54 protein-coding genes and 1 pseudogene (2 of these 55 running past the window's edge) are annotated in these 55,280 nt (G+C 70.6%); 24 read left to right on the top strand and 31 right to left on the bottom strand.

The genetic code is table 11. The features are described from left to right. The 4 genes from ACZ63I_RS21975 to ACZ63I_RS21960 form a co-directional block, all read left to right on the top strand. A protein-coding gene (locus ACZ63I_RS21975; protein WP_469340878.1) for an ATP-binding protein crosses the window boundary here: on the top strand, positions 1 to 495 show its 3' end. Its footprint begins 1,065 nt before the window's first position; only the last 495 of its 1,560 coding nucleotides appear in the window; the start codon falls outside the window, past its left edge; its stop codon occupies positions 493 to 495. Positions 496 to 509: 14 nt separating this feature from the next. Continuing rightward, positions 510 to 1,130, top strand: coding sequence for a hypothetical protein (locus tag ACZ63I_RS21970; RefSeq protein ID WP_469340667.1), 621 nt, complete (start codon positions 510 to 512; stop codon positions 1,128 to 1,130). A 75-nt stretch (positions 1,131 to 1,205) separates the two neighbouring features. Further along, on the top strand, positions 1,206 to 1,766 hold the full coding sequence (locus tag ACZ63I_RS21965; protein ID WP_469340666.1) for a VanZ family protein: 561 nt from the start codon (positions 1,206 to 1,208) through the stop codon (positions 1,764 to 1,766). 93 nt (positions 1,767 to 1,859) lie between these two features. Continuing rightward, on the top strand, positions 1,860 to 2,063 hold the full coding sequence (locus ACZ63I_RS21960; RefSeq protein WP_469340665.1) for a PspC domain-containing protein: 204 nt from the start codon (positions 1,860 to 1,862) through the stop codon (positions 2,061 to 2,063). Between the two features lie 94 nt (positions 2,064 to 2,157). Here the strand turns inward: ACZ63I_RS21960 and ACZ63I_RS21955 are convergent, their stop codons facing one another. Both ACZ63I_RS21955 and ACZ63I_RS21950 read right to left on the bottom strand, forming a co-directional pair. Next, the gene (locus tag ACZ63I_RS21955; RefSeq protein WP_328583315.1) at positions 2,158 to 2,505 is read right to left on the bottom strand and encodes an ATP-binding protein; all 348 of its coding nucleotides are present in this window, start codon (positions 2,503 to 2,505) and stop codon (positions 2,158 to 2,160) included. Positions 2,506 to 2,642: 137 nt separating this feature from the next. After that, positions 2,643 to 3,788 carry an adenosine deaminase gene (locus tag ACZ63I_RS21950; RefSeq protein ID WP_469340664.1) on the bottom strand — a complete coding sequence of 382 codons (1,146 nt, stop codon included), beginning with the start codon at positions 3,786 to 3,788 and terminating at the stop codon, positions 2,643 to 2,645. Positions 3,789 to 4,008: 220 nt separating this feature from the next. Between ACZ63I_RS21950 and ACZ63I_RS21945 the strand changes: the two genes are divergently transcribed. Continuing rightward, entirely contained in the window at positions 4,009 to 4,689 is a 681-nt protein-coding gene (locus tag ACZ63I_RS21945; protein WP_469340877.1) for an alpha/beta hydrolase, read from the top strand. 57 nt (positions 4,690 to 4,746) lie between these two features. Here the strand turns inward: ACZ63I_RS21945 and ACZ63I_RS21940 are convergent, their stop codons facing one another. Continuing rightward, the gene (locus ACZ63I_RS21940; RefSeq protein ID WP_469340663.1) at positions 4,747 to 5,688 is read right to left on the bottom strand and encodes a LysR family transcriptional regulator; all 942 of its coding nucleotides are present in this window, start codon (positions 5,686 to 5,688) and stop codon (positions 4,747 to 4,749) included. Between the two features lie 63 nt (positions 5,689 to 5,751). Here ACZ63I_RS21940 and ACZ63I_RS21935 point away from each other — a divergent pair, with 63 nt between their 5' ends. Both ACZ63I_RS21935 and ACZ63I_RS21930 read left to right on the top strand, forming a co-directional pair. Further along, positions 5,752 to 7,029 carry an MFS transporter gene (locus ACZ63I_RS21935; protein ID WP_469340662.1) on the top strand — a complete coding sequence of 426 codons (1,278 nt, stop codon included), beginning with the start codon at positions 5,752 to 5,754 and terminating at the stop codon, positions 7,027 to 7,029. 108 nt (positions 7,030 to 7,137) lie between these two features. After that, complete coding sequence (locus ACZ63I_RS21930; protein ID WP_469340661.1) at positions 7,138 to 8,124, top strand: sigma-70 family RNA polymerase sigma factor; 987 nt, start codon at positions 7,138 to 7,140, stop codon at positions 8,122 to 8,124. 3 nt (positions 8,125 to 8,127) lie between these two features. Here ACZ63I_RS21930 and ACZ63I_RS21925 read toward each other — a convergent pair whose 3' ends face one another. Further along, positions 8,128 to 8,424, bottom strand: coding sequence for an STAS domain-containing protein (locus ACZ63I_RS21925; protein ID WP_469340660.1), 297 nt, complete (start codon positions 8,422 to 8,424; stop codon positions 8,128 to 8,130). A 70-nt stretch (positions 8,425 to 8,494) separates the two neighbouring features. Here ACZ63I_RS21925 and ACZ63I_RS21920 point away from each other — a divergent pair, with 70 nt between their 5' ends. Further along, complete coding sequence (locus ACZ63I_RS21920; protein ID WP_469340659.1) at positions 8,495 to 9,157, top strand: HAD family hydrolase; 663 nt, start codon at positions 8,495 to 8,497, stop codon at positions 9,155 to 9,157. 66 nt (positions 9,158 to 9,223) lie between these two features. On the opposite strand, the gene ACZ63I_RS21915 is transcribed toward ACZ63I_RS21920, so the two are convergent. The 12 genes from ACZ63I_RS21915 to ACZ63I_RS21860 all read right to left on the bottom strand — a co-directional run bounded on the left by ACZ63I_RS21915 (position 9,224) and on the right by ACZ63I_RS21860 (position 22,424). After that, entirely contained in the window at positions 9,224 to 10,501 is a 1,278-nt protein-coding gene (locus ACZ63I_RS21915) for a thymidine phosphorylase (RefSeq protein WP_469340658.1), read from the bottom strand. A gap of 78 nt (positions 10,502 to 10,579) precedes the next feature. Continuing rightward, a complete protein-coding gene (locus ACZ63I_RS21910; protein WP_469340657.1) occupies positions 10,580 to 10,975 on the bottom strand; it encodes a cytidine deaminase in 396 nt (131 codons plus the stop codon). Continuing rightward, positions 10,972 to 12,261 carry an ABC transporter permease gene (locus tag ACZ63I_RS21905; protein ID WP_469340656.1) on the bottom strand — a complete coding sequence of 430 codons (1,290 nt, stop codon included), beginning with the start codon at positions 12,259 to 12,261 and terminating at the stop codon, positions 10,972 to 10,974. The genes ACZ63I_RS21910 and ACZ63I_RS21905 overlap by 4 nt, the downstream gene beginning before the upstream one ends. Next, entirely contained in the window at positions 12,258 to 13,388 is a 1,131-nt protein-coding gene (locus ACZ63I_RS21900) for an ABC transporter permease (RefSeq protein ID WP_469340655.1), read from the bottom strand. The genes ACZ63I_RS21905 and ACZ63I_RS21900 overlap by 4 nt, the downstream gene beginning before the upstream one ends. Then, positions 13,385 to 14,971: an ABC transporter ATP-binding protein gene (locus ACZ63I_RS21895; RefSeq protein WP_469340876.1), complete on the bottom strand. Its 1,587-nt coding sequence runs from the start codon at positions 14,969 to 14,971 to the stop codon at positions 13,385 to 13,387. The genes ACZ63I_RS21900 and ACZ63I_RS21895 overlap by 4 nt, the downstream gene beginning before the upstream one ends. A 218-nt stretch (positions 14,972 to 15,189) precedes the next feature. After that, positions 15,190 to 16,254 (bottom strand): BMP family lipoprotein, encoded by a 1,065-nt coding sequence (locus tag ACZ63I_RS21890; protein WP_469340654.1) that lies wholly within the window; start codon positions 16,252 to 16,254, stop codon positions 15,190 to 15,192. 136 nt (positions 16,255 to 16,390) lie between these two features. Continuing rightward, on the bottom strand, positions 16,391 to 17,629 hold the full coding sequence (locus ACZ63I_RS21885) for an amidohydrolase (protein WP_469340653.1): 1,239 nt from the start codon (positions 17,627 to 17,629) through the stop codon (positions 16,391 to 16,393). Then, complete coding sequence (locus tag ACZ63I_RS21880) at positions 17,619 to 17,771, bottom strand: hypothetical protein (RefSeq protein ID WP_469340652.1); 153 nt, start codon at positions 17,769 to 17,771, stop codon at positions 17,619 to 17,621. The genes ACZ63I_RS21885 and ACZ63I_RS21880 overlap by 11 nt, the downstream gene beginning before the upstream one ends. Beyond that, a complete protein-coding gene (locus tag ACZ63I_RS21875; protein ID WP_469340651.1) occupies positions 17,768 to 18,859 on the bottom strand; it encodes a hypothetical protein in 1,092 nt (363 codons plus the stop codon). Before ACZ63I_RS21875 ends, ACZ63I_RS21880 begins: the two co-directional genes overlap by 4 nt. 4 nt (positions 18,860 to 18,863) lie before the next feature. Next, the gene (locus ACZ63I_RS21870) at positions 18,864 to 19,799 is read right to left on the bottom strand and encodes an N-acetylneuraminate synthase family protein (protein WP_469340650.1); all 936 of its coding nucleotides are present in this window, start codon (positions 19,797 to 19,799) and stop codon (positions 18,864 to 18,866) included. A 10-nt stretch (positions 19,800 to 19,809) separates the two neighbouring features. Next, positions 19,810 to 21,048 carry a cytidylyltransferase domain-containing protein gene (locus tag ACZ63I_RS21865; RefSeq protein WP_469340649.1) on the bottom strand — a complete coding sequence of 413 codons (1,239 nt, stop codon included), beginning with the start codon at positions 21,046 to 21,048 and terminating at the stop codon, positions 19,810 to 19,812. Positions 21,049 to 21,095: 47 nt separating this feature from the next. Next, the gene (locus tag ACZ63I_RS21860) at positions 21,096 to 22,424 is read right to left on the bottom strand and encodes a DUF6716 putative glycosyltransferase (RefSeq protein ID WP_469340648.1); all 1,329 of its coding nucleotides are present in this window, start codon (positions 22,422 to 22,424) and stop codon (positions 21,096 to 21,098) included. Between the two features lie 187 nt (positions 22,425 to 22,611). Here ACZ63I_RS21860 and ACZ63I_RS21855 point away from each other — a divergent pair, with 187 nt between their 5' ends. Both ACZ63I_RS21855 and ACZ63I_RS21850 read left to right on the top strand, forming a co-directional pair. Next, the gene (locus tag ACZ63I_RS21855) at positions 22,612 to 23,595 is read left to right on the top strand and encodes a glycosyltransferase family 2 protein (protein WP_469340647.1); all 984 of its coding nucleotides are present in this window, start codon (positions 22,612 to 22,614) and stop codon (positions 23,593 to 23,595) included. Next, positions 23,595 to 24,935 carry a polysialyltransferase family glycosyltransferase gene (locus ACZ63I_RS21850; RefSeq protein WP_469340646.1) on the top strand — a complete coding sequence of 447 codons (1,341 nt, stop codon included), beginning with the start codon at positions 23,595 to 23,597 and terminating at the stop codon, positions 24,933 to 24,935. Before ACZ63I_RS21855 ends, ACZ63I_RS21850 begins: the two co-directional genes overlap by 1 nt. 142 nt (positions 24,936 to 25,077) lie before the next feature. Here ACZ63I_RS21850 and ACZ63I_RS21845 read toward each other — a convergent pair whose 3' ends face one another. The 4 genes from ACZ63I_RS21845 to ACZ63I_RS21830 all read right to left on the bottom strand — a co-directional run bounded on the left by ACZ63I_RS21845 (position 25,078) and on the right by ACZ63I_RS21830 (position 31,420). Continuing rightward, the gene (locus ACZ63I_RS21845) at positions 25,078 to 27,396 is read right to left on the bottom strand and encodes a glycosyltransferase (protein WP_469340645.1); all 2,319 of its coding nucleotides are present in this window, start codon (positions 27,394 to 27,396) and stop codon (positions 25,078 to 25,080) included. Further along, entirely contained in the window at positions 27,393 to 28,898 is a 1,506-nt protein-coding gene (locus ACZ63I_RS21840; RefSeq protein WP_469340644.1) for a glycosyltransferase family 29 protein, read from the bottom strand. Before ACZ63I_RS21840 ends, ACZ63I_RS21845 begins: the two co-directional genes overlap by 4 nt. 563 nt (positions 28,899 to 29,461) lie before the next feature. Continuing rightward, positions 29,462 to 30,412: a D-cysteine desulfhydrase family protein gene (locus ACZ63I_RS21835; protein WP_469340643.1), complete on the bottom strand. Its 951-nt coding sequence runs from the start codon at positions 30,410 to 30,412 to the stop codon at positions 29,462 to 29,464. Between the two features lie 63 nt (positions 30,413 to 30,475). Beyond that, the gene (locus ACZ63I_RS21830) at positions 30,476 to 31,420 is read right to left on the bottom strand and encodes a class I SAM-dependent methyltransferase (RefSeq protein ID WP_469340642.1); all 945 of its coding nucleotides are present in this window, start codon (positions 31,418 to 31,420) and stop codon (positions 30,476 to 30,478) included. 225 nt (positions 31,421 to 31,645) lie between these two features. Here ACZ63I_RS21830 and ACZ63I_RS21825 point away from each other — a divergent pair, with 225 nt between their 5' ends. Further along, complete coding sequence (locus ACZ63I_RS21825; RefSeq protein WP_469340641.1) at positions 31,646 to 32,566, top strand: L,D-transpeptidase family protein; 921 nt, start codon at positions 31,646 to 31,648, stop codon at positions 32,564 to 32,566. 191 nt (positions 32,567 to 32,757) lie between these two features. Here the strand turns inward: ACZ63I_RS21825 and ACZ63I_RS21820 are convergent, their stop codons facing one another. The 6 genes and pseudogenes from ACZ63I_RS21820 to tgmA form a co-directional block, all read right to left on the bottom strand. Beyond that, entirely contained in the window at positions 32,758 to 33,792 is a 1,035-nt protein-coding gene (locus tag ACZ63I_RS21820; protein ID WP_469340640.1) for a hypothetical protein, read from the bottom strand. A 158-nt stretch (positions 33,793 to 33,950) separates the two neighbouring features. Next, on the bottom strand, positions 33,951 to 34,739 hold the full coding sequence (locus ACZ63I_RS21815) for an RNA polymerase sigma factor (protein ID WP_469340875.1): 789 nt from the start codon (positions 34,737 to 34,739) through the stop codon (positions 33,951 to 33,953). Between the two features lie 261 nt (positions 34,740 to 35,000). Further along, entirely contained in the window at positions 35,001 to 35,324 is a 324-nt protein-coding gene (locus tag ACZ63I_RS21810) for a DUF6087 family protein (RefSeq protein ID WP_469340639.1), read from the bottom strand. A 77-nt stretch (positions 35,325 to 35,401) separates the two neighbouring features. Continuing rightward, positions 35,402 to 36,565, bottom strand: a complete 1,164-nt coding sequence (gene tgmC / locus ACZ63I_RS21805) for an ATP-grasp peptide maturase system methyltransferase (protein ID WP_469340638.1) — start codon at positions 36,563 to 36,565, stop codon at positions 35,402 to 35,404. After that, positions 36,562 to 37,521 (bottom strand): annotated as a pseudogene (gene tgmB / locus ACZ63I_RS21800) (ATP-grasp ribosomal peptide maturase). Before tgmB ends, tgmC begins: the two are co-directional and overlap by 4 nt. A gap of 4 nt (positions 37,522 to 37,525) precedes the next feature. Continuing rightward, positions 37,526 to 37,777 carry a putative ATP-grasp-modified RiPP gene (gene tgmA, locus ACZ63I_RS21795; RefSeq protein ID WP_469340637.1) on the bottom strand — a complete coding sequence of 84 codons (252 nt, stop codon included), beginning with the start codon at positions 37,775 to 37,777 and terminating at the stop codon, positions 37,526 to 37,528. A gap of 284 nt (positions 37,778 to 38,061) precedes the next feature. On the opposite strand from tgmA, the gene ACZ63I_RS21790 reads away from it, so the two are divergent. From ACZ63I_RS21790 to ACZ63I_RS21780, 3 genes are all read left to right on the top strand, one after another. After that, complete coding sequence (locus tag ACZ63I_RS21790) at positions 38,062 to 39,066, top strand: XRE family transcriptional regulator (RefSeq protein ID WP_469340636.1); 1,005 nt, start codon at positions 38,062 to 38,064, stop codon at positions 39,064 to 39,066. Positions 39,067 to 39,083: 17 nt separating this feature from the next. Then, entirely contained in the window at positions 39,084 to 39,662 is a 579-nt protein-coding gene (locus tag ACZ63I_RS21785) for an HD domain-containing protein (protein ID WP_469340635.1), read from the top strand. A 265-nt stretch (positions 39,663 to 39,927) separates the two neighbouring features. Beyond that, entirely contained in the window at positions 39,928 to 41,484 is a 1,557-nt protein-coding gene (locus ACZ63I_RS21780) for an alkaline phosphatase family protein (protein WP_469340634.1), read from the top strand. Between the two features lie 200 nt (positions 41,485 to 41,684). Here the strand turns inward: ACZ63I_RS21780 and ACZ63I_RS21775 are convergent, their stop codons facing one another. After that, complete coding sequence (locus ACZ63I_RS21775) at positions 41,685 to 42,284, bottom strand: hypothetical protein (RefSeq protein WP_469340633.1); 600 nt, start codon at positions 42,282 to 42,284, stop codon at positions 41,685 to 41,687. Positions 42,285 to 42,440: 156 nt separating this feature from the next. Further along, entirely contained in the window at positions 42,441 to 44,087 is a 1,647-nt protein-coding gene (locus ACZ63I_RS21770; RefSeq protein WP_469340632.1) for a beta-N-acetylhexosaminidase, read from the bottom strand. 230 nt (positions 44,088 to 44,317) lie between these two features. On the opposite strand from ACZ63I_RS21770, the gene ACZ63I_RS21765 reads away from it, so the two are divergent. The 6 genes from ACZ63I_RS21765 (at position 44,318) to ACZ63I_RS21740 (ending at position 49,206) form a co-directional block, all read left to right on the top strand. Then, positions 44,318 to 44,890, top strand: coding sequence for a 2-oxo-4-hydroxy-4-carboxy-5-ureidoimidazoline decarboxylase (locus ACZ63I_RS21765; protein ID WP_469340874.1), 573 nt, complete (start codon positions 44,318 to 44,320; stop codon positions 44,888 to 44,890). Positions 44,891 to 45,101: 211 nt separating this feature from the next. Beyond that, positions 45,102 to 45,482, top strand: a complete 381-nt coding sequence (sdhC, locus tag ACZ63I_RS21760) for a succinate dehydrogenase, cytochrome b556 subunit (RefSeq protein WP_469340631.1) — start codon at positions 45,102 to 45,104, stop codon at positions 45,480 to 45,482. Between the two features lie 5 nt (positions 45,483 to 45,487). Beyond that, complete coding sequence (locus ACZ63I_RS21755; protein ID WP_469340630.1) at positions 45,488 to 45,979, top strand: succinate dehydrogenase hydrophobic membrane anchor subunit; 492 nt, start codon at positions 45,488 to 45,490, stop codon at positions 45,977 to 45,979. 20 nt (positions 45,980 to 45,999) lie between these two features. Continuing rightward, entirely contained in the window at positions 46,000 to 47,754 is a 1,755-nt protein-coding gene (gene sdhA, locus ACZ63I_RS21750) for a succinate dehydrogenase flavoprotein subunit (RefSeq protein WP_469340629.1), read from the top strand. Then, on the top strand, positions 47,754 to 48,530 hold the full coding sequence (locus ACZ63I_RS21745) for a succinate dehydrogenase iron-sulfur subunit (protein ID WP_469340628.1): 777 nt from the start codon (positions 47,754 to 47,756) through the stop codon (positions 48,528 to 48,530). Before sdhA ends, ACZ63I_RS21745 begins: the two co-directional genes overlap by 1 nt. Positions 48,531 to 48,657: 127 nt before the next feature. Continuing rightward, positions 48,658 to 49,206, top strand: coding sequence for a hypothetical protein (locus tag ACZ63I_RS21740; RefSeq protein ID WP_469340627.1), 549 nt, complete (start codon positions 48,658 to 48,660; stop codon positions 49,204 to 49,206). Here the strand turns inward: ACZ63I_RS21740 and ACZ63I_RS21735 are convergent. Continuing rightward, positions 49,189 to 49,713 (bottom strand): MarR family winged helix-turn-helix transcriptional regulator, encoded by a 525-nt coding sequence (locus ACZ63I_RS21735; RefSeq protein ID WP_469340626.1) that lies wholly within the window; start codon positions 49,711 to 49,713, stop codon positions 49,189 to 49,191. The genes ACZ63I_RS21740 and ACZ63I_RS21735 overlap by 18 nt on opposite strands. Before the next feature lie 94 nt (positions 49,714 to 49,807). On the opposite strand from ACZ63I_RS21735, the gene ACZ63I_RS21730 reads away from it, so the two are divergent. The 4 genes from ACZ63I_RS21730 to ACZ63I_RS21715 all read left to right on the top strand — a co-directional run bounded on the left by ACZ63I_RS21730 (position 49,808) and on the right by ACZ63I_RS21715 (position 52,813). Further along, entirely contained in the window at positions 49,808 to 51,043 is a 1,236-nt protein-coding gene (locus ACZ63I_RS21730) for an MFS transporter (protein WP_469340625.1), read from the top strand. Between the two features lie 64 nt (positions 51,044 to 51,107). Then, positions 51,108 to 51,545, top strand: coding sequence for a hypothetical protein (locus tag ACZ63I_RS21725; RefSeq protein WP_469340624.1), 438 nt, complete (start codon positions 51,108 to 51,110; stop codon positions 51,543 to 51,545). A gap of 5 nt (positions 51,546 to 51,550) precedes the next feature. Next, a complete protein-coding gene (locus tag ACZ63I_RS21720) occupies positions 51,551 to 52,027 on the top strand; it encodes a thiol-disulfide oxidoreductase DCC family protein (protein WP_469340873.1) in 477 nt (158 codons plus the stop codon). 57 nt (positions 52,028 to 52,084) lie between these two features. Next, positions 52,085 to 52,813, top strand: coding sequence for a TetR/AcrR family transcriptional regulator (locus ACZ63I_RS21715; RefSeq protein WP_469340872.1), 729 nt, complete (start codon positions 52,085 to 52,087; stop codon positions 52,811 to 52,813). Between the two features lie 35 nt (positions 52,814 to 52,848). On the opposite strand, the gene ACZ63I_RS21710 is transcribed toward ACZ63I_RS21715, so the two are convergent. Beyond that, complete coding sequence (locus ACZ63I_RS21710) at positions 52,849 to 54,402, bottom strand: ABC transporter substrate-binding protein (RefSeq protein ID WP_469340623.1); 1,554 nt, start codon at positions 54,400 to 54,402, stop codon at positions 52,849 to 52,851. Positions 54,403 to 54,563: 161 nt separating this feature from the next. After that, on the bottom strand, positions 54,564 to 55,280 hold the 3' portion of the coding sequence (locus ACZ63I_RS21705) for a metallophosphoesterase (protein ID WP_469340871.1). It continues 549 nt past the right edge of the window; only the last 717 of its 1,266 coding nucleotides appear in the window; the start codon falls outside the window, past its right edge — the gene reads right to left on this strand; its stop codon occupies positions 54,564 to 54,566.

Below are 55,280 nucleotides of genomic sequence, written 5' to 3'. Positions count from 1 at the left end.
CAGGTCACCGCGTGCATCGACGCGCGCGCCTGGCTTGACGCGGTGGAACTGGACGCCGAGCGGGGCACGATGGCGCGGCTCGATCCGCGCAGGCTCGACGTGATCCTGGCGAATCTGATCGGCAACGCGCTCAAGCACGGCGGGTCGCCGGTGCGGGTGGCGGTGCGCACCGAGGACGACGAGCTGGTGATCGAGGTGCGGGACCACGGCCCGGGTATCCCCGAGGACGTCCTGCCGCATGTCTTCGACCGCTTCTACAAGGCGAGCGCTTCCCGGCCGCGCTCCGAGGGCAGTGGCCTGGGGCTGTCGATCGCGATGGAGAACGCGCACATCCACGGCGGCGACATCACGGCGCGCAACGTGCCGGACGGCGGCGCGATGTTCGTGCTGCGGCTGCCGCGCGACGGGTCGGAGGCGGCCGACCGGGACGCCGACCGGGACGCCGACGGCGGCGGGGCGAGCGGCGGGGCGACCGGACGGGGCGAGGCGCGGTGAAGGGGCGGACGAAGGTGCGCTTGAGCGGTGCGGCGCTGGCGCTGGCCGGTGTCACCGTCCTCGCCGGCTGCGGGATCAGGACCACGTCCGTACCGGTCGACGCGGGGGCCGCGCCCTCGCGGATGCCGTGCGAGGTGGACAAGAAGGACGTCATCACCCGGTCGAGCCCCGGGGTGCCGGTCCGGGTCTATCTGGTGTGCGCCTCAGGGCTGGTGTCGGTGGAGCGCTCGGCGCAGATCCCGCTCCAGCGGACGGCCGGCGACCGGGAGAAGATCGCGCAGGCGCTGCTGGACGAGTTGCAGGCGCAGCCGTCGTCGAGCGAGCACGCCGCGGGCTTCACGACGTACGTCCAGCCGCCGCTGATCCTCGGCTCGGACCGCAAGGGCGATCCGCCGGGCACGCTGCGGATCAGCCGCCAGCCGGAGGATCTGGCGTCGTCGGCGCTGGCGCAGATCGTCTGCACGTTCGTGGAGAACGGCGCGACGGACGAGTCGCAGGCCCAGGCCGGGCAGGTGGTGCTGGGCGGTCCTGGCGACTACCCGGCGCACGGCTACCGGTGCGACAAAGAGCTGAAGACCCGGCCCGACGCGCCCGTGCCGACGTTCGGGCCACTGCCGTCCGCATCCGCCGAATGAGTGACTCCGGTCTCATGAGCCTGTTCGCCACGACCCGGCGGAACCGATACTGACGGCCGCCGCGTCTTGAAATTCGTGCGCCATGGTCCGGACGGCAATGCCGTCACCCGCTTGCGTAGGGCGGGATTCGCTCTCCTCCTCATGCATCTGCTGCTCGTGGGGTGGCTGACGCTCCGTCCCCTGGACGTGACGTGGGTGAGCGCGGCGAATCTGCGCCCCTTCGCCGGTATCAGGGCCGATGTGGCGCTCGGCCCCTTCGAGGCGGCGAGACGGATCATCGGCGGTGTCGTCCTGCTGGCCCCGCTCGGGGTGCTGCTGCCGATGGCGGGCGGCCGGCTCCAGGTCTCCCCCTGGGCCTCGCTGGCCCGTACGGTCGCGGCCGGCGCGCTGATCTCGCTGGGTATCGAGCTGTTGCAGACGGGGGTGCCGGGCCGGGTCGCTGACGTGGACTCGGTGCTGCTGGGCACGCTCGGCGTGGCGCTGGCGCATCTCGCGTTCGTACCGGCGGGCCGGGCGAGGCTGCGCCGCGAGCGGCTGGGCACCCGGGACGACGTACGGGCGGCGGAAGGCATCCCGCAGGAGGAGACCCCTGCGGGCGCGACCCCGACGATTCCCAGGGTCCGCATCGCACCGTAGAGCGAGGCACCGTTCCGCTTCCGGAGCGACCATGGAAGCAATGGGAGAGCACACGGAAGGTGCTCCCCGGACGGTCTCACGAAGGAGCCCACCATGGCCGCATCACTTGTCCGCCCCCGCGAAGGGCGCATGATCGGCGGAGTGTGCGCGGCGCTGGCGCGGCGCTTCGGCACCTCGGCGAACACCATGCGCGTGATCTTCGTGGTGTCCTGCCTGCTGCCGGGGCCGCAGTTCTTGCTCTACCTGGCGCTGTGGATCCTGCTGCCGGGCGAGAAGACGGCGTCCGCCGCCTGGTAGTCGTCACGACGAGTGGGGCGCGCACCCGGTGTCCGGGTACGCGCCCCACTGCTGTGCCGGTGCTGTGCCTGGCTGGTGCTGCGCCGGGCTCGGGTCAGCCGCCGAGCGGGATTCCGTTGACGGGCAGCCCGCCCTGCGCGAGCCCGTTGACCGGCAGCCCGCCGAGCAGTCCGCCCACCGGGTTGGCGGTCTTGACGGCGTCGAGCACCTGCGGGGACGTCTGCCGGACGGTGCCCAGCGCGCTGCGGCTCGCGGTCACCCCGTCCGACGCGCCCGCGGGGAGCTGCGAGGCGACCTCGTCGACGGGCAGGGTCTGGGTGACGGTGTCGAGCGCGCCGGCCGGGTCGGGCAGCGGCGCTGCGGACGCGCTGCCCGCTGCGGTGGCTGCGAAGGCGGCACCGAGGGCGACGGCACCGATGGTCTTGACGGCGGACTGCTTCATCTGAGATTTCGTCCTTGGGGAATGGGGAATCTGAGCGGCTCTGCAAGTTAGTCAGCGCCGCGCCCGTCCCGCAAACACCTGGAAGCGGCGGGAATTTCGTGTTTCCCGCCACTTCCGGATATATATGATGGACGTATTCAGGCGAGAGATTCGCTGGTCACAGCGGTCTGCTTGAACAGCCATTCGGACTTCAACTCGGCATATCCGGGCTTGATCACATCGTTGATCATGGCGAGTCGTTCATCGAAAGGAATGAATGCTGATTTCATCGCATTGACCGTGAACCACTGCATGTCGTCGAGTGCGTAGTCGAACGTGTCGACCAGCAGCTCGAATTCGCGGCTCATGCTCGTACCGCTCATCAGCCGGTTGTCCGTATTCACGGTCGCCCGGAAATGCAGTTTACGCAGCAGCCCGATGGGGTGCTCGCCGTACGAGGCGGCGGCGCCGGTCTGGAGGTTGGAGCTGGGGCACAGCTCCAGCGGGATGCGCTTGTCGCGTACGTAAGCGGCGAGCCTGCCCAGGGTGACCGAGCCGTCGTCGGCGACGGTGATGTCGTCGATGATCCGCACCCCGTGCCCGAGCCGGTCGGCGCCGCACCACTGGAGCGCCTGCCAGATCGACGGGAGTCCGAACGCCTCGCCCGCGTGGATCGTGAAGTGGTTGTTCTCCCGCTTCAGATACTCGAACGCGTCGAGGTGGCGGGTGGGCGGGAAGCCGGCCTCGGCGCCCGCGATGTCGAAGCCGACGACGCCCAGATCCCGGTAGCGGTTGGCCAGTTCGGCGATCTCCAGGGCGCGCGCCGCGTGCCGCATCGCGGTGAGCAGGGCGCCGATCCTGATCCGGTGGCCGCTCTCCCTGGCCAGCCGCTCGCCTTCCCTGAAGCCCGCGTTGACGGCCTCGACGACCTCTTCGAGGCTCAGCCCGCGCTCCAGGTGCTGCTCGGGCGCGTAGCGCACCTCCGCGTACACGACGCCGTCCTCGGCGAGGTCCTGCGCGCACTCCGAGGCCACCCGGAACAGCGCGTCACGCGTCTGCATGACGGCGCAGGTGTGCGCGAACGTCTCCAGATAGCGCTCCAGCGAACCGGAGTCGGCCGCCTCGCGGAACCAGATGCCCAGCTTGTCCGACTCGTGCTCCGGCAGCGCCTCGTAGCCGACCTCGCGGGCGAGTTCGATGATCGTGCCGGGGCGCAGTCCGCCGTCCAGATGGTCGTGGAGAAGGACCTTGGGCGCACGGCGGATCTGGTCGGCTGTGGGCGGTCGGGAGGTCTGGCTCGTCATGTGCACATGGTAGCTCCTACGCGCGTAGAACCAGGAGGGTCGATACGTAACAGTGACCGTGCCGAGGGGTGGCGTACACCTGACCTTCTGAGACTGTTCTGTTATGGGACAGCAGTCAGTTCCCGCGGGCGGCGGATCGGGGCATATGCAGCACACAGAACCACAGGCGCAGTTGGGGCGCGCGGTCGTGGCGGCGCCGGGCGGCGCCTCGGTCGGGGGCGTGGTGCTCGTGCTCCCCGCCGGCGAGGCCTTCTCCCTACGCAGACCGACGCGCGTGTCGCGGGCCGCCGCGCTGCCGCTCGCCAAGTCGCTCGGCAGAGCGGGCGCGCCCGAGGGGCTGCTGGTGCACGTGGTGCGCTACCGCAGCCGCGGCTGGAACGGCCCCGACGCGCATCCGTCGGCGGACGCCGAGTGGGCGGTGGACGAAGTCGGCCGCCGCTACGGCGATGTGCCGGTCTGCCTGGCCGGGTACGGGATGGGCGGCCGGACCGCGCTGCGCGCCGCCGGGCATCCGGCGGTCAACTCCGTGCTGGCGATGGCGCCTTGGCTGCCGGCGGACGATGCGGCCGAGACGGCGGAGCCGGTGCGGCAGTTGGTCGGGCGGCGGGTGCTGATCGTGCACGGCACGAACGACACGCGCACCGACCCCGAACTCTCCTTCCGGCTGGCCGAACGCGCCAAGAAGGCGAACCGCGACACCTGCCGGTTCGAGGTGCACTCGGACGGCCACGCGCTGCGCCAGCACCACGCCGAAGTCCTCGCGCTGGCCACGGACTTCGTCATGGGCTCGCTGCTGCCGCGGGCGTACTCCCGGCCGGTCGCCGACGCGTTCGCCGCGCCGCCGCCGCTGGGGCTGCGGATGCCGCTGGCCGCCGGCTTCGGGCGGTCGCTGCGGCCGTAGAGCCGCCGGGGGTTCCGGCGCGCTCTGTCACGGCCCCTTGACGGCCCTCAACGGGTCTCAGTCGGGGAGCAGTTGGCCGCGCCGGGAGAGCAGGAACCGCTTGAACGCGGCGACCGGCGGGGTGTCCTCGTGGCCGTCGAGCCAGGCGATGCCGATCTCCCGTACGGCTCGCGGCGCCGTGACGGCCAGCTCGACAACTCCCGGGCGCGGCACCGCCGGTGGCGGCAGCAGCGCGACGCCGAGCCCGGCGGCGACCAGACCGCGCAGGGTCTCGGCCTCCTCGCCCTCGAAGGCGACGCGCGGCCGGAAGCCGGCCTCGGCGCAGAGGTCGTCAGTGATCCTGCGCAGCCCGTAGCCGGGTTCCAGGGTGACGAACGCCTCGTCGGCCGCCTCCGCCAGCCGGACCCGGCGCCGGGCGGCGAGCGGGTGGTCGTCGGGGACGACCAGCCGCAGCCGCTGCTCGTCGAGCCGGTGGCCGACCAGGTCGGGGCTGTGCGGCACGGGCGAGGTCAGACAGAGGTCGAGCGTCCCGGCGCGCAGCCCCTCCAGCATCGCCTCGCCGTAGTTCTGCACGAGTTGGAAGCGCACGCGGGGGTGGTCGGCGCGGAAGGCGCGGATCAGCGCGGGCACGGTCTCGGAGCCCATCGTGTGCAGGAAGCCGAAGACGACCCGCCCGGACGCCGGGTCGGCGTCGGCCCGTACGGTCTCGGCCGCGCGCTCCACCTCGGCGAGGGCCCGCTCGACGGCCGCGAGGAAGGTCCGGCCCGCGTGGGTGAGCGCGACCGTACGGCCCGTGCGGGCGAACAGGCTGACGCCCAGGTCCTGTTCGAGCCTGACCAGCGCCCGGGAGAGGGTCGACTGCGGGACGCCCAGCTCCTGCGCGGCCCGGGTGACATGTTCGTGGCGGGCGGCAGCGGCGAAGTGCGCGAGGCGCGGCGCGAGCAGTTCGGACCAGGACTCGGGGTCCTGATGCGGCCGTGAGCTGGGTTCATGCACCATGGGAACGATTATGGCGTTTCCGCGCATTGGACGCATGAGTGAGCGGGTCCTTACGTTCGGGTCATGCCGTCAGTCAGCACCGAGCAGATCAGCGGTGGCCGGGTGGCCGCCGCGCCCGCCGCACCCACCGCACCCACCGCGCCCGCCGCGCCCGCCGACACCCGGCTGTCCCCCGGGCAGCCCGGCTACCGCCGGATGAGCCTCGCGCTCTTCGCCGCGGGGGTCGCGACCTTCGCCCTGCTCTACTCGACGCAGGCGCTGCTGCCCGCCGTGTCCGCCGGACTCGGGGCCACGGCGAGCCAGGCCAGTTGGACGGTGTCGGCGGCGACCGGCGCGCTCGCGCTGTGCGTGCTGCCGCTGAGCGCGCTCAGCGAGCGGTTCGGCAGGCGCACCCTGATGACCGCGTCGCTGGCCGTCGCCGTCGCGCTGGGCCTGCTCGTGCCGTTCGCGCCGAACCTCGACTCGCTGATCGCGCTGCGCGCCGTGCAGGGCGCGGCGCTCGCCGGGCTTCCGGCGTCGGCGATGGCGTTCCTCGCCGAGGAGGTACGGCCGAAGGCGCTGGTCGCCGCGATCGGCATGTTCGTCGCGGGCAACAGCATCGGCGGGATGAGCGGCCGGATCCTGACCGGCTGGGTGGCCCAGCTCTGGGGCTGGCGGGTGGCGCTCGGCGTGGTCGGGCTGCTGGCCGTGGTGTGCGCTGCCGTCTTCCGCGCGCTGCTGCCGAAGGCGCGGCACTTCACCCCGCGCCCGCTGAGCGTGGCCGGGCTCGCGCGGACCGTGCGCGGTCATCTGAGCGATCCGCTGCTGCTGCGGCTGTACGCGATCGGCGCGCTGTTCATGACGGTGTTCGGCGCGGTCTACACGGTGATCGGCTACCGGCTGGTGGCGGCGCCGTTCAGCCTCCCGCAGGGCATCGTCGGCTCGGTCTTCCTCGTCTATCTGGTCGGTACGGTCTCCTCGGCGACCGCGGGCCGGCTCGTCGAACGCCTCGGCAGGCGCGGCGCGCTGTATCTGGGGGCCGGTACGGCGGCGGCCGGGCTGCTGCTGACGCTGTCGGACGCGCTGGCCGCCGTGCTGCTGGGGCTCGTCCTGATCACTGCGGGCTTCTTCACCGGCCACGCGGTCGCCTCGTCGTCGGTGAGCCGTACCGCGCGGACCGGCCGCGCGCAGGCGTCCGCGCTGTACCAGTCGGCGTACTACCTGGGCAGCAGCGCGGGCGGGGCGCTGGGCGCCGCCGCCTTCCACGCGGCCGGCTGGGGCGCGACGGTGCTGCTGGGGCTGCTCGCGGTCGCCGGCGTCGCCGCCGTCACGCTGTACGGGACGTACGCGGCCCGCCGCTGACCTCGCCGGCCACCGCTGTCACCTGGGAGTTTCGCCGTGCGGCCGCGATTGTCAGTGGCCTGCTGTAGCTTCCGAAGGACAGGCGACCGAGCGGCACCGAGGTGACTCATGACTGAGCTGGCGACGACGGAGAATCTGGACGTCCGGCTGGAGAAGCACCGGACGGAGCTGACCGGCTACTGCTACCGCATGCTCGGCTCCGCCTTCGAGGCCGAGGACGCCGTGCAAGACACGATGGTGCGGGCGTGGCGCAGCTTCGACAAGTTCGAGGGCAGGTCCTCGCTGCGGTCGTGGCTGTACCGCATCGCGACGAACGTCTGCCTGGACATGCTGAACGCGGGCAATCGCAGGGCCCGCCCGATGGACCTGTCGGCTCCGACGCCGGTGGCGCAGGCGCAGCTCAACAGCCGCCCGGAGGTCACCTGGCTGGAGCCGGTGCCGGACGGCCGGGTGCTGCCTTCGGTGACGGACCCGGCGGAGGCCGCTGTGGAGCGCGAGACGATCCGGCTGGCCTTCATGGCGGCGTTGCAGCATCTGCCGCCGAAGCAGCGGGCGGTGCTGATCCTGCGCGAGGTGCTGGCCTGGAAGGCGAGCGAGGTCGCCGAGCTGCTCGACACGACGGTCGCCTCGGTGAACAGCGCGCTCCAGCGGGCGCGGGCGACGCTCGCCGAGTCGGCGCCGGCCGCGACGGACACGGCGGATCCGCTGGACGAAGAGCAGAAGGAGCTGCTGGAGCGCTATGTCGCGGCCTTCGAGGGCTACGACATGAAGGCGCTCACGGCGCTGCTCCACGAGGACGCGACGCTGTCCATGCCGCCGTACGACCTGTGGCTGCAGGGCCACGACAACATCGTCGGCTGGATGCTCGGTGTCGGATCGGTGTGCCGCGGCTCGCGGCTGGTCCCGGTCGTCGCCAACGGCTCACCGGCGTTCGCCCACTACCACCAGGCGGAGGACGGCAACGGCCACACGCCGTGGGCGCTGATGGTCATCGAGATCGTGGACGGCCGGATCACGGGGATCAACTCCTTCCTGGACACGGACCGCTGGTTCCCGATGTTCGACCTGCCGATGCGGCTGGAGGCGACCGAGTGAGGCTCACTCGCCGTCCTCGGCGAGTTCGGCGAGCCCGACGAGATCCAGCAGCAGCCGCAGCTCCCGGCCCGCGCCCCGCACCTGGACCCGGCGCCCGCTGCGGCCGGCGAGCAACCGCAGCCGGGCCAGGGCGCTGACGGCGTCGAGGCCCGGCCGGGTGAGGCCGCCGACGTCGCAGACGACATCGGCACCCGCCGGGGCCCGCGCGTCCAGCGCCGCCCAGTCGTCGCAGAGCCTGCGCACATCGGCCGGGGTCGGCCGGCCGGTCAGGACGAGGACGATCGGTCTCGTGTCAGCCACATCTACAGTGACCGGGGCAACGGCCAGAACTCATCGCAGCCGCTCGTACACAGCCCGTACGCTGCCGGTCATGACCCACGATCCTGTCGAACTGGTGATATTCGACTGCGACGGTGTCCTGGTGGACAGCGAGCGCATAGCCGTCCAGGTGGACGCCCAGGTCTTCGCCAAGCTGGGCATCCATTTCACGGAGGCGGAGATCGTCGAGCGGTTCGTCGGCTGCTCGGCGGAGGACTTCGACGCGGCGGTCGAGGAGCGTCTTGGCCGCCCTCTGGAGCCGGGCTGGCACCGCGAGTTCACGCACCTCTACGACGCGGCGTTCGCCGCGGGTCTCACGGTGATCGACGGAGTCGGCGACGTCCTGGAACGGCTGGGCATCCCGTTCTGCGTCGCCTCGAACAACAGCCACGACGGGATCCGCCGGAATCTCACCACGACGGGCCTGTACGGCCACTTCGAGGGCCGCGTCTTCTGCGCCTCCGACGTGGCGCGGGGCAAACCCGCCCCGGACCTGTTCCTGCACGCGGCCCGCACCCTGGGCGTCCCCCCGGCGCGCTGCGCGGTGGTGGAGGACAGCCCGTACGGCATAGCGGCGGCCAGAGCGGCCGGCATGCGCGCCTTCGGCTACAGCGGCGGCCTCACCCCGGCCCACCGCCTCATCGGCCCAGGCACAGTGGTCTTCCGCGACATGCGCGACCTCCCGGCCCTGCTGACGGGCCGCCCGGTGAACTGACGGCGGCCATTTCCCGCCGTATTTCTACGGCGGGAAGGCCCCGGCCAGAGTGCTGCGCCCCCAGGGTCAGGCGATACGTTCCCGCACCACCGGGGTCGGCTCGTACGCCGTTCCCGACGCCGCGATGTCGTACGCGTCCGCCAGTGCCTCCTGCGCGTAGGCGAACTTTTCCGGGGTGTCCGTGTGGAGGGTCAGGAGGGGGGCGCCCGCTGTCACCGTGTCGCCCGGCTTCGCGTGGAGTTCGATGCCCGCACCTGCCTGGACCGTGTCTTCCTTGCGGGCGCGGCCCGCGCCCAGGCGCCAGGCCGCTACGCCTACGCCGTACGCGTCGAGGCGGGTGAGGACGCCGGTGGCCGGGGCGGTGATGACGTGCTGTTCGCGGGCCACCGGGAGCGGAGCGTCCGGGGCGCCGCCCTGGGCTGCGATCATGCGGCGCCAGACGTCCATCGCCGAGCCGTCGGCCAGGGCCTTCTCCGGGTCGGCGTCCGTCAGGCCGGCTGCGTCGAGCATTTCGCGGGCCAGGGCGAGGGTCAGCTCCACCACGTCGGCCGGGCCGCCGCCCGCCAGGACCTCGACGGACTCGCGGACTTCGAGCGCGTTGCCCGCCGTCAGGCCGAGCGGGGTCGCCATGTCCGTGAGCAGGGCGACCGTGCGGACGCCGTGGTCGTTGCCGAGGCCCACCATGGTCGAAGCCAGTTCGCGCGCGTCCTCGATGGTCTTCATGAAGGCGCCGGAGCCGACCTTCACGTCCAGGACGAGCGAGCCCGTGCCCTCGGCGATCTTCTTGGACATGATCGACGAGGCGATCAGCGGGATCGCCTCGACCGTGCCCGTCACATCGCGCAGCGCGTACAGCTTCTTGTCGGCAGGGGCGAGACCGTCACCCGCCGCGCAGATCACCGCGCCCGTGGTGTCGAGGACGTCCAGCATCTCGGCGTTGCTGAGGGTGGCGCGCCAGCCGGGGATGGACTCCAGCTTGTCGAGCGTGCCGCCGGTGTGGCCGAGGCCGCGTCCGCTGAGCTGCGGCACGGCCGCGCCGCACGCGGCGACGAGCGGGGCCAGCGGCAGGGTGATCTTGTCGCCGACGCCGCCCGTCGAGTGCTTGTCGGCGGTGGGCCGCGACAGCGCCGAGAAGTCCATCCGCTCGCCGGAGGCGATCATCGCCGCCGTCCAGCGGGCGATCTCCGCCCGGTTCATGCCGTTCAGCAGGATCGCCATGGCCAGCGCCGACATCTGCTCGTCGGCGACCTCGCCGCGCGTATAGGCGTCGATCACCCAGTCGATCTGCTCCGGGCTGAGTTCGCCCCGGTCCCGCTTGGTGCGGATGACTGAGATGACGTCCATGACGGTCCTTTCGAAATTCACACGTGCAGGGAAAAGCGGCCCCTCCGCCGCCGGATCGCGGCGACGGAGGAACCGGTCTCAGTTCAGATGCTGCGGGCCGAACGCCTGCGGCAGCATCTGATCGAGGGTGCGGAGCCCCTCCGGGGTCTCCAGCACCAGGGCGGGGCCGCCGAACTCGTACAGCAACTGGCGGCAGCGCCCGCACGGGACCAGCACATCGCCGGCCCCGTCGACGCAGGTGAAGTGGGTGAGCCGGCCGCCGCCGCTGAGCAGCAGCGCAGAGACGAGGCCGCACTCCGCGCACAGGCTGATGCCGTACGAGGCGTTCTCCACGTTGCAGCCGGTGACCGTACGGCCGTCGTCGACCAGCGCCGCTGCCCCGACCGGGTACTGGGAGTACGGCGCGTACGCGCGGGACTTGGCGTCCCGCGCGGCGGCGCGCAGGGCCTCCCAGTCGACGGCGCCCGCCGTCACTGGCCCTGCCCCCTTCGGTAGCGCATCCCGTCGGCCTTCGGCATCCGCAGCCGCTGCGCGGACAGCGACAGCACCAGCAGTGTGACGACGTACGGGGTGGCGCCGACGAAGTCGTCGGGCACGGTGTCCGTCAGCAGGTACCAGACCAGGATGACCGCGGCCATGACCGCGCTCGCGATCGCCTGGACCTTGGCCTTCTTGTACGCCTTCCACGCGGCGAGCAGCACGAGCAGCACCACCAGCAGGAGCAGCAGCGCGTGCACGGTGTCACCGCCGTTGCGGAGCTGGAGCGCGTCGGAGAAGCCGAACAGGCCCGCGCCCATGGCGAGTCCGCCCGGCCGCCAGTTGCCGAAGATCATCGCGGCGAGACCGATGTAGCCGCGCCCGCCGGTCTGGTTCTCCAGGTAGATGTGCGAGGGGACGGTCGCGAGGAACGCCCCGCCGAGCCCGGCGAGCCCGCCGGAGATCGCCACGGCCATGTACTTGTACGAGTACACGTTGACGCCGAGCGACTCGGCCGCGATCGGGTTCTCGCCGCACGAGCGCAGCCGCAGCCCGAACGGGGTCTTCCACAGCACCCACCAGGTGGCGACGAAGAGCAGCGCGGCGAAGATCGTCAGCACCGAGAGGTTGGTGATCAGACCGCCGAGGATGCCGGCGATGTCGGAGATCAGGAACCAGTGGTGGCCGGCCAGGGAGTTGAGCCCCGAGGAGAGCCCGGGGATCGTGACGTCGGGGATCGAGTCGACGGGCGGCGACTGCTTGGGGTTGCCGCCCGCCTCCAGTGCCTTGCCGGAGTTGAAGAAGATCTTCGCGAGGTACTGGGTGACGCCGAGGGCGAGCAGGTTGATCGCCACACCGGAGACGATGTGGTCGACACCGAAGGTGACCGTGACCACGGCGTGCAGCAGGCCGCCGAGCACCCCGAAGCCGACGCCGGCGAGCAGTCCGAGCCAGGGGCTGGACTGCCAGCCGATCCAGCCGGCGCCGAACGTGCCGAGGATCATCATGCCTTCGAGGCCGATGTTGACCACGCCCGCGCGCTCGGACCAGAGCCCGGCGAGGCCGGCGAGGCCGATCGGTACGGCGAGCCCGAGGGCGGCGCTGATCTGGCCGACGGAGTCGAGCTGGTCGGAGCCGGTGAGCACCCGGACGGCGGAGATCAGTATCAGCGCGCCCGCGATGATCAGCAGGATTCGCGAGAAGGACAGCTTGGACCGGCGGGATCCGGCGCCCGGTGCCTTCGGGGCCGCGGGAGGCGGGGTCTCGGTCATCGTGGCGGTCATCGCGCCACCTCCAGCTTCTCGGTCGTGACTGCCTGGCCTGCGAGTTCGGCGCCGACCCGCTGCTGCTGGCGCTTGAGGCCGTAGCGGCGTACGACTTCGTAGGCGATGACGACGCACAGGACGATGACGCCCTGGATCACGCCGAGGATCTCCTTGTCGTAGCCGATGAGTTCCAGATGGTTGGTGGTGCGTTCCAGATAGCCCCACAGCAGTGCGGCCAGCGCGATACCGACGGGGTTGTTGCGGCCGAGCAGGGCGATGGCGATCCCCGTGAAGCCGATGCCGAGCGGGAAGTCGTTGCTGAACTGGTGGCTGTCGTTGAGCAGCGTCGGCATGCCGATGAGGCCGGCCATGGCGCCGGACAGCAGCATGCTGGTGACGATCATCTTCTTGACACTGACACCGCTGGCCGCCGCTGCCGACTCCGACTGGCCGACGGCGCGCAGGTCGAACCCGAAGCGGGTACGGCTGAGCACGAACCAGTAGCCGATCCCGGCGACGGCCGCGATGACGATGAAGCCCCACAGCTCACCGGCGGCGCCGGTGTTGATGCTGAAGAACCACGCCGACTCGGGCAGGCTCTTGGTGGAGACGAGGGTGCCGGCCTGGTCGAGCTGGCCGAGCCGCTCCGGCTGGAGCAGATAGGCGATGATCGCGGTGGCGATGGAGTTCAGCATGATCGTCGAGATGACTTCGCTGACCCCGCGGGACGTCTTGAGGATGCCCGCGATGCCCGACCACATGGCGCCGACGAGCATGGCCACCAGGATGATGACGATGATCTCGATGATGCCCGGCAGATGCAGCGTCGCGCCGACGACGGCGGCGAAGAAGGCCGCGATGCGGTACTGGCCGTCGACCCCGATGTTGAACAGGTTCATCCGGAAGCCGATGGCGACGGCGACACCGGCGAGGTAGTACGTCGTCGCCTTGTTGAGGATGTAGACCTGGCTGTCGCTCGCTGAGCCGTACGACAGCATGTCGTTGAAGGCGTCGAAGGGGTTCTTGCCGGTGGCGAGGATGACCAGCGCGGTGACGATCAGCGCGGCGACCAGGGCCAGTACGGGGGCGGCGACCGCGAGGGCCAGCCGCTCCTTGTCGAACCGGGAGGTGAGGGTCTTCTTCATCGGTTCTCCTCCCCGGTGCCACTCGTGCCACTCGTGCCGCTCGTGCCACTCGTGGCGCTGGTGGGACTCGTGGCGCTCGTGTCCAGATGGCCGCTCGCGGCGCCCGTCATGGCCGAGCCCAGTTCCTCGGGGGTGATCGTGGCGGGATCGGCGTCGGCGACCAGCCGGCCCCGGTACATGACCCGCAGGGTGTCGGACAGGCCGATCAGCTCGTCCAGGTCGGCGGAGATCAGCAGGACGGCCAGGCCCTCGCGGCGGGCCGCGCGTATCTGGTCCCAGATCTGCGCCTGCGCGCCGACGTCCACGCCGCGCGTGGGGTGGGCGGCTATCAGCAGCTTGGGGGTGTGGCTCATCTCGCGGCCGACGATCAGCTTCTGCTGGTTGCCGCCGGACAGCGAGCCCGCCGTGACCTCGATGCCGGGGGTGCGTACGTCGTACTCGCGCACGATCCGCTCGGTGTCGGCGCGCGCGGCCTTGCCGTCGAGCAGTCCGTGCCGGGAGCTGGGCGCCTCGGTGACATGGCCGAGTATGCGGTTCTCCCAGAGCGGCGCTTCGAGCAGCAGTCCGTGCCGGTGGCGGTCCTCGGGGATGTAGCCGATGCCGGCCTCGCGGCGCTTGCGGGTCGGCGCGTGGGATATGTCGGCGGTGCCGAGGGTGATGACCCCGCCGTCCGGGTCGCGCAGGCCCATGATGGCCTCGACCAGTTCGGCCTGCCCGTTGCCCTCGACCCCGGCGACGCCGAGGACTTCACCCTGGTGGATGGTGAAGCTGATCCCTGCGAGCACGTCCCGTACGACACCGTCGGTGTCGGTCGCGGTGAGCGTCAGGTCCTCGATCCGCAGCATGGGGGTGTCGGTGACGGTCGACTCGCGCGTCTCCGGGGAGGGCAGTTCGCTGCCGACCATCAGCTCGGCGAGCTGCTTGGAGGTGGTGGAGCGCGGGTCGGCGGTGCCGACGGTGGTGCCGCGGCGGATGACGGTGATCTCGTCGGCGACCGACAGCACCTCGCCCAGCTTGTGGGAGATGAAGATGACGGTGAGGCCCTCGGACTTGAGCCCGCGCAGGTTGTCGAAGAGCGCCTCGACCTCCTGCGGGACAAGGACCGCGGTCGGCTCGTCGAGGATCAGCGTGTGGGCGCCCCGGTAGAGCACCTTGAGGATCTCGACGCGCTGCCGGTCGGCGACACCCAGCTCCTCGACGAGGACGTCGGGGCGTACGCCCAGGCCGTACGCGTCCGAGATCTCCTGGATCTTGGCGCGGGCGGCGGAGCCGATGCCGTGGAGCTTCTCGCTGCCGAGAGCGACGTTCTCCAGGACCGTCAGGTTGTCGGCGAGCATGAAGTGCTGGTGCACCATGCCGATGCCGCGCGCGATGGCGTCGGCGGGGCTGCCGAAGGTGACCTGACTGCCGTCGACGGTGATGGTGCCCTCGTCCGGCTTCTGCATGCCGTAGAGGATCTTCATCAGGGTCGACTTGCCGGCCCCGTTCTCACCGCAGAGCGCGTGGACGGTGCCTCGGCGGACGGTGATGTCGATGTCGCTGTTGGCGACGACACCGGGGAAGCGTTTGGTGATGCCGCGCAGTTCGACGGCGGGCGGGCTGGACGCGTTGATGGCGCACTCTCCTCGGAGGAAGGAGCGTTGGGGCGGGGGGCGTTGGGTGACGCTAGCGCGTCAACTCCCGCCTACGCGCGTAGAGTTGACACATCGTTATGGGCCCGGCGGGAGGGGGGATGGGCACCTCCCACCGGGCCCATGTCCACGTCAGGACGCGGGGCCTGAATCCCCGCGCCCTGCTCGGATCACGGGGTGGTCTTGACCTTGACCGTACCGTCGATGATCTTCTTCTTGGCTTCGTCGATCTTGGACTGGATGTCCGTGATGAAGTTGCCGCTGGTGGTCAGCGAGACACCGCCCTTGGCGAGCGAGTACGTGTTCGTGCCGACCATCGGCTTGCCGTCCTTGACGGACTTGATCAGGTCGTAGACACCGACGTCGACGTTCTTGACGACCGAGGTCAGGATCGAGCTCTTGTACTTGGCGAGCTGCGCCTGGTTGTACTGGTCGGAGTCGACGCCTATCGCCCACGCTCCCTTGACGCCGTTGACGGCCTCGATGGAGCCGGAGCCGGACGAGCCGGCCGCCGCGTAGATGACGTCGGCGCCCTTGTCGAGCATGCCCTGGGCGGCGGCCTTGCCCTTGTCGGGGCTGGCGAACCCGGAGGTGTCGGAGCCGTGCGACAGGTACTGGACGTCGACCTTGATCTTCGGGTTGGTGTCGTGGACACCCTGGACGTAACCCGCCTCGAACTTCTTGATCAGCGGTACGTCGACGCCGCCGATGAAGCCGACGTGGTCCTTCTTCGTCTTCAGCGCGGCGGCGACACCGCCGAGGTAGGAGCCCTGCTCCTCGGTGAAGACGATCGAGTCGACGTTCTTCTGCTCGACGACCGAGTCGACGATGCCGAAGGTGACGTTCGGGTACTTGGCCGCCACCTTCGTCATCGAGTTGGCGTACGCGAAGCCGATGCCGACGACGGGGTTGTAACCGGCCTCGGCGAGCTGCGAGAGGCGGTCGACCCGGTCGGCCTCGGTGTCCGTGGTCTTGGCGGTCAGTTCCTTGATCTCGCCGCCGAAGTCCGTCTTCGCCTTGTCCAGGCCGCGAGCGGCGGAGTCGTTGAAGGAGTGGTCGCCGCGGCCGCCGACGTCGTAGGCCATACCGACCTTGACGCCGCCCTTGGCGGATGAGGAACTGGACGGCTCGTCGTCCTTGGCCTTGTCGGCCGACGTGCTGCCACACGCGGTGACAGAAAGACAGAGCGCGGCGGAGGCGATCCCCGCCGAAGCGAACTTGGTTACCCGGCGCAAGAGGGGTCCCTTCAACCTGACCGAAGCGCCTCTTCCGGCGCTGGTTTCGCGGCGATCGTAACGCGCGTAGATGTCAGATAAGGACCTGTACCGAGTCCGTTATCGGATCGTCGCGAACGTCGGGTGTCCTGGCCGATTACAAATGGTTGCCGTCGATCAACGCAGCGGCGGTGAAAAGCTCCACAGCGACCTGGATCGCGTGCTCGTCCACGTCGAAATCGCCGCGATGCAGGTCGTATCCCGCACCGTTGCCGGGCGGTCGCACACCGAGGCGCGCCATCGAGCCCGGTACCCGCTCCAGGTACCAGGAGAAGTCCTCGCCGCCGAGGCTCTGCTCGGTGTCCTCGACGCTCGTCGCACCGCGGCGCCGGGTCTGCGCGGCCCGCAGCAGCTCGGTGACGCCGGGGTCGTTGACGACGGGCGGCACCCCGCGCACGTAGTTGATCTGCGTCTTCGCGCCGTGCAGCGCGGCGATCTCGTCGATCGCGGCATGCACCATGTCGGGTGCCTGGTGCCAGGCGGCGAGGTCGAGGCAGCGGACGGTCCCGGAGAGTTCGGCATGCTGCGGGATCACGTTGCAGGTGTGGCCCGACTCGATACGGCCCCAGGTGACGGCGAGCCCGGAGCGGGCGTCGACGCGGCGGCCCAGCAGCGCGGGCACCTCGGTGGCGACCTTGGCGACGGCGGTGATCAGGTCGGTGGTCAGATGCGGCCGCGCGGTGTGTCCGCCGGGGCCGTCGAGGGTGATTTCCAGCCGGTCGCAGGCGGAGGTGATGGGTCCTGGCCGCAGCCCGACCTGGCCGGCGTCGACCTTGGGGTCGCAGTGCACGGCGATGATCCGCCCGACGCCTTCCAGCGCCCCCGACTCGATGGCTTGAACCGCACCGCCGGGCAGCACCTCCTCGGCGGGCTGGAAGATCAGCCGCACCGCGTTCGGGAGCTGGCCCTTGCGGTCCAGCTCGGCCAGGACGAGCCCGGCGCCGAGTACGGCGGTGGTGTGCACGTCGTGCCCGCAGGCATGCGCCCGGTCCGGCACGGTGGAACGGTACGGGACGCCGATCTTGGTGTCGGGGATGGGCAGCGCGTCGATGTCGGCCCGCAGGGCCAGTACGGGTCTGCCGGCCGTGACCGTGCCGATGTCGCAGACGACGCCGGTGCCGCAGGCGAGGACCCGCGGCGCGAGCCCGGCGCGCTCAAGGCGCTCCTTGATCGCGGCCGTGGCGCGGACCTCTTGATTGCCCAGCTCCGGGTGCATGTGCATGTCGCGCCGGAACGCGATCAGCTCGGCCCGCAGGGCCTCCGGAAGCGCACCTGCGAGGTTGGTCCCGGGCACCACGGTCTGTCCGGGCAGTTCGGCTTCTGACTCAAGCGACATCAACTGGCTCACCCGTTGAAGAGTAGTTCTCTCCATGGATCAACCAACCATCGATCACCAAAATTTCAGCCACACAGACGAAACCCGGCCCTTCTGTCCGGATCACGCCGGTGCTCACGCCGGTGCTCAGGCCGATGATCACGCCGGTGACGGCAGCCGGGGCAGCCGGTGCACGTCGCGTGCCGTGCCCGTGACATCCGTCAGGAAGCCGTGGGCGCGGGGTGACGCTGTGTCGTTGAGCCACTCCGGTGCGATGTCGCAGACAGCGACCCTGACCCCCGTGCCGGCGAGGGCCAGCGGGAGGGTGTGGACCACCGTGGAGGGGAAGCTGAGGACCGTGCTGCCGATGGGGCCGCGCCGGGCGATCAGCTCCAGGGGCAGGTCGGGGCGGACGATCTCCAGACCGGTCTCCGCATGCAGCCGGTGCAGCTTGTCGACGCCCTCCCTGCGGTGGGCGAAGTAGCGGCCCGCGTTGTGGGTGCGGGCCAGCGCCGCCACCGCCTCCAGGTACTGGTCGGCGTCGACCACGCCCGTCTCGACCAGCGACGTACCGACCATGTCGGCGCCTTCGAGCACCTTGGGCGGCCCGAAGGTGGCCCGGGTCCAGGAGAAGTCGTTGACCGTCACCGTGATGCCGGGCGGCACCTTGTCGACGGGCATCGCGGTGAAGACCTCGACCGAGCGGGCCGCCGACGGGGTGAGCCGGCGGCGGGCCGCGGCCGAGACCGGGGCGAGGACCAGTTCACGCGGCCCGCGGTGACCGCCGCGCCGGTGCCAGCGCACCAGGCGCTCGCCGCGGGCGACCTGCCCGATGAACTCGATGGTCGCCGTGCCGTCGTCCACGACGGTGAGCTGCTTGCTGCTGACGAGCGTCAGCAGCAACTGCACGTAGCGGGAGAACGGGTCGCCGATCACGACCCGGTCCGCCTTGCGCAGCAGTGGTGCCAGTTCCCGTACGGTCCGCAGGGGCGCCCCCGCACCACCGCGCGCTTCCTGCCAGCGCACGGTGAAGCCTTCGTCGCGGCCCAGCTCCGCCATCCGGCGGAGCTGGCCACGCGACATGGGATCGGTGGGCGAGAGGACGACGATGGTCAACTGCTCACCGAGGTTCCTCGCACCCGCCCACTCCAGCACGTTCAGAAGCTGGACCGGGCTCTCGACAAAGGCGATCGCGCGGGAGCTGTGCTTGTCACGTGGGTGCTGGGGACGGTCCCCGCTCGGGCTCGGCATGGCGTCAGACCGATGCCGGCGCGGTGGCCTCGGTCTCGGCGACGACGCCGGCGACGCGGCGGAGCTTCTTCATCGGGCCCAGCTCCGACTCGTAGACCTTCTTGACGCCGTCACCGAGGGACGCCTCGATGGTGCGGATGTCGCGCACGAGGCGCTGCAGGCCCTGCGGCTCGACGGAGGCGGCCTGGTCCGAGCCCCACATGGCGCGGTCGAGGGTGATGTGGCGCTCGACGAACGCGGCACCGAGCGCGACGGCGGCCAGCGTGGTCTGCAGGCCCGTCTCGTGGCCGCTGTAGCCGATCGGCACGTTCGGGAACTCGGCCTGCAAGGTGTTGATGACGCGCAGGTTCAGCTCCTCGGCCTTGGCCGGGTACGTCGACGTGGCGTGGCAGAGCAGGATGTTCTCGCTGCCGAGCACCTCGACCGCGTGCCGGATCTGCTTCGGCGTCGACATGCCGCTGGAGAGGATGACCGTGCGTCCGGTGCCGCGCAGGGCGCGCAGCAGCTCGTCGTCGGTGAGGGAGGCGGAGGCCACCTTGTGCGCGGGGACGTCGAACTTCTCCAGGAAGGCGACGGCCTCGGTGTCCCACGGGGAGGCGAACCAGTCGATGCCGCGCTTCTTGCAGTGCTCGTCGATGGAGCGGTACTCGTCCTCGCCGAACTCGACGCGGTGCCGGTAGTCGATGTACGTCATCCGGCCCCAGGGGGTGTCGCGCTCGATGTCCCACTGGTCGCGCGGGGTGCAGATCTCCGGGGTGCGCTTCTGGAACTTGACCGCGTCGCAGCCGGCTTCGGCGGCCACGTCGATCAGGGCGAGTGCGTTGTCCAGGTCACCGTTGTGGTTGATGCCGATCTCACCCGTGACATAGACGGGACGACCGGGGCCTGCCGTACGCGTGCCGAGGGTGCGCAGGCGGCTGGAGGTGGACTCGGTGCTCATGGAACTGTCCTTACTTGTCGGGGGTGTTGTGGGGGGTGTGGGGAACCGCGGCCTGAGCCGCGTGTCGCGGGGCGTGCAGCCCCTCACCCAGGAGCCAGGCGGCGATCTCACGGATCGCCCCCTCGCCGCCGGGGGTTGTGGTGACGGCGCGGGCCGCTGCGCGTACCGCGTCGTGCGCGCTCGCGACGGCCACCGGCCAGCCGACGAGCCCGAAGCAGGGGAGGTCGTTCACGTCGTTGCCGACGTAGAGGACGCGTTCGGGGGTGATGCCCCGCTCGTCGCACCACTGCTTCAGTGCGATGTCCTTGCGGTCGATGCCGTGCAGCACCGGCACCTTCAGCTTGTCGGCGCGCGCGGCGACGACCGGGTTCTGCTCGGTGGAGAGGATGAGCAGGTCGAGTCCCGAGCGGCGCAGCGCGGCGATGCCGAGTCCGTCGCCGCGGTGCACGGCGACCATTTCGCGGCCGTCGGAGTCGACGTAGACCTTGTCGTCGGTCTGGGTGCCGTCGAAGTCGAGGACGACCGCGTCGATGTCGCCGTGCGTGGGCAGCAGCGCCGGGTCGAGCAGCGGCGCCAGCGCGCGGGCGCGGGCCAGGTCGTGCGGGTCGTCGATCTCCAGGACCCGCGCGGGGTCGGTCGGTACGAGCGCGGTGCGGCCGAAGAAGCGGTGCTTGGCCTCGCGGAATCCGCCGGCGCGCATCGCGTAGGCGGCGCCGGTCTCCAGGAACTCCTGCGGGCGGTCCTGGCGGCGCGGCCGGTTCGACTTGTCGTGGTTGACGCCGTAGCCGTCGAGTTCGCCGAGGTGCGCGCCGCCCTGGCGCCAGATGAAGCCGTGGGTCGGGGCGACGGTCAGCGCGGTGTCCGCGCCGTCCTCGGTGAGCGCGGCCGTGACCCCGTCCAGGTCGTCGGCGGTGATGAAGGGGCTCGTGCACTGCACGAGCAGCACGACGTCGGTGACCTCGCCGCGCGTCGCCTCGTGCGCGTCCATGGCGTGCAGCACCGCGGCCTCGCTGGTGGCCAGGTCGCCGGCGATGGCGGCGGGGCGCAGCACGATCTCGGCGCCGGCGGCGCGCGCCGCGTCGGCGATGGCCTCGTCGTCCGTGGAGACGACGACGTCGGTGACCAGGCGGGCCTTGAGGCAGGCGCGCACCGCGCGCACCACCAGCGGTACGCCGCCCACCTGGGCGAGGTTCTTGGCGGGGACGCCCTTGGACCCGCCGCGTGCGGGGATCACTGCCAGGACGGTCATCGGTTCTCCTTGTTGATCGGCGGGGCTCGGCCCTGCGGCCCGGCGCCTCACAGCTCGCCCATCCGGCGGATGACGGGCGCGACGCGCTGCACGCCGTGGCGGTAGGCGCCGCGGGCAGCGCCGCGTACGGCGTTGCGCACCGCGCGCCGCACCCCGGTGGTGGCACCCGCGCCGGCCGGGGCCGTCGTCTTCGGTGTGCCGTCGGGGTTCAGGTGGTAGCGGGCGAGCAGCGCGGGCAGATAGCGGGGCGCTGTGGTGGCCGTGTAGTACGGCGCGACGGGCGGCAGGTCGGGCCCGGTGAGGAGCTTGGCGACGCGGGCGCGTGCCTCGTCGAAGGCCGTGCCGTACGAGCCGTCGGCGGCGACGCCCTGCCGGTCCGCCCAGACGGCGTCGTGGCGCGGCCGGTGGCCGCTGTCGAGCTGGTCCCAGGAGGCCAGGCAGCCGGAGCCGATGAAGTGGTGGTTGCCGAGCGGTTCCCGTACGCCGAGGTCGGTGAGGATCGCGGTCGGGATGCGCCGGTGCAGGGCTTCGAGCGCCGCCGTCGAGGAGACGGTGACGAGCAGGTCCGTACGGTCCAGGACCTCGCCCATGTTCCCGTACACCAGGCGGAAGTTGGGCGGCAGGCCGCCGGGGACCTTCTCGGCCAGGACCTGGTAGGGGTACTCCTCGACGTGCGTGGTGTGCTCGCCGACCTTGCTGCGCAGCTTCAGCAGCACCTCGCGCCGGGGGTGCAGCCGGGCGTGGTCCACCAGCCGCTGAAGCAGGTAGGCGCGGTCGGCGCGGGTCTCGGGCACGGACGGCTGCGCGGCGAACACCACGGTGTCGCGGTCCTCTTCGGGTGCGTAGCGCTCGCCGCCGAGGAAGGGCAGCGCGGCCTCGGTGACGCAGGACGCGTCGGCGCCGACGCCCTCGTACACGTCGCGGAACCGCCGGCCGTCGTGGCGGGAGTTGGCGAGGACCACATCGGCGCCGTGCCGCAGCAGCAGCCCGTCGGCGAGCTTCTCGTAGACGACCCCGACGTAGCCGGTGACGAGGACGGGCCGGTCCGCCAGTCCCAGGGCCGCGATGCCGTGCAGCATCGCCTGGACGGCGCCGCCGACGAGGGCGAGCACGATCACGTCGTACGCGTCGCTCTCGTCGCGTATCGCGCTGAGGAATTCGGTGCCGGTCACTTCTCGCAGCGCGGCGGTGTCCACTCCGACCTCGGCGAGCTGCCGTGTGGTGGGGGTCGCTCGTCCGCGCAGCAGGAATCCGCTGAGCTCGATGTCGCTCTCCCCGGCGGCTATGCGGCGCGCGGTGAGCGCGCCCCATTTCCACCGGGTGTCGGAGTCGGCGAGCACAGCGACCCGGACGGCGTGACTGGTACGTGATGGCACATCGTGGACGTTAGAAAGCCAATTCGCTGAGCGGCCCAACTCAACGGCAATAAAGGGTTAACAGCAGGTCTACGAATGGGGTGGGAGGGTCTGCCGCTGCGGGATTCATGATTCAGTCATATTTCGTTCACCTTGAGTCTGTGCCGATGTCAGGCCCGAGGTCGGGCGGCGCCCTAGCCTCACCTGGGTGGTCAAGCTCTCCGTCGTCGTGCCGTTCTACAACGTGCAGACATACGCGCCCGAAACCCTCAGAAGCCTGCGCGCCAACGCGCGCGGCGATTTCGAATTCCTGCTGGTCGATGACCGTTCGACCGACGGAACCTCAAAGATCCTCGAACGGGCCGAACGTGAGCTGCCCGGCGCCGTTGTGCTCAGACATGAGAAGAACAGCGGACTCGCGACCGCCCGTAACACGGGTCTCGACGCGGCTCGCGGCGATTATGTGACGTTCCTCGACGGTGACGACTGGGTGGCCCCCGGTTATTTCGAGCAGCTCCTGACCGCCATGGACGATCTCGGCTGCGACTTCGTCCGTACGGACCATGTGCAGTTCACCGGGCGCACCCGCACGATCAAGCGGGTGCCGGTGGGCAGGCGCGGCGAGGTGCTGCGGCCGAGGGACGCGATCCTGCCGGCCAACCGGACGACCTCCGTCGACTACGCCTTCGCGTGGGCGGGCATCTACCACCGCCGGATCGTCGAGCGCGGTCTGGTGCACTTCACCGACGGGCTGCGCACGGCCGAGGACCGGCCGTGGATCTGGCGGCTGCACCGCGAGGCCGAGTCGTTCGCCGCCGTGGGGCTCCTCGGGGTCTTCTACCGGCGGGGGGTCGCCTCGTCGCTCACCCAGATCGGCGACGTCAGGCAGCTCGACTTCATCAAGGCGTTCGACCAGGTCATCGCGGACACCTCGAAGGACGACGAAGCGGACAGGTTCCTCGCGAAGGCCATCAGGACCTACTGCGCGATCATCGCCCACCACCTGGGCTCCAGTGTGCGCTACGAGCCCGCCGTGGCCCGCCAGTTGCGCGCCCTGAGCGCCGCCGCGCTGCGCAGGCTGCCCCAGGACCTCCTCAAGGAAGCGCTGAACTCGATGGACTTGGAGCGCTCGGGCCGGCTGCAACGGCTGCGCCGAAGGCCCCTGCCCGGCGGCGGAACGGCGGCAGCCTGATGCAGACTCCCGCCCCCGTCACACAGATCTTCTGCGCCTCCACGCTGTACGGAGCCGCCACCCTGGCCGCCATCATCGACGGCGGGCTGGTCGGTCCCGCCGACCGGCGGCTGCTGGTCGTCTGCAACAACGCCACGTCCCCCGAACTGTCCCCGTCCATCGCCGAGATGCCCGGGTTCGAGCAACTGCGTGACCGCTTCGACGGCCTGGTGTCGTGGAACGAGGCCATCGCGCCGTTCCACCCCAGCAGTTGGGCCCCCCGGCCCGACGACGCGCCGATCTGGGAGCGCCATCTGCGGCTCCTGTGGGACCTGGGCGACGCCCGCGTCGAGCTGGTCGTCGAGTCGATCCAGGTCACCCCGGCCCTCGCGATCACGGAGATCTTCACCGGCGCGCCCATCCGGGTGTACGCGGACGGCCTGATGAGTTACGGCCCGACCCGCTCCCGGATCGACACGCTGATCGGCGGCCGGGTGCGCGAGCTGCTGCACCTCGATCTCGTACCGGGGCTGCGGCCGCTGCTGCTCACCGAGTTCGGCGTCGAGCCGACGATCGTGCCGACCGAGGTGTTCCTGCGGGTGCTGGACTCGCTCGCCGGGACGGCGCAGGGCATCACGGAGCTGCCGGAGCCGCCCGCGCTCGTCCTCGGCCAGTACCTCTCCGAACTGGGCATCCTCACGCCCGACGAGGAGGAGGAGCTGCACGTCGAGATGGTGCGGGGCTGCGCGGCGCGCGGCCACACCCAGGTGGTGTTCAAGCCGCATCCGGCGGCGCCGGCCACCTGGTCCGCACGGCTGGCCGACGAGGCGAAGCAGGCCGGGGTCGAACTGACCGTCCTGGCGACGCCGGTGCTGGCGGAGGTGCTGTACCAGCGGCTGAAGCCGGTGCTCGTCGTGGGCTGCTTCTCCACGGCGCTGTTCACCGCTTCCGCCTTCTACGACATCCCGGTGGCCCGGGTCGGCACCGGCATACTGCTGGAGCGGCTCACCCCGTTCCAGAACAGCAACCGGGTGCCGGTGACGATCGTGGACGCGCTGCTGGCGCCGCTCGACGACGACGGTTCGTTCCGTCCGGAGCCTGAGCTGTCCGGGCTGATCACGGCCGTCGGTTTCGCGATGCAGCCCGAGGTCGCCCTGGCGCTGCGGCCCGAGGCCGAGCGCTATCTCACGGCCCATCACGACGAGCGGACCCTGCGCTACTTCAAACGCCGCAGGCTCACCGCGCTCGGACTGCCCGGCGGGCTCCCGGGGCAGCTCGCCGGTATCCCGCGCAACGCGACGGCACGCGGCCTGGTGCGGCGGGCGGGCCGGCTGCGGCGCAAGGTGCTGGGCGCGCGCTGAGACGGCTGAGACGTACGAGAAGGGGCGGGGCGCCGGGCGCCCCGCCCCTTTCGCGTGCGGTGCTTTACGTGTGCGGTCCTTCTCCGGTGTGGTCCTTCTCGGGTGCGGTGCTTTACGTGTGCCGTTCACCGGCCCGCGTGTGTCAGCGGCCGACCGGCACCCGGAGGCCCAGAATCGCCCGCAGATCCGCCGCGTTCGCCTGGGTGACCTTCCACAGTTCCTGCTGCCTGCCGTGCACGTCGGCGACGGTCGCCGCGTGGTCGTTCAGGATCCCCACCGCCCGCTCGGTGAGCACGGCGCCGAGGTTCTTCTCATGGACGGAGACACCCCACTCGGGGCGGTCGATGTCCGCGAGGAAGTACGCCATCTTCGGGTGCGAGATCAGGCTGATGACGGGGGTGCCGCAGCCGAACGGGATCATCCCGGCGTGGCCGCGCATCCCTATCACCAGCTTGGTGCGGGCGTAGGTGTCCCTGATCGCGTCGTTCTCGAAGTCGTACATCGGGATGACCGGCAGCGAGATGCCGTGCTCGCGCCGCAGGTCGAACGCGATGCGCTCGTCGTCCAGCGAGTGCGCCACACACCTGACCTCGGCGTGCGCGCCGAGCGCCCGTACGGCCTTGGCCATCTCGGCGAGGAAGTGCCCGTAGTCGTGGCCGAAGCGCAGCCCGGCCCGGTCGTACGCCGCGTTGACCAGCACGGTGTTCTCGCGGTCCGCCGGGTCGGTCCAGCCGTCGACGAGCTGCCGGGTGACCGTGGTCGGGCAGGGCTGGAAGCGCACCTTGTCGTGCAGCTCGGCGGGGAGCAGCGCGCGTACCTTCTCGATCGAGCCGTGGTTGCGCAGCCCGAAGAACGAGGAGCGCTCGACCAGTTGGCGCAGGCTGGCGTTGAAGCGGCCGGCCCGGTAGGACTGCCCGTCGAACGCGTTGAAGCCGACCGCGTACACCATGATCGGCACATCGATGCGGTTCAGTGTCTCGTCGGGGACGTTCCACTGCCAGGCGCTGTTGCCGTTGGGCGCGGTGTCCGGGATGAAGAGCCCGCCGCCGCCGATGACGAGGCCGCGGCGTGCGTTGACCCGCTCAAGCGCAGCCTTGTCGAAGAGGCGGTGCGCGTGGATCGAATGCCAGCGGCGCGGGCCTGTCTCGGGGCCGAAGGTCAGCCGCACGGACTCGGGCAGCAGCTTGTCGCCCGCGTTGCCCTGCTGGGGCATGTAGAAGGCGACATGGGCCAGTTGCTCGGCGGCCGGTCCGTCGGGAGCACCCGCGGGGGCCTCGGTGCGCAGCCGCATCTGCCGGTTGCCCCGGTGGGTCGGGTCGACGGACAGACCGTCCATGGCGTACCGGTGGGCCGTGGTGTCGTCGCCGTGGATCCAGGCGATCTGGGCGAGCCGGGCGAAGGCCGTGGGCGCCCGGTTGGGGGCGGCCGTCGCCAGCAGGAGCTGGGCCTCGGCCTCCTCGTACCGGGAGACGCTCATCAGCGCGTGCCCGAACACCTCGTGCGGCCACGCCTCGTCGACCGGGATGGCGACGGAGCTGAGGACGTCGACCGCTTCCTGGTACTCGCCGTCCTCGAGCCGGGCGAGCGCCAGCCTGCGGGCGCTCACGACGTCGCCGGTGCGCGCGACGTGCGGGGTGCCGAAGTGCACCATCAGGTCGTGGTGCGGGTTCTTGGAGCGGGCCAGGAACGCGGCGTGGAACTCGGCGTCGGACAGGTCGAATTCGGCCCACCGGTCCTGCGCCTTGCCGTAGCCGGCCTCGCCGCCCTGCCAGGGCTTGTGCCGGCCGGTGAAGTGCAGGACGGCGGTGTCCGCGGGCACCGGCTTGTCGCCGGACAGCCGCCGCTTGACGAAGTTGTAGCGGTTGTCGAGGCGGACGAAGTCGCCGTCGAGCACGGCGTTGAGGATGCCCTGGTCGTGCTTGTCGAGTTCGTAGGCGCCGGTGCGGCCCGTGGTGTCCAGCCGCTCGCAGAACTCGTCGCTCAGATACTCGCGTTGGATGACCAGCAGCCCGCTGTTGAGCTTGTTCTGGTCGAAGTAGAACTGCGGTACGGCGGCAAGTCCCTCGCGCAGCTTCAGCAGGGGCCGCAGATCGCCCAGCACCACCATGTCGGTGTCCAGGGTGATCACGGTGTCGTAGTCGCGTATCCGGAACACGTCGAGGATGAAGTACGCCTTGCGCACCAGGTAGTTGTCCTGGTCCCCCTTGGCGTACGTGTCGTAGCGCGCGGCGTCGACCCTGCGCAGCTCGATACGGGGGTGCAGGGCGCGAATCTTGGCGACGGACGACGGGCGCAGATCGTCGTGCAGGACGATGAAGTCCTCGCAGACGCCCGGGTTGGTGAGCGCGAGGCTGCGCAGCAGGACGAGGAAGCCCGGCAGGTAGTTCTCGTCGACGAAGCTGGCGAAGGCGATGCGACGCTTGCCCGTCAGAGCGTTGGTGCTGGTTGAAGTGACGGTCATCTCAAGGAAATCCTCGCGTCGGTCACGCTCTGGGCCCGTTCCATGACCCATGCCTTCTCGCTGATGAACTCGGGCACGGCGGTGCTCGGCGCCGCCCCGCCGACCGGGTGGGCGGCGCTCTCGTGGGCGTCGAAGCCGATCAGGTCGAGCGTCGGACTGACGTCGAGGAAGTCCAGCAGCCACAGCATGATGAAGTCGCTGGGCGGGTTGGCCGGCCAGCCTTCGGTGGCGACGCCGCCGAGGTTGCGTACGGGCCAGCGCAGCGAGTCCTCACCGACGTACTCCTGCGCGCCGGGCACCAGCCGGGTGCGCATGGCGTGGCGCCAGTCGTTCAGCACGCCGCCGAAGACCAGCCGCGTCGTGGCGCGCTTCGCCCAGTGGGCGCCGGGCTTGACGGTGGAGGCGTGGATGTCGGTGCGGCTGCCGGTGGCAGGCGCGTCGATCCGGTACGCGTCGAAGCGCACCACCAGGTCGTAGTCCTCGATCTGCGGGCCGAGCGAACTGCTGCCCACCCGGGGGGAGTTGGCGACCAAGCAGATGGACTTGCCAGCGATCTGGTTGCGGAACTCGCCGAGCCGCAGCCAGGTGACGCCTGCGTACGTGGGGTCCTCGACCGGGCCGCGCATCCGGATCCTGCGCTGTTCGGCGTAGAGGCCGAGATGCTCGCGCAGCGCGGCGATGTGCGGGCTCGTCGCGCCGATCCGCAGGCCGAGGTACTGGCCCAGGCACTCCTGGAGGTCCTGCGCCGGGCTGCTGTCGTCCGCGGCCATCGCGAGCAGTGCGCCGACGAGCCTCGGCTCGGCGCCTTCCCGGTCGCCGCTGTCGTACCGGGCGAGTCCTTCCGCCCAGGCGTCGGTGGCCGGGCCTTCCGCGTACAGCGTGGCCGTGGGGCACTCGCGGCGCAGCAGGGCGAGCAGGTCGGCCTGGTGCTGCCGGGCGGCACGCAGCGCCGCGTTCCTCGGCGCGATGGCGAAGCCGTCCTTGTCGGTCAGCTCCAGATACCGCTCGTACGCCTCGATGGCGCAGGCCTCGTCGCCCGCGGCCTCCAGGACCCGGCCGCGCAGCCGCCAGCCGGCCCGGGAGCCCTTGCGCTGGGTCAGCACGGTGTCGCTGACCAGCCGGGCGAACTTCAGCTCGTCGTCGTAACCGCAGTCGACGGCCTTGTTGCCGACGGCGAGCAGCGCGTCGAGCAGGTCGGCGTCGAGCGTGGGGCCGACGGGGGCGGGCGCCTTGGGGGCGCGTCTGAGCAGTCCGGCGGCTCCCCGGGCGGCTGCCGGTGCCCGCACCTCGGCCGGCGCCGGCGCGCTCTGCGCGGTCACCAGGCCGGCGAGCAGCGACCGGAGCTTCTCGGCGAGTTCGCCCCGCCGCGGGTCGAGCCCTGCCACCAGCTTGCCGCTGTGGACGGCGCAGGCGCGCAGGCACTCGTCGAGCCCGGTCGGTGTGATCCGGTCCTCGGCGCGGGTCCCGGACTCGACACCTGCGGACGGCGTGTCGCGGCTCACTCTGTTGTCCTGCCTCGGCCATCGGTTACGGGCGGCCATTGCCTTACTGCTCGCAGCGTCCTCTGCCTTTCAGGTGGATGGGCGGGACCGGGACAGGCTAGAGAGTGCAGGCGACCCGAAGGTGAACTCGGCCCGTCGGAAGAGCAAACGTCGAGTTCCGACCCTTGGGCAGGGCTCAGCCGTCCCGGTGGGGCGGCAGGGTCCGGCGCGATTCGGGCGGCGACGGCGGCGGGCCCGGCGTCGAAGCCGACGTCACAGCCGGCGGCCGGCTGCTGGCAGATCCCGTAGCCGGCTCGGGTGAGGGCCCGAGCCGCGGGTCTACACCACAGCGACCTGCCGGTGCCGCCGGTGCCGCCGGTGCCGCCACGAGCCTGCGGGACCGCGGGAACGCCGGACTGCGGACTGCGGGACTGCGGGACAGCCGGACAGCCGGACAGCCGGACAGCCGGACAGCGGGACAGCGGGTCTGCGGGTCTGCGGGTCTGCGGGTCTGCGGGACCCGAGGCTGCGGGACCGTGGGACCGCAACAGGCCGGACCGGACCTGCGGCGCGCCCGGCCGGTCCTACGGCGCGCCCGCGCCCGCCCAGCGCAGTACCGGCTCGTTGCCGAAGAGGCCCGGGAGGCCGCCGCTGTGCAGGAATACCGTGCGGTCGCCCGGACGTACGTCGCCCTCGGCCGCCGCCGCGATCAGGCCCGCCAGCGCGCGGCCGGTGTAGATCGGGTCCAAGACGATGCCCTCGGTGCGGGCGGCCGTTCTGATGGCCGCCTTCACCGGTTCGGTGAGCGTCGCGTATCCGGCGCCCACCTGGTCCAGCCGCAGCCGCAGCGCCTCGGGCGGGCCCGGCACCAGGGCGGCCACCGTCGCTCTCGGGTCGGGGACCGCGCCGCAGTGGACGCCCAGTACCCGCTCGGGGCCCAGGGCGCGGACCAGGCCCGCCATCGTGCCGCCGGAGCCGAGCGCCGTGACCACCTGGGCCATGTCCGGTGCCTGGGACAGGAGTTCGCGGCCGCACTCGGCGTAGCCGCGCGCCCCGGTCGCGCTGGAGCCGCCGAACGGGATCAGCGCGGGCTCGGCGCCTTCGCCGCGCAGCCGCTCCACCACCTGCTGGACGACGTCGGCCGCGTCCGCGTCGCCCGCCCAGACGATCTCAGCGCCCAGCAGCCCGTCGAGCGCGACATTGCCGACGCCGAGATCCTGCCCGGCGGCCGAGCCGGCGAGCACCAGCACCACGTCGAGGCCGAGGCGCGCCCCCGCCGCCGCCGTCAGCCGGGCGTGGTTGCTCTGCGGCGCCCCGCTCGTGACCAGGGTCTGCGCCCCGGCCGCGACGGCGGCGCCGCAGAGGAACTCCAGCTTGCGGACCTTGTTGCCACCGCCGCCGAGGCCCGTCAGATCGTCCCGCTTGAGCCACAGGTCGTCGGCCCCGAGCCCGAGCGCCCGCGCCAGCCGCGGCGCGGGCTCCAACGGGGTCGGCCAGACCCCGAGCGTCACCCGGGGTGCCGTGTCTTCCGCCATCTGCCGTGCCTCCCGCGTCAGGATCCCCGGGCCCGACTGTAGCGGCGGGACGGTAGCGGCGGCTCAGCTCTGGGCGCGCTTGCGTGCCCGGCTGCGCTGGACGGAGCGGGTGACGAACGGCGGCAGTACGTCGATGGCGAGCCGCGCCGACCGGGACCGCCGGGGCTTCTTCGGCGCCGCGACCGCCGCCGGGGCCGCCGCCCGGGGAGCGGGCTCGGAAGCCGGTTCGGGGGCGACGTAGTGCCGGGAGAAGGGGAACTCCGGTGCCTTCATGCCGCGCCCGGAGACCCGGACGATCCGGTGTCCGGCCGCCTCCTGGATGGACAGCTTGCACGTCTCGTCGGCCTCGGCCATGGCGATGACCAGTTCCTGGAGCGGCTCCGGGTCGCCCCACGTGCCGTACAGCTTCTGGGTGCTGAGACAGATCGGCCGCAGGCCGCGGTTGACCACCGCTTCCCAGGCGGCGACGGAGACACCCGGGGTGTGCTCGCTGCGGAAGTCGTCGAGCACGACCACCCCGTCGGGCAGCAGCGCCTCCCGCGCGGCGCCGATGTCGCCGTACACGTGCTCGTACAGGTGCGAGGCGTCCACGTGCACGAACCGGCAGGACTTCGGCGCGACCTCGGCGGGTACGACAGAGGAGGGAGCGTGCAGGACCCGTGGGAGTTCGTCGTGGAAGGAGAGGTAATTGCTCTCGAACGCGTCCCTGGTCAGGGTCGGGTACGACTTGTCGGTCTCGGCGTTGTTGGCCTCGTCGGGGGCGTCGGACTCGAAGAGGTCACACACGGTGAATTTCTCGCCGTCCTGCAGATGCCGGCCGAGAAAGATCGCGCTCTTGCCCATGAAGACGCCCATCTCCAGCAGATCACCCCGCTCTCCGCGCTTCTCCTGGTGGCTGAGCAGCGTCGCGAAGAGGGTCTGGTCGAGCGGCGGGAACCAGCCGGACACATCGTTGAGCTTCTGCGGAAGGGGCTTGGTGTCTTTGGTGATGTCATTCGTGGCGCTCATCGTGGCAACCTTCAAACGAAACCGACGGGAAGTGCCCGCGATCCTGCCATTCCTGGTCTGCCGCATGGTGATTCGAACGGTTATTTAGGGCAACGGCCTGCTGTAGTTCATCTCCCGTCAAGGCGCGTTGTCATCGGACCGGTTTTTCGGGGGAGAATGTCGCCGCGACACCGAAGCCACGAGATTTCGACAAGACATGAGATCCCGGAGATACAGGGGAAGAAAATGCTCAGATCGCCCGCTCTGTGCCGGGTCCTGGCCGCGGCAGCCGTGCTGGCCGTGACCGCGGGATGCTCCGTCGACCCGGCGGCAGGAGGCCCGGTGCGCCTCGACCAGAAGCCGGGCGGTGGTACGCCGGCGGCGCAGAGCCCGTCCGGCACCCCGAGCGCGTCGCCCTCGACCCCGGCGCCGGCCGCCTCGCCCTCGGCCCCGGCGGCGTCGCAGCCGGCGCCCTCGAAACCGGCGCCGCCGAAGAGCACCCCCAGCCGGTCGGCGGAACCCGCCGCGCCCCGGCCCGCGACGGTGCTGGCGAGCGGCGACGAGAACGGCCAGGTGCGGGAACTGCAGGCGCGGCTGCGGCAGATCGGCCACTTCGACCGCAACCCCACCGGCTACTACGGCTCCGTCACCGCCGCCGCCGTCTCGTCCTTCCAGAAGAAGCGCGGGCTGCCCCGCACCGGCACGACCGACACCGTCACCTGGCAGCGGCTGCTCGCGATGACGAAGCAGCCGACCGGCGACGAGCTGCGGCCGCCGACGGTCAACCCGCTGCCGAAGCCGGATTCCCGCTGTATGACGGGGCGGGTGATGTGCATCAACAAGACCAGCCGCACGCTCGCGTGGATGATCGACGGCAAGGTGCGCTCGGCGATGGACGTACGGTTCGGCGCGCAGTACACACCGACGCGCGAAGGCGTGTTCAGTGTGTTCTGGAAGTCCCGGCACCATGTGTCGACGCTGTACGACTCACCGATGCCGTACGCGATGTTCTTCAGCGGCGGCCAAGCGGTGCACTACTCCTCGGACTTCGCGGCCCGGGGCTACGCGGGCGCCTCGCACGGCTGCGTCAACGTACGCGACGAGGGGAAGATCGCCTCACTGTTCGCGCAGGTCCGCAAGGGCGACAAGGTCGTCGTCTACAAGTAGACGGCGAAGGGGAGTTGAGAGGCGCGGGCGGGACCGGGGGAACGTGTCCCGCCCGCGCCATATGCGCTGAGCCGAAGGTACGGGGGGAACCCCCGGCTCGTTGCGCTGCCGATGACCAGTCGGCTCACTCTTTACTGCGCCATGGGGCGGAAAAACGTCACACCTCGCGCCGCGGGGCGAAGAACCGCAGCTCAGAGCAGAGTCGATGACGCGGTGGGAAGCGGCGCGCGCGAGGTGCGCCCCGGTGCGGGGGTCGTTGACGACGGGTCCTTCGACGGGTCCTTCGACGGCTCGGGCGAACCGGCGTACGGCGACGCGGGATCGGAGGCCGACGGGTCCGGCGATGAGGGGTCGGGGGAAGCGGAGTCCGACGGCGAAGGGTCGGGTGACGATGTCACGTGCGGGCCCCACGGGAACGACGGGTCGTCGGACGGCGAGGGACCACCGGAGGGCGCCGAGGGGCCGTCGGTGAGCAGGCCGCCGTTCTTGGGGTCGTTGCCCCCTTCGGGGATGCCCAGGAGCGTGTCGCAGAACTGCACGGCGCCCGCCACTCCCTTGGCCGCCGCCTCCAGGTCGCTCTTGGCGCGGGCGTTGATGTCGCCCTCCCGGTAGTCACGGCAGACCTTGACGGCCTTGTGGTACCACGGCGACGCCCTGTTCGGCGCGGCAACGTTGTCCTGGCCGCCGAGCGCGGCCCCGGCCCATGCGGACGCCGAGGCGGCGGAGTTGGGTGCGCTCGTGCGTGAACTGCCCGCCGTGGCAGGGAAGGAGGGGAGCGGAAGCTGCGGTGCGCCGGAAGTGCCCTCCGGCCGGAGTCCCGCGTCGGGGCTCCCGGACGCCAGGGGTCTTCCGGTCGTCGGCGCCGAGACGGTCCCACCGGGCAGCGGTCCGTCGTCACCGGCGAACGGCGCCGCCAGCATCGTGCCGCCGACGGCCACGAACACGGCGCCCAGGGTGCAGCCCACGACGGCGGCGGCGAATCCCCGCCGTACCGGGCGGCCGAGCCGGGTGACGGGTACGACGCGCGGATGCGGCCGGGGGCGCGGGGCGAGCCGTATCGTCCCGAGCGTGGCGTCGGAAGGGCCGTGGCGGGGGTCCTGTTCGGCGGCGCTCCGCCGCGAACTCCGTTCCGCCGTAAGCCCGTCGGGGCCGCCCCGCACCGCCGCGGCCGCGCGGGCCCGCCGGAACGCGACCAACGCCGCCGCCTCACCGGCGCTTTCTGCCACGTTTGCGTTTGCGTATGTGACGTCGGCCACAGATCGCAGAGCGTCCGAGAGGCGCCGCGCCTGTGCCTGGGTGCGTTCGTCCGCGGTCTCGACCGGCTCACCGCGCAGCAATCTTTCGGCTGTGTCCTTGTCGAGCCACGGGTAACGCTCGTCGGCCATCACATGTCCTTCTGCGTCCGCAGGCGCGAATGCGTCACACCTGCGGACGCCGCAGCTCCCGGTCGAAAGACCCGCTGCGGCGGTACGGCTGCCAGCCCCGCACCCTGACCTGCGGCGCTGCGGCCCGTACCGTGTGTGGTCTCCTCATGCGGACGGTAAGCGGTTTCGTCCGGCACGCTCGCGGCGCCTTCGCCCGCGTCCCCGCCGGCCCCGCCCGCGCCGTCCAGCCCACCCGCGGCGTCGGCGCCGATCAGTTCGGCGAGCCGCTTGAGCCCCCGGTGCGCGGCGGTCCGCACAGCGCCGGGCCGTTTGCCCAGGGTGTGCGCCGCGCTCTTCGCGTCGAGCCCCACCACGACACGCAGTACGACGGCCTCGGCCTGGTCCTGCGGCAGTTGCGCTATCAGCGCCATCGTCCGGCCGGTGGCCAGCGCTTCCATCGCCTCGTCGGCGGTGTCCGAATCGGCGGCGCGTCCGGCGAGTTCGCTCTCGTCCCCGCCGACGGCGGGCCGCCGGCCGCGCATCCGTATGTGGTCGAGGGCGCGGTTGCGGGCTATCCGGGCAGCCCAGCCGCGGAAGCGGTCGGCGTCACCGCTGAAGCTGTCGAGGTCACGCGCGATCTGCAGCCACGCCTCGGACGTCACGTCCTCGGCGTCCGGCTCCCCCACCAGTGTCCTGACATAGCCCAACAACCGCGGGTGCACCGTGCGGTACACAGTCCGGAAGGCGTACTCGTCCCCCGTCTGCGCCGCGAGCACCGCGGCGGTCAGCTCCGCGTCGTCCCCCAGCACTTCCACAACCCGTCCTGAATCGCAGCCTGGTCACTGCCGCGCCACCCCACGCGAATCTGAACGCTACGGCCTTTCCGGGTCCGGCGTCCACGGCTTGTACAACCTGCAACAACTTCGCGACGTTATGCGGTGTGACAGAAAACGCACCCTTGACGCTGAGGGGAGTACGGGGCGGCACTGCCGACCCGTAGTCGGACGGCGGCCGGGGTCTCTCCTGTGGGGGGTGGCGACCTCGGCCGTCCTCCCTACCGGGGCGGGAAGTCAGTGCTTGCCGGGCCCCGGCCTCTGTGGCTTGCGATGCCTGCCGGTACCCGCCCCCAGTGGATCGCGCGCGGGTTCGGGTACCGCGTCAGCAGAAGTCTCGCCTGCCTGCGGGTACAGGATTCGGTTCGTCTCCGCGAGGTTGGCAGCGAACCCATGAGGTTCCCACGCGTGCCCGTTCCACCGCTGGATCACCCGGGGCGCGTCGCCGTTCAGGTGGGACCCCTGGGGACCGTCGCCGGGTACGAGGGGGACGGCACGAAGTCGCCCGATCTTCGCGTCACGTCGCTCCGCCCATTCCGACAGAGATTGGTCGTCGTCCATCTCGTTCCCCACGGTCCTTACGGTTCGGCGCCTGCCCCGCCGAGCGTAACGGGCCCGGCGCACCTCCTCGCCGTCGTTCAGACGATGCGGTGCTCCCAGCGCCGCGACGGGTTGTCCCCGATCCAGTAGGTGTGCGAGTCGGCGGTGATCCGGAGCTGTACGGCGTCGATGCCAGGGCTGCCCGCGTCCTGCCAGGCGACGAGGGTCTCCTCGACGTTGTCCCACAGAGCCACCGGGCCGCCCTGCCGGACCGTCCAGCCGTCGCCTTCCGCGACGAACTGGGCGAAGGACTCACGCTCCGGGTCGAAGAGATACAGGAGCTTGGTTCCGTCGCTCCGAGCGGCACGGACGAGGTGAGCCCCGGGCGCGGCGAGCTGAGCGAGGAAGGCGGGCATCCACTCGTCCAGCAGGGTCGGGGGCGCCTTGGTCTCCCGCTCGCTGTCCACGTAGGCCGTCCGGGCCGACAGGTCGCCGGCCACGGTCACGACGGCTTGGGAACGCGCCTGCATGAACGAAGACCTGCCGATGATCCGGCCCTCGGCAGCGCCGTTGCCAACCACGGTCACCTTGGCCAGACCGGTCCCGTAGGGCCAGGAACCCACGGTGCTCAGGATCACGCCTCCGGGCCTGGTCTGCCGGACCCAGGTGTACGGGATGCGCCGGACGGCGCAGGTGGCGATCACGCGATCGTACGGAGCGTTCCGCGGATGCCCGAGGAGGCCGTCGCCGGTGACGGTCCAGGCCGAGAAGCCGAGCGTCTCCAGGGCGGTGTCGGCGCGTTCCGCCACTGCCGGGTCGACCTCGACCGTGGTCACGTTGTCCGCGCCGAGGCAGTGGCACATCAGAGCGGCGGAGTAACCCGTGCCGGTGCCGATCTCCAACACCCGGTTGCCTGCTTCCAGTTCCAGGCTTTCGATCATTCCGACCACCGTGGCCGGAGTCGTGGAAGAGGAAGTAGGTACCCCCGCAACGGGTGCGGCGGTCTGGTCGGCGGTCAGATGGCCATCGAGCTGAGTGGTGAGGGTGTCGTAGCTGTACGCGGTCCTGAGCCACTCGGCCGGGTCGGTGCCGGTAGCCGGGACGGGCCGCCAAGTGCTCCCTTCGTCAAGGAACACCCCGGGGTGAAGGAACAGCTCGCGCGGCACGGCTTCGACGGCCCCGCGCAGCCACGCGGACGTGAGGACGCCGTTCCCCGCCAGCAGTGCGGCGAGGCGGCGGCGCTCGGGCGCGGAGTCGGTCATGAGCTTTCTCCTTGGGTGAGCAGGTCGGCGAACGCCGAGGACATCGGAAGGCCGGTCTCCGTCTCCAGCCACCCCCACTGGCCGTTCGGGTTCAGCTCCAGCCACCAGTAGGTGCCCCTCCGGTCCACTGCGAGATCAAAGCTCCCCGATACCAGGCCCAGATACTTCAGGTAGCGGTGCAGCGCCTTGGCCACCCGGTCGGAGAGGTGTTCAACGGTGTAGGCGAGAGCTTCGTAGTCCTTACGCCAGTCCAGCATGTCGGAGTCGATGCGTACGGCGAACGTGTGCCGCCCGACGACCAGCACGCGGAGGTCGGCGACTTTGTCCACGCGGGCCTGGAAGAGGTGCGGGGCGACGCGAACGCTCTCGTCGATCTCTTCGGCAGTCACCGGGTCGGCCCAGCCGGTCACCGGCTCACCGTTGCGCGCGTACGGGGTCCAGCGCAAGGTCTTGAAGATCACGTCGCGCTGGTTCCCGATGAACTCACGTGCCGCGTCCGGGTCGTTGGTGACGAGGGTAGGGGGAACGGCGAGGCCGAGCCGCTGGGCGAGAGCGAGCTGAGCGGGCTTGTAGTCGGCGGCAGCGCTACGCAGGGGGTGATTGACCCAGAGGGGGCAATCCATCCCGTAGAGGGAGCCTCCCAGTCCGAAGCGGACCTACGCAGCCGCGAACCGGGCGTCGTCCGGCTCCAGGTGCGAGAACGCGGGCCACTCGGGGCGACGCCAGTAGACCGCTCGGACGCGCGTCAGGTCGGCGGCCCGCGACGGGGTGCGCACCTGCCCGACCATGGGGGCCGGGCCGGTGCCGAACCGAGCCGAGAGTGTCAGGCCGGTGCCGATGTCCACGGGGTTGAACCTGACCACGGGCACGTTTCGCCGATTGAGTTCGGTGATCACCATGTCGGCGGTCAGGTCGTCCGCCTCGGTGGCCACCAGGACCGGGCTCTCCTCGGCCATGTCGTCAGTCCTGCTCGGAGTCCTGGTCGTGCCCCTGGTCGTTCTTGGAATCCGAGTTCGTGGTGGTCGAGGTCTCGGTGCCCTTGCTGGTGCCGTGGGCGCCCATCTCGACCACCAGGCCGGCACGGTCGCGGAACACGCCGAGCTGTGTGCCGGGGTCGATCGTGACCGAAGCGTGCGGGCGCCGGACGGTGGTCGGGTAGGGCGCGAGGCGGCTGACGCCCCAGGGTGCGGTGGGCCGTTCGACGGTCGTCAATGGGTCTCCTTGAAGCGGAGTGGAAGGTGGATCGAAGCGAATGGACGGCCTTTGCGGCCGATACGAACCATGGGCCCGCAAAGGCACTGGCCGACTCCGCCGAAACGACCGTAACGTTGCCCTGAGTGCAGGAGGACTGACTGTCAGTACGGGTTGAGCGAATGAGTTCACCGGAGAGCCCCATGACCGCTGGAGCACCGGCAAGACGGAGCGCTTCCACGGGCGCCATCGCGGGGTTCGTCCTGCGTCTTGCTCGGGAGAGCGTCCCGCTCACCCAGGCCGGGATGGCGGAAGGACTGGAGGCGGATCTCGCCACGGTGCAGGGATGGGAGTCCGGTCGGCGGCCGCTGGCCAACGTGAAGGCGGGAACCCTCTTGAACCTGAGGCGCCGCTTGGCGGCACTGGGCGCGGACTCGTCCGTCGTGCGACTTCTCGATGCCGCCATGGACGCGGATCGGATTGTCGGAAATGGCCTCGGCCCGGTAAGTCCGGCGCACACACATCCGCTTGCCTGGTGGGTCCACACCCGCGACACGGCGCACATGATCGCGTGGGCCGTGAACGGCACCACGCCGGCCGCCCTGGCCAATCGCCCTGTCCCGCCCCGGCGAGGCCCCGCGGCGACAGCCCCGCTGCTCAGCGCCCAGGCGCGCAGGACCTTCTTCACCCACCTCCGGGATACAGCCGACTCCGCCGACCGCTCAGGGGAGGCCGGTGCGCTCCTGCGCCGCCAAACGCTCTACCTCACGTCGTACGACCGGACTCCAGAAGCATCGTCGTGGAGGGCTCAGGCTCTCCACGACCGCCGAGGCGTCCTTGCGGCGCGAGGTTGGACACCGCGCTGGGCCGAGGCACGTTCGACCGCAACGGCCCTCGCCCGCCTTGGAGATCCACAGCCTTTGGTTGATTTCATCGAGCGCTCCATGGCGGACGACGACACCGCCGAGGTCGCCAACCTCAACTACTGGGCCTATTGGCTCGGCGCCTTGCCGGTACCGCAGGCGAACGACGGCTTCATGCACAGGCGCGAGCTTGCGAGTTGGGAGCCTCTTACGCTCTTGCGCCTGTTGGTCGAGGGCCTGCATCTGGCACCCGGATACGTGGACCTGTACGTCCACTCCCTGTGGGCACTGCTCTCAGCGCACATCTGGCTCCCTCTGGCGTCGCCCGACCTCGCTGACCGGCTCGGCGAGAGGGCGGTGCTGCTTCTTGACGGCGGCCGAATCTCCCCGCGATCAAGGCGGGAACTCAGCGAGTTGCACTACGTTCTACGCGAGCACCGCAGGTGAAACAGGAGGCGGACGACATGGCGGACGACACGGAGCAGGCGAATGGGACCGTGGGATTCCTGTTCGAGATGGGGATGTTGAAGCGAGCCAAACGCTCCGGCTGGTGGATCGCCGGCGTCAAGGACCCGGAGACCATCGCCGAGCACTCCTTCCGCGTGGGCCTCATCGGGTCCGTCCTCGCCATGATGGAAGGCGCCGATCCCGCGAAGACCGCGCTACTCGGCCTCTGGCACGACACGCAGGAGACGCGAGTCAGCGACATTCCGCACATCGGCCGGCGGTACCTCGACGCCGCATCGAACGAGAAGGTCACCGCGGACCAGGTGTCGGCGGCCCATCCGGCAGTACGGACCGCCGCACAGCGGATCGTTGAGGAGTACGAGACGGGTGACTCCCTTGAGGTCATCTGTGCGCACGACGCAGACAAGCTCGAATGCCTGATTCAGGCTGTCGAATACCGCGAACAGGGTTGCGCGAACGTTCAGGGCTGGATCGACAGCAGCCTTGAGAAGCTCAAGACGGCCTCGGCCCAGGCGCTCGCCGAGGCCGCTTTGCACATGACCTCCGTGGAATGGCAGAAGACATACCTGCCCTGACGGACTCCGTGCCACCAACTCGCAGAAGCGCCAAGCCCCTTGAACGAGGGGCGGGGCGCTCGGCGATACGACTCGGCGTTGAGATCACGGGAACATAACGAGTCTAGGCCATAATTGAGTGGCCGTTCATCGCGCCGTCGCCGACCGGATCCGCGAGAGCCATCCGCCGCCAGGAACGTGGTCGCCGCATCCGTGTCGCCTTGTGTCACCGCAAGGTAACGGGTCTCGTCCAAATGCGGTTCACCCACCACCCCTTGGAGATCACATGCCCAGCGGAATCCCCAGGCGCTCCGTGCTCGCCGGCAGCGCGGCCGTCGCCGCAGCCGTCGGCCCGTTGCTCGGTGGCGGGGCGGCGCGTGCTGCCGCGCTCGCCGTTGCCGCGGCGCCTGTGCTGCCCAACGGTACGAGCCTCGACAAGGTGCTCGTGATCGGCATGGACGGGCTGCGCCACGACCGGATCACCGCCGCCCAGGCGCCGAACCTCAAGTCCCTGATGGCGAACGGGACGTACGGCACCTCGCTGCTGTACGCGAGCCCCATGGCCGGCACCTTGTCCGGGCCCGGCTGGTCCACCATCTCGACCGGTGTCTGGCCCGACAAGCACGGCGTCAAGGACAACGCCTTCACCGGCAAGAACTACGGCACCTACCCCGGCTTCCTCGCCCGGCTGGCACAAGTGCGGCCCCAGCTCTCCACGTTCGCCGCCGTCGACTGGAAGCCGCTGCACACGGAGGGCACCGTCACGCCCGGCGCCGACGCCGCGCTCGTCCTCGACGGTGACGCGGACGGGTACGTGGGGCACGACGCCACCATCGCCGCCCAGAGCGAGGCGGTGCTGCGGCAGCAGAACCCCGACGTGCTCTTCGTCTACTTCGGCAACACCGACATCGTCGGCCACAACTCCGGCGCCGGCAGCGCGAGTTACCTGAGCGCCATCGACGTCCAGGACGGCTATGTCGGGCGGCTGCTCGCCGCGGTCAAGGCCCGGCCCACGTACGCCTCCGAGCGCTGGACCGTCATCGTCGCCACCGACCACGGTCACACCGACCCGGGCGGCCACGGCGGCAGCACCATCGAGGAGCGGCGCACGTTCGTCCTCGCCCAGGGCCCCGGGATCGCCGCGGGCGCACGCCCCTTCGACACCCGCCTCGTGGACGTCGCCGCCACGGTGTTCAAGCAGCTCGGCATCGTCCCCGATCCCGCCTGGGGTCTCGACGGCAAGCCCGTCCAGGAGCGGTCGGCGGACCCCTTCGACGCCCTGTACCCGGCCCTCTCCGGGCGCGTCGACGAGACGGGGATCCCGGCCGGGGTCCTCGGCTACACCCACACCGCGCCCAGTGGCTGGTCCGTCATCAACTCCGCGATGGGCACCGGTGGTGTCACCGAGTGGCGCGGCTGGGCCTTCGCCACCGACGAGTTCTGGAGCAGGTCCCAGCGCGACCAGTCCCGCGAGCTGAACGTGCGCTCGCGCGGCGTCTTCGCGGTCGCCGACTCCGACGAGTGGGACGACAAGGCGTCGTCCGGTACGTACGACTCCACGCTCGTCTCCCCGGCGTACGCGGTCGGCGGCAAGGCGAAGGTCCGGCTGGACTTCACCACGCTCTACCGCCAGGAGGGCAGTCAGACCGCGCAGATCCTCGCGTCGTGGAACGGCGGCACGCCCGTCGCCGTCACGTCGTACACCGCCGACGTCATTTCACAGCCGCAGTCCCTGAGCCTGGCCGTCCCGTCAGGAGCGACCAGCGTCAGCTTCCGGTTCCGCTACACGGGCAGCAACAACTGGTACTGGGTGATCGACGGCGTGCGGGTCACGGCGAGCTGACCGAGCGGGCGGCGGCCCCGGCGATCACCCGGGGCCGTTCCGGTCTGTCCAAGTCCGGCGGAATCGGATAAACTCCAGACCTCGGTCTCGACGACGAAACGCCTGGTCAGAGGCCCTTTTAGGGCGCGCAGGCCCATACGGCCTGGGGTGGCCGCCTGAATCCGGTCACCCCAGGTGTCGTCGGCCGCGCCCGCCGCGTATCAGCTCCGCGCACGCGCCCTGCGGGAGACCACGGCGCGCAGCACCCGCTGGCCCTCGGTCGACAGGTCCAGCGCCTGGCGCAGTCCGCTCCCCGCGCCGTCCGACTCGGCGAGCATCTCCAGGATCTCCACCTGGCGGCGCAGTTCGCCGGCGACGAGCGGGCCCACCCCCGCGATACCCGCCACCGTGTCGACGGGCTCCTCGCGGCAGCGCGTGAGGCGCGCCTGAAGCTCCTCGCCCGCGGCCACGGCGCCGGTGTCGAACTTCTGGTGGATCTCCAGGCCGACGAGCGAGCAGGTGTCGGCCCAGGCCCGCAGCGGCTCCAGCGCCCACGCCGAGGGTGCCGAGTTCAGCAGGGTGCGGACGAGCGCGATCTCGACGTTGGTCACGGCCTCCGCGTCGATGGCGTCGTCCAGGGCGCCCCTGGCCGTCACCAGCCTGCCCGGCCAGCCCTCGGGACCGGCCGCGATACCCGCCCACAGCGGGCGCAGGACGTCGCTCTCCTCGGCGAGCAGCGGCAGGCACCGGTCGAGGCAGGCGAGACCGCTCGCGGCCAGGCCGCGCTCATCCGCTTGTGCGATCAGCTTCACCAGGCTCATGGACGGCTCCTGTCACGGACGCGCTACTGCCCTGTACTGCGCCGAGCGGCCGGATTACGTCACTCCGCTCTCGGTGATCATCTCCCACAAGGGGCGCACACCGAGACCGTTCAGCCCGTTATGCCCAGATAAATCCCGTAAAGTGAACGGTCAGTTTCAGCCGACGTCGAGCTTTGCAGCCAGCGCGGTGAAACCGGTCCAGGAGAGCGCGGGCCTTCCCGGGTTCCAGAGCTTCTGGGCGGTCGCCGCCAGCGGCATCTTGATGCCGGCGGCCACCTGGTCCTGGGTCTGGGCGTTCGGGAAGTCGCCCCACACGGCGAACCTGCCGCCCAGGATCTGCTTCGAGTAGCGCGCGGGCACCGCCGTCGTACCGCGCAGCACCAGCGGGGTCCACTGCTCGTAGATGCGCTGCCCGGTCGGGTAGGTGAAGTCGTTCGGCTGGCCGAGTACGTAGTACATGTACTCGTCGTTGACGTTCACCATCGGGCGACCCTCCGCCAGGTACGACTGCGGCTGCCGCGCCCCGTTCTCCTTGCCCGTCCAGTACTCGATCTGCAGGTCCTTGTCGGCGTGCACGGTGCCGCCGGCGAACACGCCGTCGTTCCAGACCTTCGGCGTCTTGCCGAGCTTGGTGACCACGCCCGCGCGGTCGTTCGTCCATCCCGCGGTCAGGTCCTTCACGCTCGCGCCGCTCCCGTACTTCTGCCGGGCGGCCGTGGCGAGCTGCGGGAAGGAGGCGGCCGGGTCGCTGACCGTCAGCGCCTGGTACTCGTCGGCGCCGAGGTGCCAGTACGCGCCGGGGAACAGCGCGGCGAACTCGCGGTCCAGGTCGTCGATGAGCCGCGCCGAAGCGGTCTTCGAGATGTCGATGGCGCCCTTGGTGACCACGCCGCTCGTGTTACGCAGCTTGAGCGTCGGGTTCGGGGCCAGTACGGCGCCGAGGTGGCCCGGCGAGTCGATCTCCGGCACGACGGTGATGTGCAGCCGGGCGGCGACCGCCAGGATCTGCCGGATCTGGGCCTTCGTGAAGTGCTCGGCCGAGACGATGTCGGGGTGGGTGGTCGACTGGATACGGAAGCCCTGGTCGTCCGAGAAGTGCAGCGCGAGCTGGTTGAGCTTGAGGTCGGCCATCTCCCGCAGCCGGTCCTCGATCCAGCCCTCGCTGTAGAACTTCCGTGCGATGTCCAGATTCAGTCCGCGCTGCGGCCGGTCCGGTGTGTCGCGTACGACGCCCTCGGGCATCGCCCCGTCGGCCCGTACCGCCTGCTTGAGCGTGCGGGTGCCGTAGAAGACCCCGGCCTGCGCGGGACCGGTGATCAGCACCCGGTTGTTCGCGGCGTTAAGGGTGTACGACTCGGCGCCGCCGCCCGGCTTCAGGGCCAGCTCGACGTCGCCCGCCCTGGCGGCGACCGCGCCCCGGTAGCCGATCTTCAGCTCCTGGGCCAGCAGCTTCGCCTCGTCGGCGAGCCCGCTGCCCGCGCTGCCGCGCGCGACGACGACGCCGCTGCCGGCCGAGGGACGCCAGCCGGGGCCGCGGGCCGCCTGGTGGCTCCGTACGGCCGGAACGGTGCGCGGCGCGCTGGAGAGCGGGTACGACCGGGAGGGTGACGGCTGGGGCGGCGCCGACGACGCCGAAGCGGCGGCGGCCGACGAGGCGGCCGAGGCGGCGGACGACGACGGGGCAGGGGTGGCCGCGCCGCCCGCGTCCGACGACTGGTCCTGGCAGGCGGCCAGCGTCAGCGCGCCGACCGCGGCGGCCAGACCGGCGGCGGTGAGGCGCAGGGCGTTCCGGGGGTGCCGCATCGGTCGAAAACCTCCTAGGTGTGGCGGGCGTACACGGCGAACGTCCCACGGAGTCGTCCACTCCGCGCGTTGAAACTCTCTCTTCCGGGTGAAATTCGCGCATCCGTCGGACAGTTCCCGCCACGCGTCGATAACGTTGTGTCACTTCGCTCTCTTGTCCGCCACTTCTCCCTCGCCTTCTCCCTCAGCTTGTCCCTCTCAGCCGTAACCCCGCTTCCGAGGAGCCCACGCTGTCCAGCGAGTCCCCCGCCGGGCCCCCGAGGTTCCCGGCCCAGACCCGCGACTCCCCCGACGTCCAGGCGGGTCTGCGCCGGTTCAACACGGCCCCCGCGGAGACCGTCCGCGCCGCGCTGCTGACCTGCTGCGGCAGCAGCCGCTGGGCCACCCGGCTGGTCGCCCACCGCCCGTACCCCGATCTGGACGCGCTGCTCGCCGCCGCCGACGAGGCGGGCTACGACCTGTCGCTGGCCGATCTGGCCGAGGCGCTGGCCGCCGAGTCCTCGTCAGGCCCCGTGCACACCGCGCCGCCCGCCGCCAGGACGGCGCTGCGCGCCGCGCACGCCGCGTACGAGTCCAGCTTCGGCCACGCCTTCGTGATCAGCCTCGAAGGGCACAGGACCGAGGAGCATCTCGACCATGTGCTCGCCGGGCTGCGGGCCCGGCTGCCGCACGACCCCGACGAGGAGCGGTCCGTCTCGGCCGACCAACTGCGCCGACTCGCCCGGACGCGTATCGCGTACCTCGTCGCCCACCACCTGGACTGGCCGTCCGCCGGTCCGGCCGTCCCGCAGGTGTCCCGATAGGGCTGTTCGTGACGCACGCCGTTGGTCCGTCCGTGGCTGTTCGAGGGGGTTTCGGGCACATGGGAGGACCCCGGGCGAGCGGACCGACAAGTCGTCGCTACGATGGCCGGGGCCGGTGGACCGTACCCGGCCGGGCGCGACCGACACCACTGTGCTTGCCCGAGCAGAAGATGGCGGCCGGCCCCGATCCTTGCTCCCGGAGGGTTTTTCCGTGCCGGCTGGAACGCTGTACCGCGGCCGGGAAGGTATGTGGTCCTGGGTGGCTCATCGAGTCACCGGCGTCCTCATCTTCTTCTTCCTGTTCGTACACGTACTGGACACCGCTCTCGTACGTGTCTCACCCGAGGCGTACGACGATGTCGTAGCGACCTACAAGAACCCGGTCGTCGCGCTGCTCGAGTACGGCCTTGTGGCCGCAATCCTCTTCCACGCGCTCAACGGCCTGCGCATCATCGCCGTGGACTTCTGGTCCAAGGGGCCCCGCTACCAGAAGCAGATGCTGTGGACCGCGGTGGCCATCTGGGTCGTCCTGATGGCCGGCGCCCTCTACCCCGTGCTCGGCCACGCCGCGCGCGAACTGTTCGGGAGCTGAGTCCGATGTCCACAGACACCTCTTCCGCCGGATCGACTCCGGTGATCAGCGACGTCGAGGGCGTGAGCCTGTACGACGTCGACCACCCGGCGCCGTTCATCCAGGCGCCCCGCGCCCGCACCGCGAAGACCCCGAAGTCGACGCGCGGCAACTTCGAGATGGCCGCCTGGCTCTTCATGCGGCTGTCCGGCGTCGTGCTGGTCGTCCTGGTCCTCGGTCACCTGCTCATCCAGCTCGTGCTGGACGGCGGCGTCTCCAAGATCGGCTTCGCCTTCGTGGCCGGCCGCTGGGCGTCCCCGTTCTGGCAGGTCTGGGACCTGCTGATGCTGTGGCTCGCCATGCTCCACGGCGCCAACGGCCTCCGCACGATCATCAACGACTACGCGGAGAGCACGACGGCGCGGCTGTGGCTCAAGGGCCTGCTCTACACCGCCACGGTGTTCACCATTCTTCTCGGCTCGCTGGTGATCTTCACCTTCGACCCGAACATTAGTTAAAGCCGGGGCTGACGAGACCAATGAAGATCCATAAGTACGACACCGTCATCGTCGGCGCCGGCGGCGCCGGTATGCGCGCGGCCATCGAGTCGACCAAGCGCAGCCGTACCGCCGTGCTGACGAAGCTCTACCCGACCCGGTCCCACACGGGGGCTGCGCAGGGCGGCATGGCCGCGGCGCTCGCCAACGTGGAGGAGGACAACTGGGAGTGGCACACCTTCGACACGGTCAAGGGCGGTGACTACCTGGTCGACCAGGACGCCGCCGAGATCCTGGCGAAGGAGGCCATCGACGCGGTCCTCGACCTGGAGAAGATGGGTCTCCCGTTCAACCGGACGCCCGAGGGCAACATCGACCAGCGCCGCTTCGGCGGCCACTCCCGCAACCACGGCGAGGCGCCGGTCCGCCGCTCCTGCTACGCCGCGGACCGCACAGGTCACATGATCCTCCAGACGCTGTACCAGAACTGCGTCAAGGAGGGCGTGGAGTTCTTCAACGAGTTCTACGTGCTGGACCAGATCATGGTCGAGGTCGACGGGGTGAAGCGGTCGGCCGGTGTGGTCGCCTACGAGCTGGCCACCGGCGAGATCCACATCTTCCAGGCGAAGGCCGTCATCTACGCGTCGGGCGGCACCGGCAAGTTCTTCAAGGTGACCTCCAACGCGCACACCCTGACCGGCGACGGCCAGGCCGCCTGCTACCGGCGCGGGCTGCCCCTGGAGGACATGGAGTTCTTCCAGTTCCACCCGACGGGCATCTGGCGCATGGGCATCCTGCTCACGGAGGGCGCCCGCGGTGAGGGCGGCATCCTGCGCAACAAGGACGGCGAGCGCTTCATGGAGAAGTACGCGCCCGTCATGAAGGACCTCGCCTCGCGCGACGTCGTCTCGCGCTCCATCTACACGGAGATCCGCGAGGGCCGCGGCTGCGGTCCCGAGGGCGACCACGTCTACCTCGACCTGACGCACCTGCCGCCGGAGCAGCTCGACGCCAAGCTGCCCGACATCACCGAGTTCGCGCGCACGTACCTCGGCATCGAGCCGTACACCGACCCGATCCCGATCCAGCCGACCGCGCACTACGCCATGGGCGGCATCCCCACCAACGTCCAGGGCGAGGTGCTGGCCGACAACACGACGGTCGTACCGGGCCTCTACGCGGCCGGCGAGGTCGCCTGCGTCTCGGTGCACGGCGCCAACCGGCTGGGCACCAACTCGCTGCTCGACATCAACGTCTTCGGCCGCCGCTCCGGCATCGCCGCAGCCGCGTACTCGGCCGCCAACGACTACGTCGAACTGCCCGAGGACCCGGCGCAGTTCGTCAGGGACCGGGTGGAGCACCTGCGCGATTCGACGGGCAAGGAGCGCGTCGCGGCGCTCCGCCTCGAACTCCAGGAGTGCATGGACGCCAACGTGATGGTGTTCCGCACCGAGCAGACCATCAAGACGGCCGTCGAGAAGATCGCCGAGCTGCGCGAGCGCTACCTGAACGTCTCCATCCAGGACAAGGGCCGGCGCTTCAACACGGATCTGCTGGAGGCCATCGAGCTGGGCAACCTGCTCGACCTGGCCGAGGTGATGGCCGTGTCGGCGCTCGCCCGCAAGGAGTCGCGCGGCGGTCACTACCGCGAGGACTTCCCCAACCGGGACGACGTGAACTTCATGCGCCACACCATGGCGTACCGCGAGGTCGGCGACGACGGCAGCGAGTCCATCCGTCTCGACTACAAGCCGGTCGTCCAGACCCGCTACCAGCCGATGGAGCGTAAGTACTGATGTCTACAGCCACCGTGGACCGGGTGGAGGCCGCTTCGGCCGCCTCGCACCTCATGACCGTCACGTTCCGGATCCGCCGCTTCAACCCCGAGGTCTCGGACGAGTCGCAGTGGCAGGACTTCGAGCTGTCGATCGACCCCAAGGAGCGGGTGCTCGACGCCCTGCACAAGATCAAGTGGGAGATCGACGGCTCGCTGACCTTCCGCCGCTCCTGCGCGCACGGGATCTGCGGCTCCGACGCGATGCGCATCAACGGCAAGAACCGGCTCGCCTGCAAGACGCTGATCAAGGACATCGCGACGCCGGGCAAGAACGGCAAGCCGAAGACGGTCACGGTCGAGGCCATCAAGGGCCTGACGGTCCTCAAGGACCTGATCGTCGACATGGACCCGTTCTTCCAGGCGTACCGCGACGTGATGCCGTTCCTCGTCACGACCGGCAACGAGCCGACGCGTGAGCGGTACCAGTCGGCCGAGGACCGCGAGCGCTTCGACGACACCACCAAGTGCATCCTGTGCGCGGCGTGCACGTCGTCCTGCCCGGTCTTCTGGAACGACGGCCAGTACTTCGGCCCGGCCGCCATCGTCAACGCGCACCGGTTCATCTTCGACTCGCGTGACGAGGCCGGCGAGCAGCGCCTGGAGATCCTCAACGACAAGGACGGCGTGTGGCGTTGCCGCACGACGTTCAACTGCACGGACGCCTGCCCGCGCGGTATCGAGGTCACGAAGGCGATCCAGGAAGTCAAGCGCGCGCTGATCACGCGCCGCTTCTGAGCGTTCCGGTGGTCCGGGCGTGCCCGGCGTCACCGAAAGGCCCGTCTCCGTACACAGGCAGTACGGAGGCGGGCCTTTGTGTGTCAGGATCGATGCCGGACACCTGCCGGGGGAACGGGGAAGAGCGATGACCGAGCCGAATCCGTACAGCGACGGCGAGTACACGTGGGGACCCGAGCAGCAACGGGGCTATCCGGCCTACGGCTACCCCAACCCGGCCCCGGGCTATCCCGGTCAGGCCCCGGGCTACGGCTATCCGGGCCCCGGCCCCGATTACAGCGCGACGCTGCCCGCAGGGGTGCCGTTCGGCGGCCCGCCGCAGCCCGGCGGGGCGCCGCTGGTGTCGATCGGTGACATCACGGTCCTGAACGACACGATCGTGACGCCGTCGGGCACGCTGCCGCTCAGGGGCGCGGTGTGGAGCGCCACGGACATGTCCCGTACGGAGGAGAACATCCCGGCGCACGCCATCGTGCTGGCGATCGTCTTCTTCGTCTTCTGCCTGCTGGGTCTGCTCTTCCTGCTGATGAAGGAGAAGAAGACCACGGGCTTCATCCAGGTCACGGTGACCAGCGGCGGCAAGCACCACGCGACGATGATCCCGGCGAGCCGTCCGGGCGACTTCATGGCCGTGATGGGCCAGGTCAACTACGCCCGTTCACTCAGCAGTATGTGACGAGGGAGCAGGCGGCGAGGGCTCCTCGGCCGCGAGCATGACGCGGCGGAGCAGGCCGTTCAGCAGGGCCCGCTCCTCGGCCGTCAGCACGCCGAGCAGCCGGTGCTCCTCGCTGCCCACCACCGCCATCGCGCGCAGCCAGTTCGCCCTGCCCTCCTCGGTCAGTTCGACGTCGACCTTGCGGCGGTCGGCCGCCGACGGCGTACGGCGGACGAAGCCGCGCCGCTCCAGCGCGTCGAGCCGGCCGGTGACCGAGGCGGGGGCGAGGCCGAGATCGGCCGCGAGCGCCGAGGGGGTGGCGGCGCCGCCGTGCCCCGCGAGGTCGTGCAGGGTCTCGAACTCGTGGCGTTCGAGGTCGGATGCGGCGAGGAACTGCTCGCGGCAGCGCCGCAGATGGAGGCTGATCTTGTCGATCCGGGTGACGGCGCCTTCGATGTCGGCGTCGAGCCCGGGGAGTACGGGCTGCCAGCGCGCCACGTGATCGTCGGTCCAGTCGCGGGACTTCATGGTGCCGATGGTACGTCGGGACCCTTCGGCGGCGGACATTTCAACATCAGGTATTTCGGTAGCGAATAGTTCGACACCGAAGTATGTTGCGCGCATGCCTTCCTCGCCGCGCCCGCCGCATCCCTTGCGCGCCCGCTCCTTCCAACTCCTTTTCACCGGACGGGTGCTGTCCCTGATGGGCAGCGCCGTCATTCCCGTCGCCCTCGCCCTGGCCGTCCTCGATGCCACCGGATCGACAGCGGCGCTCGCGCTCGTACTCGGCTGCGCGATGGTGCCGCAACTGCTCCTGCTGCCGGTGGGCGGGGTGATCGGCGACCGCTTCAACGCCCGTACCGTCGCGCTCACCACGGATCTCGTACGCGGCGCGACCCAGCTCTTCGTCGGCGCGCAACTGCTCGCGGGCGAGCCGGTGCTGTGGCATCTCGCGGTCGCCGAGGCGATCGGCGGGGCCGCCGGCGCCTTCGCCATGCCGACCGTCGCGCCCCTGGTCACCGGCACCGTCGCGCCGGGTGAATTGCAGCGTGCCAACACGCTGATCGGGATCGCGGAGAGCCTCACCCGGCTCGGCGGCCCGGCGATCGGCGGCGCGCTCGTGGTGACCGCGGGCGGCGGCTGGGCGTTCGTCCTCGACGGGCTGACGTTCGCCGGGAGCGCCGCGCTGCTGATAGGCGTACGGGTCGCGCCCGTGACCGTACCGCGCGGCTCGCTGTTCGCCGACCTCAAACAGGGCTGGTACGAGGTCCGCAGCCGCGACTGGTACTGGACGAGCCTGATCGCCCACTCCACCTGGAACGGCGCGGCGGCGGTCCTGCTGACACTCGGCCCCGCCATCGCGCTGACCAGCATGGGCGGCGAGGGCGCCTGGGTCGCGATGGTCCAGACCGGCACGGTCGGGCTGCTGCTGGGGTCGCTGCTGGCCGGCCGGGCGCGCCCGCGGCGCCCGGTGCTCGCGGCGAATCTGGGGCTCGCGACCTACGCGCTGCCGCTCGCCATGCTGGCCGCATCGGCGCCCGCGCCGGTCACCATCGCCGCGTACGGGGTGGCCCAGGCGGGGCTCGGCTTCCTCGGCCCGCTCTGGGAGACCTCGGTGCAGCTCGCGATCCCGCCGCACGCGCTCGCCCGCGCCACCTCGTACGACTGGCTGCTGTCGCTGGCGGCCGTGCCGCTCGGCTACACGCTGGCGCCGCTGGCCGCCGCCGCCTGGGGTCCCCAACTCCCGCTGACCGTCGCCGCGGTGGCGGTCGGGGCCGCCTGCCTCGGCACGGCCGCGGTGCCGGGCGTACGGCGGTTCAGGGCCGCCACACCCGGGCTTGAACATGTTCAAAAGTAGGGCTACTGTCAACGACAACAGCTTTTGAACACGTTCAAGAGCGCAGCCAAGGGGAGGGTGAGGTATGGACCTCACTGTTGTGGCGTACGTGGTCTACCTGGTCATCAGCGTGGCGCTCACCGTGTGGGTGGCGCGGACGCTGAGCAAGAACGGACGGATCTTCCTCGCCGACGTCCTGCACGGGAACGAGAAGCTCGCCGACGCCGTCAACCACCTGCTGGTGGTCGGCTTCTACCTGGTCAACCTCGGCTTCGTCGCGCTGTATCTGAAGACGGGCAACGCCGTCGCGGACTCCCGCGCCGTCGTCGAGGAGATCTCGGTGAAGGTCGGTGTCGTCCTGCTCGTCCTCGGCGTGATGCACCTGGGCAACGTGTTCGTGCTCAACAAGATGCGGCGGCGCGGGATCATGGATCGCGAGCAGACCCCGCCGGTGCCGCCGCAGGGCTGGACAGGCGGGCCGAAGGGCCCGGGGCCGTGGGCCGCTCCCGCGACCGGGGCGTGAGCACCGTGCCGACCGCGCCGGCCGGACCGGCGCAGGACCGGTACCCGCTCCGGCGGGTACCGGTCCGCGGGCTGACGGTGCTGTACGACGCGCAGTGCCCGCTCTGCGTCCATCTGCGGCACTGGCTGAAGCGCCAGCGCCAGCTTGTCCCCCTCCAGCTCGTACCGGCGGCCTCGCAGCTCGCGCGCAGGCGCTTCCCCGACCTCGATCACCGGAGCACGCTGCGGGAGATCACCGTCATCGGGGACAGCGGCCAGATCTACCGGGGGACGGCCGCCTGGATCGTCTGCCTGTGGGCGCTGGCCGAGCACCGGCCCAAGTCCCACTGGCTGGCCACCCCCGCCGGCCTCCCGTTCGCCCGGGTCACCGTCCTCGCGGCGGCGAAGTACCGGGCGGCGACGGGAGCGGCGGGGCCGGCCGCCGGCGGGGCGGGGGCGGCGCACTGCGACGGGCAGTGCGAGGTGCCGGGGACCCCGCGCTGACGGGGGCGGAGGGAGGTCGGGAAGGCACTCAGGAGGGCATTAGGCTCGGGAACCGTGATGGACGAGATGGACGCGAAAGACACGAAGGACACCAGGCCTCCCAAGAGCGAGCAGACCCGCACGCTCATCCTCGAAACCGCGCTGCGGCTCTTCCAGGAGCACGGTTACGACAAGACCACGATGCGGGCCATCGCCAGGGAGGCCGGGGTCTCGGTCGGGAACGCGTACTACTACTTCTCGTCCAAGGAACATCTCGTCCAGGGCTTCTACGACCGGATCGCCGCCGAGCACCGGGACGCCGTCCGGCCGGTGCTCGACCGGGAGACCGATCTGGACGCCCGGCTCTCCGGCGTACTGACCGCCTGGCTCGACATCGCCGCGCCGTACCACGAGTTCGCCGCGCAGTTCTTCAAGAACGCCGCCGACCCGGAGTCCCCGCTCAGCCCCTTCTCCCCCGAGTCGGAACACGCGCGGGAGGCGGCCATCGCCGTCCACCGCGAAGTGCTCGCCGGATCGAAGGCGAAGGTCGCCGACGAGCTGGTCGACATCCTGCCCGAGCTGATGTGGCTGTCGCAGATGGGACTCGTCCTGTACTGGGTCTTCGACCGCTCCGACGGCAGCGAGCGCAGCCGCCGGCTGGCCGAGCGCGGCGCCCGGCTGACCACGCGGGGCGTCGCGCTCGCCCGGTTCCGGGTGCTGCGACCGCTCGTGAAGGACGTGCACGAGCTGTTCACGGACTTCCTGCCCGGCATGGCGGAGGCCGCGGTCGCCCGCAAGAAGAGCTGAGCCGCGGCTCCCGGCACCGATGACGGCGCTGCGGGTCAGATCCAGCCCAGCTCCCACAGCCGCCAGATGCCGGTGCCGTCCGAGAGGTACTGGGCGCCCGTGACATCGGCGCTGCTCAGGACGTAGTCCTTCTTCTGCCACAGCGGCACCACCGGCACGTCCTGCGCGACCACCTGCTGGAGCTGCTTGAAGTCGTCGGCCGCCTGTCCCCGCTCGGCGAACTGCTGCGTGGCCTTGATCAGTTCGTCGACACGGTTGCTCTGGTAGCCGCCCTGCAGCGCGCTGTCGGCGCCGACCAGCGGCGCGATGAAGTTGTCGGGGTCGGGGAAGTCAGGCAGCCAGCCGACCGTGTACGCGTCGAACTCGCCCTTGGCGTAGTCCTTCTGGAAGGTCGTCCACGGCTTGCCGATGGTCTTCACCTTGAAGAGCCCGGTCGCTTCGAGCTGCTTGCGCAGTTCGGCGGCCTCGGGTCCCGCCGTGCCGCCGGGCGCGTAACCGAGCGAGAACTCGACGGGTGTCGGGATCCCGGCGTCCGCCAGCAACTGCCTCGCCTTGTCGGCGCTCGGCTCGGGGAACTCGTCGAAGAAGGCCGTGCTGTGCGAGGTGATGCCCTGCGGCACGAGCGAGTAGAGCGGGTCGACCGTCGAGTCGAAGACGTTCGTGACGATCTTGTCCCGGTCGACGGCGGCGGCGATGGCCTTGCGCACCGGCAGTTGGGACATCGGTGAGCCCTCGCGCACGTTGAAGACGAGGTTGCGGATCTCGGCGCTGTCCGCCTCGTTCATCCGGATGTCGTCCGCGCTGGTGTCGAGGCCGGCGATCACGGCGGGCGGCATCTGCCGGTGCGTGACGTCGAGCTTCTTGGCCTGCCACGCCTTGGCGAGGTCGGCGGAGGTCTTGAAGTAGCGGATGTCCACCGGGCCGCCGGTCTCGCCGATCGCCCCGTGGTACGAGGGGTTGGGCGCGAGGCGGACGCGGAAGCCGTCGTCGTACGACTTGATGACGTAGGGCCCCGAGCCGTCGGCGCTGTGGTCCGTACGGAGCCTGTCCGCCGGGTACTCGCTGTGGTCGACGATGGCGCCCGCCCCGGTCGCGATCTTCAGCGGGAACGTGGCGTCGCGTGAGCGGAGATGGAAGGTGACCGTCTGGCCCTTGGCCTCGGTCGACTTCAGGGTGCTGAAGAGCGGCAGCGGACCCTGGTCGCTCTTGATCGCGGCGACCCGGTCGACGGAGAACTTGACGTCCTCGGCGGTGAGTTTGTGGCCGTTGGCGAAGGTGATGTCGTCGCGCACCTCGCACCGGTAGGTCATCAGACCCGAGCCCACGAAGTCGCACTTCTCGGCGGCGTCGGGCACCGGTGTGACCGAACTGGGTTTGAACGTCAGCAGCGATTGGTAGATGTTGCCGAAGAGTGCCCAGGAGCCGGCGTCGTAGGCCCCCGCCGGGTCGAGCGAGGTGACGACGTCCGTCGTGCCGACGGTGATCACTTTCTGCCCCGAGTTGTCGGACGGGAGCAGTTGCCACCCGCCCACACCGACTATCGCCAGTACGACGCATGTGATGAGTATCCGAAGACGGATCGACCGCATTTTGTTGTGCCCCTCTGTCACACGCCCACCCCTGACCGTGATGGCGCTCACCCAATCACACGGACTTCACATGGGGAAGGGAAAACAGAGGTGTCCCGCACAACGGTCAGGTCACTGAAACCTCTTCGCGGCAGTTGGCTGAAAATCGACGATCCGGGCGGTCATGCCTGCCGGGACGCCAGCTCGACCACGGTGATGTCGGAGGGCGCGCCGACCCGTACCGGCGGGCCCCAGGCGCCCGCGCCGCGCGACACGTACAACTGGGTGTCGCCGTACCGTTCGAGCCCCGCGACGGTGGGGTTGGCGAGCCGGGCGACAAGGTTGCCCGGCCAGAGCTGACCGCCGTGCGTGTGGCCGGAAAGTTGCAGGTCCACGCCGTGGTCCACGGCCTCGTCGATAACGATGGGCTGGTGCGCGAGGAGCACGGCGGCCCTGGCCGGGTCGCGGTCGCCGAGCGCCTTGTCGAAGTCGGGGCCCTGCCCCTCGCTCTCGCCGCCCACGTCGTTGACGCCCGCCAGGTCGAACCCGGCGATCTCCACCCGGTCGTTCTCCAGCGGGTGCAGGCCCAGTTCGCGTACGTGCGCGACCCAGGCGGCGGCGCCCGAGTAGTACTCGTGGTTGCCGGTGACGAAGAACGAGCCGTGCCGCGCCTGGAGTCCGGCGAGCGGTTCGGCCGCCGGGCCCAGGTCCTCGACGCTGCCGTCGACCAGGTCGCCGACGACGGCGATCAGATCGGGGTTCGTGGCGTTGATGGTGTCGACGACGCGCTGCGTGTGCGAGCGGCCGAGGATCGGCCCGAGGTGGATGTCGCTGACCACGGCGATCCGGAACCCGTGCGCGGCGCGCGGCAGTTTGGCGAGCGGTACGGTCACGCGCTT

Source organism: Streptomyces sp. NPDC087906 (assembly GCF_055584925.1).
This window is presented reverse-complemented; position numbering and strand designations above follow the sequence as displayed.

What these genes read in the sequence shown, in the direction of transcription:
- ACZ63I_RS21960 (WP_469340665.1), top strand. Translation starts at nt 1,860, where the DNA reads ATGGCCGCATCACTTGTCCGCCCCCGCGAAGGGCGCATGATCGGCGGA.
- ACZ63I_RS21955 (WP_328583315.1), bottom strand. Translation starts at nt 2,505, where the DNA reads ATGAAGCAGTCCGCCGTCAAGACCATCGGTGCCGTCGCCCTCGGTGCC.
- ACZ63I_RS21950 (WP_469340664.1), bottom strand. Translation starts at nt 3,788, where the DNA reads ATGACGAGCCAGACCTCCCGACCGCCCACAGCCGACCAGATCCGCCGT.
- ACZ63I_RS21940 (WP_469340663.1), bottom strand. Translation starts at nt 5,688, where the DNA reads ATGGTGCATGAACCCAGCTCACGGCCGCATCAGGACCCCGAGTCCTGG.
- ACZ63I_RS21935 (WP_469340662.1), top strand. Translation starts at nt 5,752, where the DNA reads ATGCCGTCAGTCAGCACCGAGCAGATCAGCGGTGGCCGGGTGGCCGCC.
- ACZ63I_RS21930 (WP_469340661.1), top strand. Translation starts at nt 7,138, where the DNA reads ATGACTGAGCTGGCGACGACGGAGAATCTGGACGTCCGGCTGGAGAAG.
- ACZ63I_RS21920 (WP_469340659.1), top strand. Translation starts at nt 8,495, where the DNA reads ATGACCCACGATCCTGTCGAACTGGTGATATTCGACTGCGACGGTGTC.
- ACZ63I_RS21915 (WP_469340658.1), bottom strand. Translation starts at nt 10,501, where the DNA reads ATGGACGTCATCTCAGTCATCCGCACCAAGCGGGACCGGGGCGAACTC.
- ACZ63I_RS21905 (WP_469340656.1), bottom strand. Translation starts at nt 12,261, where the DNA reads ATGACCGCCACGATGACCGAGACCCCGCCTCCCGCGGCCCCGAAGGCA.
- ACZ63I_RS21900 (WP_469340655.1), bottom strand. Translation starts at nt 13,388, where the DNA reads ATGAAGAAGACCCTCACCTCCCGGTTCGACAAGGAGCGGCTGGCCCTC.
- ACZ63I_RS21885 (WP_469340653.1), bottom strand. Translation starts at nt 17,629, where the DNA reads ATGTCGCTTGAGTCAGAAGCCGAACTGCCCGGACAGACCGTGGTGCCC.
- ACZ63I_RS21875 (WP_469340651.1), bottom strand. Translation starts at nt 18,859, where the DNA reads ATGCCGAGCCCGAGCGGGGACCGTCCCCAGCACCCACGTGACAAGCAC.
- ACZ63I_RS21870 (WP_469340650.1), bottom strand. Translation starts at nt 19,799, where the DNA reads ATGAGCACCGAGTCCACCTCCAGCCGCCTGCGCACCCTCGGCACGCGT.
- ACZ63I_RS21865 (WP_469340649.1), bottom strand. Translation starts at nt 21,048, where the DNA reads ATGACCGTCCTGGCAGTGATCCCCGCACGCGGCGGGTCCAAGGGCGTC.
- ACZ63I_RS21850 (WP_469340646.1), top strand. Translation starts at nt 23,595, where the DNA reads ATGCAGACTCCCGCCCCCGTCACACAGATCTTCTGCGCCTCCACGCTG.
- ACZ63I_RS21845 (WP_469340645.1), bottom strand. Translation starts at nt 27,396, where the DNA reads ATGACCGTCACTTCAACCAGCACCAACGCTCTGACGGGCAAGCGTCGC.
- ACZ63I_RS21835 (WP_469340643.1), bottom strand. Translation starts at nt 30,412, where the DNA reads ATGGCGGAAGACACGGCACCCCGGGTGACGCTCGGGGTCTGGCCGACC.
- ACZ63I_RS21830 (WP_469340642.1), bottom strand. Translation starts at nt 31,420, where the DNA reads ATGAGCGCCACGAATGACATCACCAAAGACACCAAGCCCCTTCCGCAG.
- ACZ63I_RS21825 (WP_469340641.1), top strand. Translation starts at nt 31,646, where the DNA reads ATGCTCAGATCGCCCGCTCTGTGCCGGGTCCTGGCCGCGGCAGCCGTG.
- ACZ63I_RS21810 (WP_469340639.1), bottom strand. Translation starts at nt 35,324, where the DNA reads ATGGACGACGACCAATCTCTGTCGGAATGGGCGGAGCGACGTGACGCG.
- tgmC (WP_469340638.1), bottom strand. Translation starts at nt 36,565, where the DNA reads ATGACCGACTCCGCGCCCGAGCGCCGCCGCCTCGCCGCACTGCTGGCG.
- ACZ63I_RS21790 (WP_469340636.1), top strand. Translation starts at nt 38,062, where the DNA reads ATGGCGGAAGGACTGGAGGCGGATCTCGCCACGGTGCAGGGATGGGAG.
- ACZ63I_RS21785 (WP_469340635.1), top strand. Translation starts at nt 39,084, where the DNA reads ATGGCGGACGACACGGAGCAGGCGAATGGGACCGTGGGATTCCTGTTC.
- ACZ63I_RS21780 (WP_469340634.1), top strand. Translation starts at nt 39,928, where the DNA reads ATGCCCAGCGGAATCCCCAGGCGCTCCGTGCTCGCCGGCAGCGCGGCC.
- ACZ63I_RS21775 (WP_469340633.1), bottom strand. Translation starts at nt 42,284, where the DNA reads ATGAGCCTGGTGAAGCTGATCGCACAAGCGGATGAGCGCGGCCTGGCC.
- ACZ63I_RS21770 (WP_469340632.1), bottom strand. Translation starts at nt 44,087, where the DNA reads ATGCGGCACCCCCGGAACGCCCTGCGCCTCACCGCCGCCGGTCTGGCC.
- ACZ63I_RS21755 (WP_469340630.1), top strand. Translation starts at nt 45,488, where the DNA reads ATGTCCACAGACACCTCTTCCGCCGGATCGACTCCGGTGATCAGCGAC.
- sdhA (WP_469340629.1), top strand. Translation starts at nt 46,000, where the DNA reads ATGAAGATCCATAAGTACGACACCGTCATCGTCGGCGCCGGCGGCGCC.
- ACZ63I_RS21745 (WP_469340628.1), top strand. Translation starts at nt 47,754, where the DNA reads ATGTCTACAGCCACCGTGGACCGGGTGGAGGCCGCTTCGGCCGCCTCG.
- ACZ63I_RS21740 (WP_469340627.1), top strand. Translation starts at nt 48,658, where the DNA reads ATGACCGAGCCGAATCCGTACAGCGACGGCGAGTACACGTGGGGACCC.
- ACZ63I_RS21735 (WP_469340626.1), bottom strand. Translation starts at nt 49,713, where the DNA reads ATGAAGTCCCGCGACTGGACCGACGATCACGTGGCGCGCTGGCAGCCC.
- ACZ63I_RS21730 (WP_469340625.1), top strand. Translation starts at nt 49,808, where the DNA reads ATGCCTTCCTCGCCGCGCCCGCCGCATCCCTTGCGCGCCCGCTCCTTC.
- ACZ63I_RS21725 (WP_469340624.1), top strand. Translation starts at nt 51,108, where the DNA reads ATGGACCTCACTGTTGTGGCGTACGTGGTCTACCTGGTCATCAGCGTG.
- ACZ63I_RS21715 (WP_469340872.1), top strand. Translation starts at nt 52,085, where the DNA reads ATGGACGAGATGGACGCGAAAGACACGAAGGACACCAGGCCTCCCAAG.
- ACZ63I_RS21710 (WP_469340623.1), bottom strand. Translation starts at nt 54,402, where the DNA reads ATGCGGTCGATCCGTCTTCGGATACTCATCACATGCGTCGTACTGGCG.